We start from the raw sequence: 57,671 nt of genomic DNA on the forward strand, positions 1-57,671 counted from the left end.
CTATCATTTCTGTGTCGGCCGCTTCGGCGTTTGCCCTGCTTAGCGCCTCTTCAACAATTGACTTCATCATAGGTATTTCTCCAACCCCGGTATATGAATAACCTTTTCACTGCATTTTGAGACCATGGCAGGAGTTATCAGTCTGTCTTCCGCCATTACATCAAAACCCGCGGCAAGCTTTCCAAAGAACGGGCCCTTTGGCACCCCCAGTTCAGCCGCCTTTGCAGGATCAAATCTGATCTTTCTAATTACCATATGATCATCAATGACTGCCGTGTTCTTATCTTTGTGTAAGGTTTTAACACACAAAGATATTAAATCATTTATTGTCTGTAATCTATTTTCCTCATAGGTGATAAAAATTGGGAGCATTCTGCCTGTTTTTGATGTAAGATATGCAGAATTCATGTTTTCAACCCCCTCAATAACGTATTTTTCATCGAAAGACAGGGCAGCTTCAAGAAGGTCTCCGTTAATTTCCACGAAAACCAGATTTTTTCCCTCCAAAAGCCCTTTAAGGTGAATTCTGCACCCCGGACTTATACTCTGTGAAAAGTCTTTTAATTTTAGATACTCTTTCCATGAAATACTCCCCATATCCTTTATCTCATTTTCAGAAAGGTAAGGTATACCTTCTCCTTCAAGGATTTTTTCGATTCTTCTGACATCGTTTTTGTTAAGCGCCTTTTTATCGATATAACAGGCATCAGCAGACGACATCTCAACCATCAGTTTTACAAGACGGCTGTCAAGGTTTTTCACTTCCCTTGTATGCGCAATATGTCCAAAAGCACCGCTGGAGCACAATGCAATTTCTGTTTCCCTTGCGGCATAGTGATTTCCACCGAAACCCGCAAGTTTTATTGCACAGGACGGGCAGCTTCTAAGCGACTCAAGAACAGAACGTGCCACAGCACGACCTGCATCATCGTTAGTCCACTCTTCTTCAGTACTTCCGATTTCAACAAAACATGAAGGCGTTTTAAGATCAGTCGGACCGTGATGCGTCACTTCATAAGATACCTTAAATCCTTCAGGTGCCCTTTTATTCATTTCAATTAACACTGAGTGCATAAATAACGGCGCCGCACGGGAAAGCTCCCCTTTTTCCCCTCCCAGAAGCGCTTCGCTGTAGTTTCCGGTTACATGAACAGTGAGTGCGGGAACAGGATTTTTGCTGGTATGACGGGATATGAATATTATAAGATCTGAACCGACTCTTTCATCAAGTGATTCTTCATATATGAGGCGGCCTTTCGTTTCAACAAAAAAAAGGTCGTGGCGGTTGTATTCTATATAAAAGTCTCCTGAAACATCAGGACTGTCCAGTTCCAAAAGCAGATGCTTTCTGATATTTTTGCCTGCTTTGTCTTCTTTTGAATTTATTATGGCTATCTTCATGCTTGCAGACCTTTTAGAATTATTATTCAGCAGTATCAGGTCAGATACAGTGACTATTACGCCCGGTACAATCGTTCACTTTAGGTTAATAGATTACAGGGCACATTTAATTTAACTTTACTGAAGAACAGGAGGAGAAAACCGACGAAGACTTTTTGAGCCGGAACAAACCTATAATTTCTCCCGTAAGCCCCGGAGTTTGCCAGTCCTGTGCAGGGTTCCATGAAGTTTATCTCTCTTTACACAGACCCCATTTTCTCAAAAATTCTATCTTAAAAGAATCACATACATTAATGGACTATTTGAGGGATCGTATTTGAAAGAGGTTGCAAGCAGTTACAATGCCACAGAGGTGGAAAAGGAGGTCCAGGACTACTGGAACTCTGAAGACACCTACAAAAAGGTAAAAGAACTTAGAAAAGACGGAAAAGATTACTTTTTCGTGGACGGCCCCCCGTACACGACAGGAAATATCCACCTCGGAACTGCATGGAATAAAATTTTAAAGGATACAATACTGCGCTACAAGCGTATGCAGGGAAGAAACGTCACAGACCGTGCAGGTTACGATATGCACGGTCTTCCTATTGAGGTGCGCGTTGAAAACGAGCTGGGTTTTAAGTCAAAAAAGGACATTGAAACATTCGGAATCTCAAAATTCATTGAGAAATGCAAGAGTTTTGCAATAACCCACAAGGACCTCATGTCGGAGCAGTTCAAAAGCCTCGGCATATGGATGGATTTTGACAACCCTTACCAGACGGTAAAGCCTGACTATATCGAGGCCGCATGGTGGGCCCTTAAAAAAGCGGATGAAAAGAAACTTCTTGAGACAGGATACCGTGTCGTCAACTGGTGCCCGCGCTGCGAGACCGCCATTGCCGACTCAGAGGTCGAATACTGGGACGAGGAAGACCCTTCAATATATGTAAAGTTCCCGGTTAAAGGAAAGGACAACGAGTACCTCGTCATATGGACAACAACTCCGTGGACACTGCCTGCAAACGTGGCAGTTGCAGCCGGAAAGGACTTTGTCTATGCAAAAGTTGAGGCTGTAAAGGAAGGCAAAAAGGAGAGACTATGGATTGCTGACGAACTTGCAGAAGATGTCCTTAAAAAAGGAAGGTACTCGGACTTCTCAGTTCTTGAAAAGAAGACAGGTGCGGAACTTGCCGGAATGGAATATGAGTCGCCTCTCGCAGACTTCGTCCCGGTCCAGAAAACAGTCAGCCACAAGGTTGTTACCGCATCCCACGTTGTCCTTGACAACACCGGTCTCGTCCACACGGCACCGGGACACGGGTGGGACGATTACCTCGTCGGACTAAAGGAAAATCTGGATATTCTGTGCCCTGTCGACGGAACGGGAAAATTCACCGCGGATGCAGGTGAATTTGCAGGACTCTATGTAAGGGACGCAAACGAAAAGGTGATAGAGGCGCTAGGGGATTACCTTCTCCGCAGGATGAAGATTGTCCACCGCTACGGGCACTGCTGGAGGTGCAAGACTCCTATTATAAACCGTGCAACGCAGCAGTGGTTCATTGCAATACCAAAAATCAAGCAGCAGATGCTCGACGAGATTGCAAAGGTCAAATGGTACCCGGAGTGGGCAGGAAGCGCGAGGTTCCATGACTTTGTGGCAGACGCACGCGACTGGTGCATATCCCGCCAGCGCTACTGGGGTATACCGATTCCGGTATGGAAATGCGACAAGTGTTCAAATTATCACGTATTCGGCACGATGAAAGAGCTGAATGAAAAAGCGGGCTCAAGCATTACCGATCCCCACAGGCCGTACGTCGATGAAGTGACATACAAATGCGAGTGCGGCGGCACGATGAGACGCGTGGAGGATATCTTTGACGTATGGTTTGATTCCGCAATGGCCTCATGGGCTACTATAGGATTCCCCGGCAAAACAGACGATTTCGAAAGACTCTGGCCTGCTGACTTCATAACCGAAGGCCAGGACCAGACACGCGGATGGTTTTATTCCCAGCTCGGCGCATCTACAATAGCGTTTGACCGCGCCCCCTACAAAAGCGTAATGATGCACGGGTTCTCGCTTGACGCGGACGGTCGAAAGATGTCGAAATCACTCGGTAACTCCGTTTCACCTGATGAGGTAGTAGAAAAGGTAGGTATCGATGTCCTCAGGCTTTACGTCCTTTCGTCAAACGCACCATGGGATGACCTTAAATTCAACTGGGACAGCGTAAAGACGGTTAACCGTGCCGCAAACATTCTCTGGAATGTCTACCGTTTCCCCCTGCCCTACATGATACTTGACTCCTTTTGTCCTGAAACGGGAGACGAAGGGGTATGGAGAGGGGACTATATCCGCAAAAACCTTTCTTCAATGCCAGATGAGGACAGGTGGATTGTGTCCCGCATCAATACGCTGTGCCGCGATGTAACCGGGTTCACAGACACCTGCGAGCTTCACAGGGCTTCGCGTGCAATAATCAACTGCATACTTGAGGACATATCACGCTGGTATGTCCAGCTTGTGCGTGCAAGAATGTGGCTTGAAGAGGACGCTGTAGAGAAGGTACAGGCATACGAGACGATGTATTACGTCATGAGAATACTTTCGGGTCTTCTTGCACCATTTGCACCACATATTGCAGAAAAGATATACCGTAACCTCAGGACGGAAAACGACCCCGCAAGCATTCATATGAACGACTGGTATGATGGTGACGAGTCACTTTGCGACCCTGACCTTGAAAAGGAGATGGACATCATCAGGTCATACGACGAATCAGTTGCAACGGCAAGACAGGAAGGCAAAAGAAAGCTCCGCTGGCCTGTATCCGAGGTAATCGTTCTTACCGGTTCAGACATTGTTGAAAAGGCCGTGACGCGCTTAAATGAGATGTGCAGGCAGCGCGCCAATGCAAGAAAAGTGTCTGTAGTCAAAGGGCACTGGGACAAAATGGGAGTGTCTGCGCAGCCCAACATGCGTGCGATAGGGCCTGAATTCGGCAAAGAAGGTCCAAAGATAAAGGCTGCAATAGAAGGATGCAATGCTGCGGAACTTAAAAAAGAGATTGAAAATACAGGCAGCGCATCAATCGAAGGCCATATAATAACAGATAAACACGTCAGTTTCCTGGAGACTATGCCGGAAGGCATATTCAGCGCTCCTATGACTGATGCAACGGTATGTGTTGACGTAAATCTTACCGATGACCTGAAAGCCGAAGGATATGCACGCGAGATAATCAGAAGGCTTCAGGAGATGAGAAAACAGCTGGGCCTGAATGTAGAAGATTCCATATCCGCATATGTCAGCATCGGCGACGACAAACTTACGGAAGAACTTCAGTCATGGAAGGAAACCATTGCAGGAGAGGCCCGTGCGGAAAAATTCTCCCTGAAAGACGCAATCCCGGACAGCGAAAGTCTTGTAAAGGAGTGGACTGTCGAAGGCATCCCTATGAAAATGTCAGTCTCAAAGATCTGAATATTACAAAAAATAAATGTAACTTAAATAACTTTTTTATCAGGCTTTTTTATCAAGACGACAGGCCCAAAAAATATGATTTAATTGTTCTTCAGGAGAGATTTGAGATTAAACGGTAAAGGTAGTCTTCACCGTCAGGTTCGCTGAAAAGGGGCACAGAGAGGTCACGGACAACCCTTTTTCTCTGTGCCTTAACCTCGGTTTTTTCCACCGGGTTATACCCTGTTTTCATGTATGTCTCTTTATGTACAACAACCCCGCGCCTCTGCCACGAAGGAGTCTTTGAAAGGTTGATTTCCCTCTCATGCATCATCTCATGCATCGCTGCGGACTTCATGCCTTTGAGCCTGCGTGCAGCCTGTACCGGAGTCATGCCTTCGGCAATCAGTGCATGCTGGCAGTAGGCATTCATGTGGTTTCTCCAGGCTTCCTTCTGGCGCCATGAAAAATATTCGCAGATATTTTCACGGCCAAGGACCACCACTCTCGAATCAAAGGAGACTGGTTCATCAAGCCCCATAAGAAGAGTGAAAGCGCTTGACGCATAGGCCGCACATACGGAGTCAATTTTTTCGATCCTTCCGTTGAAAGGGAGAACAGAAAAAAAGAGACTTATCTCATCAGAAAAAGTGTACGCAAAATCCGGATCAAGACCGCTTTTTGAGAGGATATATTCGCAGACAGTGCACATTGCATCATTAAAACCGCTGTCATAAGGTTTCTCAAGTTTAATCCCTGCGGTAAGACCGTGAAAAGACCTGCCATCAAGTCTTACGACGACAGGCGGAACTATAGAAAGACAACTGAATATTTCCCGGTTCTGCATACAACCAACAGATTTCTGCTTATAAGAGAATCAAAACGCGGATTCCCCGCAAAGTCAGGTTTATGGTTTCCAATTTTTTTCTTCTGCGGCTTTACCTTCACCTGAAAAGACGCAAAAGGACACAATTAATCTTTTCGGACATTTATACGTTTATGTCATTCCGCATCCTTTGAGGGGAACATATTTGAAAAATGCCTGATTATGATTACATCACCTATCGACCTTACTATCCTGTAAGGGACCTTTATACCTTTAAAACCTTTCAACTGCAGGAGTTCAGGGTTTAGATCGCTCACGGCAAGGGAATCTATTTTTTTCGTATCCACATTAAGCACTGCGTCATCAACGATTCCTACACGGACCGCCTTCTCCGTGTATACTTCCATCCCAAAAAGCTCTGTAATCTGTGTCTTCATTATAATCAACTCAAGGTATAATACTTAAAAGTTAAAAATATAATCTTTCCCTAATGGCAGACTCATTACAAATCGGTACCATAGCCGGAATTCCCATAAAGCTGCACTTCACATTTCTGCTTGTAATACCGCTTTTTGCTTTTATTATAGGATATCAGATCGAATACACCATAATCTTTCTGGAAGAGGTATTCGGAATACAAAACATCAACACTTCCCTGATTACGGGAGGTTTTATGCCTTATACTCTTGGAGTTGTCGTCACACTAAGCCTCTTTGCAGGCGTTCTCCTTCATGAACTGTCCCACTCGGTCGTCGCAAAGAAAAATGGGCTTAATGTAAGCAGTATTACTCTTATGATTCTCGGTGGAGTCGCATCGATTGACCAGGGAAAAAGCCCCGACCCAAAAGTAGAGCTTCCTATGGCAATCGCAGGTCCGGTTGCAAGTTTTGTCATAGGTGCAGCAGCATCACTTGCCGCGTACCTGTCATATGAGTTTATACCGTACCCGGCCGTTGCGGGGCTTATGTTCTACGTTTTCGGCTACCTGGGCGTCTTAAACATCCTGCTTTTTCTCTTCAACCTCATTCCGGCATTTCCAATGGACGGGGGAAGAGTCCTGCGTGCCCTTCTTGCAAGAAGACTTCCGATATATCAGGCAACAAAGATTTCAGCAGACATAGGCCGTGCTTTTGCAGTTATATTCGGCATATTCGGTATCTTCGTCCTCAACCCGATTCTCGTGATAATTGCCATTTTCATATACCTGGGAGCAGGCCAGGAGGCGGAGATGACAAAATTCAACGAACTTTTAAGGGATGTAAAGATAAAGGAAGCGATGACGTCCCCTGTTATCACGGTTGAGCCTGACATGCGGGCCGAAGAGATAATAAACCTGATGTACTCTACAAAGCACCTGGGTTACCCGGTAACCGACAGGGGAAGCATTGTCGGAATGATAACACTTTCAGACATATCAAAGGTGTCAGGAATCGACCGTGAAGCAATGATTGCAAGGGACATAATGACAAGGGATGTAATCGCTCTTACCCCCGAAGCTATGCTGTCAGATGCAATGAGAATAATGTCACTGAAAAACATAGGAAGAATCCCTGTTGCCGGAGAAGACGGGACCGTCCTCGGGATAGTCACAAGGACTGACATTTTAAGGTTCATTGAGCTAAGGGAGATTTCATAGGCCTTAAACAGTAAACATCCCTGAAAAATTTAGAAACTGGATGCTTTTTTTAGCGGCAAACCTTCCCGGAACCCGATTTATCAGCCACATTCCCGGCTATGTACCCTGCTGCAATGCTCATCGCCGGTATAGACAGATATCTGACCCCGACTGTCCCAAACCAGGTCAGCGGATCTTCACCGAATAGTGCACATAAAACAACCAAATCCAGTACCCAGTCTGCAAAAAGAACGACTGTACCAAAGATGACTCCTGACATGAAAAAATCAGAGTCAATACATTTGTAATACCACACAAGAAGCAGTGCACCGGCAATGCTCCCAGATACGATCATTATCGATTTGAACACGAATATGTCAATGTTAAGGCCGTTTTCAGAATAAAACGGAAGGGAAAGAAGAAAGCATATCAGCCAGATAAGGACGCCGGATATCACTGCATTTTTAAACCTGTTATTTAACCTCATGCAGGATAAATGCTGTTTTTTTAAATATAACACCGTCACATCTCACACGGAGGAGTCTTTGAAAGAAAAGCAAAAAAGAATCATAAATCAGATTTCTGAATTATGATTTTACTTAATCAAAAGTGATAAAATCTGAATAAAAATGCCTGCCTGAGACCTTTTCAAACTCATTTAATGAGTTAAACGGGCGTTTAAGGATTATATCTGCCGCGGTTTTTTTGCCGATTCCCGGAAGTTTTTTCAGGGTGTTAAAAGATGCTTTATTGACATTAAACGGTTTTTCAAAACCTGTAACAGACCTGTACCCCCAGTCCGCAACAAAGAAATCACCGACGCTTCCTTTTATAAGTCTGTAAGGAACCCCGATAAGTATCGGGTACGAGCCAAGCTGGCGGGCAAACGACATGTCACCCGAAACTTCGACAACTGCATCCAAAAGAACTGTCCCCTGTGGGAATACTTTTTTCAGCATCGGAAGATCAAAATCTCTTCTGACAGTCTCCTTGAATGCCTTAAAACTTTCATCAAATTTTCCCAAGGTATTTTCAGTATAGGCCTTCGTCCCTTCAAAAGGCATAACCTGTCTTATATTGACACGCCTTACAAGAAGACCGGACTTTAAAAGAGATGACAAAAAGGACTCATTCAGAAAATAAGTATTCTTCGTCTCGCCACACAGGCCCATAACAAAGTTAAGGCCCGGAAGAAGGTGAGGCACCCCGTTTTTATCACGCTTTGCTCCTATGTCATTTACAATCCGTACTGCACGCAACACGTCTTCAGGCATTGCCTTGAGATTGTTGCACCGGATTACTTCAGGGTCGGCCGATTCCATCCCGAAAGCCGCGGTGTCTCCTGCCGTATGCCACTTAACTATACTTTCCAGGGCCTCTTTTGACTCCACAGGATGCCTTGTTATGGTCCCGGGATTTATATTGTCGATATGAAGAGTCTTAAGGCCAAAAGCGGCATCTCTTATTCCCCTTAAAAGAGAGTCTATCTTTTCAGGAACAGGAACGGGAAACTCCTCCCCAGAGGACGCCTGGTAAGTCAGAAGGTCAGGCTGTCTTCCGAGCCTGAAGTGAAGCGCTCCTGCGTTATACAGGGCTGACACTTCTCCAAATACCCCTTTCTCAGACCTGTAACATGGCGTCCCGTAGAGATATTCAGTGCAGAAAGAGCACCCGCCACAGGCGGCACGAGAACAGCCTCTTGCCGTCTCAAGCTCACAGATAACATGTGGATATGCAGGGTGCTGTTTTATTACGCAGCTTCCGGCAGCACTTCTCCTGTCTATATCGGGATAAGAAAAAACGCCATGAGGCTTTCCTCCTTTCAATACCGAGTCAAGTGCTCCTGAAATCTCTCCTTCCAGTATATAATCATATACAGAAGAATAGCTCTCTTTTTCGGCAGGAGTTCCTCCCCCCGAAGAACTTCCGAACAGAACAGGGCCGCCAAGGCATTTTACAGGATTTTTCAGGCTTGTCCCAATCCTAAATATATCCTTTGAATTTGCAGGAGTCCCCCCCAGATATTTTCCGGGTACAGTTATTCCCGCTATGAACACGAAAAGGTCTGCCTTTTCCATATCCAGAAGAAGGGAAGGATTTTTCCTCAGTTCATCTATTGTGGTATAGGATACTGAAAAACCGTTTTCGATGCAGGCACCGGCACAGTACCTCACATAAGGTGAGATATAAGGAGAAACACCGAGACACGCAGGTTCGTCCACATATCCGTCAAGGATAAACGCCTTTTCAGATGTCATATCCGATATTAGAAAGAAGTTTTCGGGCTATCAAAAGCTTTCCGCGCTTTACAGGGTCTACCGACCTGTCATCAAGGTCAAAACCTGCAAGATTCACTTCACCGGCACCCATCTCAAGAGCGGTAAAAACAGCCCTGTCACCGTCAGTGAAGCCTCCGAAGTTGTATACGCAGTCAAATGGCCTGCTCTGCGTCGTAAGTACAACAGGGCCATTAAACCTTGGAATCCAGTTTTTTAAAAGAGGGATGTTGTCGCCGTGGGCGTGGACAACCATAATCGTCCCCTTAAGACTCATCTCAACGAAAGTTTCCTCGCACCCGTCAAGGTCTGTTGAGACGATATCAGGTCTGATACCGGCGCGGTACAGAAAATCCGCTGCAGCATCTGCGGCAAAGACAACACCGTCTATTTTTTTGATATCCTTCTTTAACGAGGGCGCGTTTCCGCAGACTGTCACCTTTTTTCCAAGGCAGGCAGACCTCAGAAATTCAATATCATCCTTATCAGTCAGGGAGCGTGCAGTTTCCGCCGCACGCTCGTCAGACTCCCTGTCAAAACCGAAATAGTCAAGGATCCGCAGATAGTGCGGTTCCCACTCATCAAACTTCATTCTGCTCTTCTTTTCCGAGACCAACAATGTCTGCAAAACGCTTCAAAAGGGGATCAATTATAAGAGAAAGAAGTTCTTCCTTGTTTTTTACAAGGGAAAAAGAGTTCAGGGGTATTCGCGCCGCCGCCATAGTCGCATGACCGCCGGCCTCGCCGACACCCTCAAATGCCTCTTTCATGACATTTCCGACATGCATCCTGATATCTTTGTTCCGTGCGGATATGGTTATATAATCATCGCCTATGCCGTATGCAACCGATGTGTTTATTCCCTCGAGCTGGATTAAAAGGTCCGCCGCCTGCGGGACGACATCACGGTTTTTGATATAGCCGACGTTCGTGAAAAGATACCCGTTCTGGACCTTTCTGTTCTTTATCGCGTCGCCAAGTGCATCCACGGTCTCAATCGACATTGAAGGCGAGGTGATTTTGTCAAGAAGTTCGCTGTCGGTTAAAGGCAAAAGAAATGCGGCGTAATTCAGATCCTGCGGGGTGATATTTCTTGAAAAGTCCCTGGTATCGGCACGGATACCATATAAAAGAGCTGTTGCAACCTTCTGGTCAACGGAAATATCAAGCTCCTGGAGATACTGCGTCATAATGCTTGCAGTTGCACCTACACCGGGGCGTATATCAACAAAGTGAACTGACCTCACCTCGTCATCCGGCATTTTGTGGTGATCGATTATTATGTCAACGTTCCTGTCAGGAGAAAGAAAATTGTTTGAACCCGGTGAAGAAGAGTCAACAAGCGCCAGATAATTGCATTCCCCAAGCATTTCCTCGCATGTCTCCAGAGTTATTTTCTGAAGCTGAATATCAAGAAGAGTTACGAAAGCACGGTTTTCCTGATGACCTATTTTGCCGTCATACAGAATTTTGCATTCCAGTTTCCCGCCGCTTGCCTCTTTCCCCAGTGCACACAAAGCCATTGCGCTTGATATCGCGTCAGGGTCTGGATTGGTGTGCAGGACAATACCCAGAACTCCCTCGCACTCGGAAAGGAAATGATACAGTTTTCTCGCAAGTCTTGAGGAATGAAGCCTCCTTATATGGTGAACTGCAGTTTTGGCAAAAACTTCCTGCGGATAAAGAGCGATGTCGGCCCCGGCCTGTTCGAGAAGCGAAAGACTCAGCCTGTCGATAGCACGTGCAATAACATACGCAGAAGGATATATATCCTTAACTTTCCTTACAGCCTCCAGATTCGCGTTTTTGTCGCTTGACAGGACAAAAACCACTTCAGGGACGGGAAGTCCCTCAAAAAGGGCGGGATCAGTTATATCCTTGGTTATTGCCTCATAATTCTGGTCTCTTAAATCCTCGACCCTTTTCTCATCATGATCAACAACAACCACGTGCTCGGTGTCACGCACAAGCTCTTCCACTACATTGTAACCGATGCTCCCGCACCCTAGCACCATGTATTTTACCCTATCAGAATTCCCGTTCGGCAGGCTTTCAGGCATGTATTATTAAATTGTCTCTCAATGGTATTTAGACAATTTCCGAAATGTTTATTAAAACACAGGTCTCACTTATGTAAGCACAAAAACGGGGGCCTGTAGCTTAGTCAGGCAGAGCGACGGACTCTTAATCCGTAGGCCAGGGGTTCAAATCCCTTCAGGCCCGCTGTGCTTTTTTGGGTTTTTTTAAATATTGCTATAATTCAGTCCGGATTTTGAGATCAAAAAGATATTTTCAGTTGAAAATAAGTAATTTCATCCTGCGGCAAATCATTTTATCAGATTTTTACATCATACAGACTGCTATTTAAAAACGCCACAAAAAAGTAATTGAGACTCTTTTTATTAACGGGATCTGCACAAACTCCAAAAAAGAGGGACAAATTGTTTAAAGAGAGATAAACGGTCTGAATAACCGGTATATTTTAGCCTATCTTAAAAAGTATATCCTCAAGACTTGGAAAATGTGATTCTACCCTTTTTATCAGGCCTCCCCCTGAAGAAACAACTTTTGTAAGCGAATTCAGGGAATCTGTATCAGAAACCTTTGCGGTGATTACTCCGGCTGACTTCTGATAACTTTCTATTATCCCCCGGAGAAGAGATTCGTCATCCAGGGTAAACTCCACCTCATAGTAAATCGATCCGAACCTTCCCCTCAGTTCGTCCATTGTCCCGAATACAACCTCCTTTCCCCTCTGGAGGATCATAACCTTGTCACAGAGCTCCTCTATCTGGTAAAGGTTATGCGCACTCAGAATTATGGTCTTTTTGCCTTTTGATTTCATTGAAACAAGAAATTCACTGATGTACTTTGATGTCATCGGGTCAAGCCCTGATGCAGGCTCATCATATACAAGATACGCCGGGTCATGTATAAGCGACCGTGCTATTGCGACCTTTCTTTTCATCCCCTTTGACAGTTCCCCTATTTTCTTATTTCCTGCGTCAAGGTCAAGGTCTTTTAACAGCTTTCTGCTCTTTGCCCTCACAGAGGATACACTCAGACCATAGATTTCCCCGAAAAAGGAGAGATAACCGTCAACGGTCATATTTTCATAAAGATGCGATTCTTCCGGGAGGTACCCGAGAGACATCTTCAGAAGATCCGGATTTTTTACTGCATCGACGCCACCCACAATAAGCTCTCCGGACGTCGGGGCGATAAGACCTGCCATTATCTTTAAAAGAGTAGTCTTTCCTGCTCCGTTGTGACCCACTATTCCAAAAATCCCTGAATCTTCAAGATTAAAGCTTATGCCGTCAAGGGCGCGAAAATCACCGTAGTCTTTGACTATTGAATCTGCGTGAATCATAACTCTTCGCTAATACCTCTTTTTTAGTGTATTAGATAAATCTTATTATAATTATAGTTCAAACTGAAAAGAAAGGAAAAACCAACTCAGATGCAGAATACGCTAAGTCAGATAAAGACTATTTCAAAGTGGGAAATCAGGCGCTTTACAGGGACAATGAGCAGGGATCTTCTTCCTATAGCATTTGCCCTTTTCATTCTGCTTATACTTGCATCAGGATTTGCCCAGCAGAACGGAATTCATCTCCAGGACAACATATACACCGTTGGCATTGATGACGAATCCGCATTCCCGGTAATCTCGACAGACAACAGGTTTACGGTTTACAAAGTGAATCCCGGCGTAACACCTGAAAGCACCGGACTGGATCTCGTAATCCTAAACGGATTTTTATTCGCTTCAGACTCTGACAAAGGCCAGGCCGCCCTTAATTCATTCGAAAAGGACTACTCGGGTTATATAGAATCCATATACAACAGGGAAGAAGACCTTTATGCCGCATACCCCCTGTGGATTGATGAAGAATATGTAAAAAGCGAGATTGACTTCACAGCAACACAAAGCGGCCAGAGGGCAGTTGCACCTCCAGACCCTTACACCAAACCTGTTCCCGACAGTGAACCTGCCCTGGTTGAAACACCATCGGCGCAGATTGACAAGCCTGTGGAAGAACTAAGATCCGAATTAATCTCAGACGAGGGAACAAATGCAAATATCGAAAGGTATGCAAATGTGCTTTCGTCTTCCAAAACGGGATCTGATTTCAAAACACCGTCACAAATTTCCCCACCCCTTCCTTTTGACTCGATAATTCTTGTATTCATTTTTATATTCCCCCTGTACTTTACGTCCCAGTTTTACATGATGAGCATTATGAACGAGAGGATTGAAAGAAGCGGAGAGCCCCTTTTGTCCACACCGGTAAAACCGTACGCCATAATTCTCGGGAAAGGTCTTCCTTATTTTGTGATGATGCTTGCAGTTGCAGCTGTCCTGACTGTCTTCATCGGTGCACCTCTTATGGTTCTTCTCCCCATACTGCCGGTAATACTCTTCTTTTTATCGAGTGCACTTCTGATAGGGATGACTGCAAGAAGTTTCAGGGAGCTCTCATTTATCTCGATATTCTTTTCTACCGTCGCCTCTTCATATCTCTTCTTTCCCAGCATATTCGCAAATATACACATTGTAAGCCTGATATCCCCCCTTACTCTTGTAATATACCAGATACAGGGCGACGGGTTTACTGCATATGACTACTTGTACTCGACTTCCCTCTTTTTCCTTACAAGTGCTGTTATGTTCTTCCTTGCTGCGAGAAATTTTAACGAAGAAAGGCTTTTTAATTACCACAGGTTTATCCCGAGGCTCACGGAGTTCATCGGGTCGGTTATCTCTGAAAAAAGGACGAACCTTTCGTTATTCGCCATAAGTATCTGCTGCGTTCCTTTCGTCTTTATGGTCCAGATGATGCTGCTTGTCCTTTTGTTCAACTTTCCCATGCCTTATTCGGTTGTTATGCTCCTGGTTTCTGCGGCATTTGTAGAGGAATTAGCGAAATCCGTCGGCATATATACTCTTTTTTCAAAAAGACCGGGTTACATGACCTGGAAGAACATACTTGCAGGGTCTTTTTTTGTGGCTGCAGGATTTTTAACCGGGGAAAAACTGCTTTTATTTGCAACTCTCTCGGAAATTTCAGACTCCGTATTCGGAACGGTCATGTTTGCAAGCCTTCAGGTTTTATGGCTTCCGTTTCTTCTTCACCTGGCAGGTGTTCTGACCACATCATCGGTACTGAAATTTGGGGGCAGAAGGATGTACATACCTGCCCTGATTCTTGCAACGATTGTGCACAGCCTGTATAACCTTTATTTTATTCTCGGATGGTCAGGGTGAGGAAATGAATCTTAAAAACGTTGAAATAATAGCTAAAAAAGAACTTAAGAGCCTTGCCGACGAGAAGACCATAATCCTTGCAATTGTCCTTCAGCTTTTTATCGCAATGTTCTCATCGTTTCTTCTCATAGGACTTGCGTCAATGTACAACCCTGACTCCATAAGCAGTTACTCGAACGTAAAATACCCGGTTGCATACACAGGCGAGCCGTCGGAAGTCCTTACATACCTTCGGGACAGCAGTGATTTCGTCGTATACGAAATGGACCTTTCGACAGCGGTTGAAGCACTGAAGGAAAGAAAACTTTCCGCAGTACTGTGGATGCCCGATACAGCTCCGGATTATGAATACCCTGTAAAAATTACTCTTTACACAATTGGAAACGATATTCAGTCAAGTCTTGTAAACGTCAAATTAAAGCAGATTTTACTGAAATATGAGGATAAACTCCGTGAAATAAGAAGTGACAGGCTGAACGGAGAAATTGTGGACATAAAAATTCCCGCATCAGACCCGTCGGGAGACTTCTACGAGTTTGTATACGGCCTTCTGATACCACTTCTCCTGTTTATGCCGGCGATTATATCCGGGGCACTGATAATCGATATGATAACTGAAGAATACCAGGAGAGTACCCTTGAAACCCTTCTTTCAACGCCCATAGGATTTTCCGAAGTTGTCTGGGGAAAAACAGCCGCATGCTTTATTCTGGTTCCGGTCCAAGCGGCTGCGTGGCTTACGCTTTTAATGGTAAACGGAATTGCAGTTGCGGGCTTTATACCAATACTTCTGCATATATCAGTAGCTTCCCTTGTAATTATCCTTGCAGGTGCAATTATCGCACTCAAGTATCACGAAAGGACAAACGCACAGTTTGTATTTTCAGCCGCAATAGTAGCCGTCATACTCATATTTCTTGCCTTTCCGATGAACACCGCAAATATCATTGTCAGGCTCTCTGTCGGTTCAATCGGAAGTGAGCACTGGTTAATACTTGGAATAATATTGGCCATTGCAGCAGCACTGGCATATATAGTTACAGGGTACTCGGAAAAGATGCGGGCAAAATTTATATAATATATATGAACCAAAAAAGTCGTTACTTCAGATATTTCTCAACCGGCTCAAAATGCATTAAAGTATATTGGAATTAATAAACTCAATATATATTTTTGGAAAACTGTTTTAAATTAGATTCACTATTTTTTTATAAAATGCATCCCATGATCGCAAATCAAAGACAAAACATTAATAGTGAGGAAGTTATATTCTGGTCTGATAAAAATGTCACATAAGATTCTTTTCAGATTTGGTCTTCTTTTAGTAGCTGTCCTGGCTGTAATCTCCATTCCGGCCGGAGCAGAGCAGATAGTCGGAAACCAGGTCGGATGGATTGCATTCCATACAAATGTCGACGGAGTGACAATCTACGTGGACGGGAATGCCGTAGGAACAACAACAGATCAGGTATATACGTACACCGTGTCCCTTGACGGAAGCCCGAGCAGCATGCCGAAAACAGCATATGCCACAAAATCAGGGTATTCAAACAGTAACACACAGAGCCTTGCCGTGCCTGATGTAGGTGAGACACTAAACTATTATTTCACACTGAACCCATCAGGACCTAAAACAGGCTCAATATACGTAACTTCAGTGCCCAACAATGCAATGGTATACATTGACGGCTCATACGTTGGAAATACGCCACAACTGTCATCAGGCATATCACCCGGAAACCACAATGTCCAGATCACAAAAACAGGGTATCAGGAGTGGGGATCAACAGCTTACGTATCAGCCGGAAACACGGCCTCGCTGCAGGCGTCTCTTACTGCAGTAAGCCAATACGGAAGCATATCTGTAAAATCCTCACCGTCAGGTGCAAGCGTATACCTTGACGGAAACTATCAGGGACAGACACCAACGGTAATATCAGGTGTCATCAAAGGTTCCCATACACTGGAACTGAACAAAGCAGGTTATTACGAGTGGAGCGGGTATGTAACCGTATCTGTAGGACAGACATCATCAGTCTACCCGACCCTTGACCCTATTCCTTCACCACAGGCAGGTACACTTTACATATCATCAACGCCCGGAAATGCCTACATCTACCTTGACGGAAGTTACCAGGGCGTTACACCGTCCTCAGGAAGCTACGTCATAGATAATGTAAACTCAGGTTCACACACAGTAAAACTGACTCTGTCAGGATACCAGGATTCGACAACATCAGTATCTGTTCCGCCCGGAGGCACTGCAACGGTTTCAATTCCAATGACCGCAAAAGGTTCTTCCGTAACAACCGGGACACTTGAAATATCCTCCAGTCCTACAAAAGCAAATGTCTACATTGACAACCAGTACAAAGGCATAACGCCGCTTACATTGTCACTTGATGCAGGACAGTACTCCGTTACCTTCAGACTCACAGGATATACTGATTCGACAACAACTGCAACTGTTAATGCAGGAGCAAGCTCTACAATACAGGGTTCACTTGTCCCGGCATCAGAGCCGACCCAGTCGGGAACCCTCCCATTTGCCGTCATAGGCGGCATACTGGCAGCAGCACTTATACTTGCAGTCGGAATGAAAAAGAAGGACTAAATTAATTCAAAACTTCCTTTTTTTGTCGCTTCATTTTACTGCAAAAAAACTTTAATCGGATGCTTTTTTGCTTTTACACCATATAGATATTATGAGTCGCATGAAATTCACCGTTATATCTCCTGAAGTATACACATACGGGGCAATGCTTGTCGCAGGAATTCTAAAGGACAACGGGTATGAAGTGACTTTAAAAAGAAGACTTTCAGCGGAAAAAAAGAGTACGGTTATGCTGAGTCTTTATTCAACGCAGCACCTCCTTTCAGACGAGATTAAAGAATTCATATCAAAGCACAGAAAAAACGGTGGAACTGTATATATAGGCGGTCCGGTATCAGCGTACCCTGAGATGGTATTAGGTGAACTAAAACCCGATGCCGTAATTGCAGGGGAAGGAGAAAATTCCGTGCCTTATGTCGCGAAACTCGGCATATCATCCGGTACACCCGGACTTGCATACACAGGCCCGGATGGTAATATTATAAGAACAAAAGCAGTAGCGCCTGCGTCCATGAAACGCCCGCTTCCGCTGATTCCCGATGATATATCATCCCAGAGCATCAGGGGGGCATCAGCGTACATTGAGACTCACAGGGGATGCACAGGTGCATGCACATTCTGCCAGGTCCCCAGATATTTTGGAAGGGAGATCAGAAGCAGAGATCTTCCGGACATTCTTGAAGAAGTAAAAGAATTCAAAAAGCACGGTGCAACGAGAATTTCCGTATCCGGCGGAACCGGCTCACTATACCAGTACAGGAACGGAAAAATAAACGAGGATGCATTCATTGAACTTCTCAGGGGAATGGCAAAAATTATGGGGAAAAACAATGTCTCATCCCCTGATATCAGAGTAGACTGCATAAATGAAAGAATAGCACAGGCAATAAGGGAATACACAATAGGCTGGGTGTTTTTCGGCCTTGAGTCGGGAAGCGACAAAATACTTAAGGTGATGGGAAAAGGCGTATCCGTCAGCCAGGCGTCGGATGCCGTATACAGGTGCAGGGACTTTGGACTTAAAGTTGCGGGAAGTTTCATCGTCGGTCACCCTCTTGAGACTGCAGAGGACTTCGAAAAGACTAAGGATTTCATAACAGAACACTGCCTTGACGATGTCTTCGTATCCATCGCAGAACCAATCCCAAAAACTCCGCTTGCAGAACTCGTCCTAAATACACCTAAAGAAAAGAGTCCTCTTTATATGCCGCACAAAGGTGAATACATGGCGTTAAAGCTTACCGAAAGCGAAGCAAGGTCTTTTGACCTGCAGATGCACGCTGACATGTTCAAGCCGAATCTTCATGTAGTGACTGACGAGATATTCAATGCATACCTTTTTGGAGTCAGAAAGGACGGAAAAGAGATAAGAGCCGCAACAGAGCTTCTTTTCAAATATTACGGGAAGTGAATTGTATAAACCAGGGTCTAAAATGGATTTCAAGATAAAAACCAAAATTCCTGAATTCCTCTCCGGCAGGATGAAATTTATCGGCCCTGGTCTTCTCCTTGCAATAGCAGCAGCAGGTGAAAGCGGGATCTCCGAAGCGCTGGAAATAGGTGCGCATTATCATTTTGCACTGATTTGGGTCATAGTTCTCACTCTTGTTTTTAAATTTGCATTCACAAACGGAATTGCAAGGTATACTCTTTCAACCGGAGATACTATCTTTGAGGGCCTTAAGACAATTCCCGGACCAAAAAACTGGACTGTGGTCTTTGTAACGCTGATTTTCCTTCTTGAAATGTTTGCATTCGGGGGAATGCTTCTTTTTGGTGCGATATTTCTCGATTACTACCTTCCCGGTGTATACCTTGAAAATCTTCTTGCACTTCTGACTCTTGCAGTCACCCTGTTTCTTTTGTGGAAAGACTCATACGAAAGGGTGGAAAAGGTCGTTATAGCAATTGCAATCTGCCTGTTTGTCGGAATCGGCTACTGTCTTCTTGAATTCAGCCTGCCTTTCGGGTCCATCGCCCTGGGTCTTATCCCTAAAATCCCTCACGGCTCTGTTCTATCCATAATGGCCCTTATGGGAGCAGTAGGTTCGGGCCTGAACCTCTTACTGTATTCGGTCTGGCTTTCGGAGAAAAGCCGGGGTGAACACGGACCTGCATACTTCAGGCGCTATATAAGCATTGTAAACCTTGACATAGCATTCGCCTTTGTCATCGTGGCACTTATAACCATACTCTTTCTGACACTCGGCGTAAGCGGTTTTGTCGTGTCATTCATAGGTCAGGGAGAAGAGCTGACCCTTGACGCAATTATTGTTCAGGTCCTCTATGTCCTATCAAACATACCATTTGGGGACTCTTTTTTCCTGATATTCGGTTATCTCATAATGTTCGGTGCCACTATAACAGGAATGGACGGTCGTGCACGTGCAATATCCTCGGTCATAAAAAGCTCATCAAAAACGAAACTTTCTGAAATTCAGCTTTACAGGATAATTCTCGGGGTATTTACGGTCATTATTGCTTCGGCAATTTTCTGGGGTGAGCCTTCCGCAGTCATACATACAGTTTCAGCGGTCGCTGCGATAATGTTTGCACTTCTCGGGTTTATGCTGATATACATTGACCTGAATCTTCCGGAATACGCCCGCGGAAACAGGGTCTGGCTTCTTGTGATGACACTTGGAAGCTCGGTCTTCCTTTTGATGGCACTTATAATGGAAGGTTCTTTCATATCAGTAGGTCTTCCTTTAATCGAACGTCTTGTTCTTCTAATAGTCCCGGTATACATATTCATGAAGACAGACCTCTTTAAAAAATGCATCAACAAAAATCACGATATTTACGACCTGCTCTGGGTCATACTGATATTCGGGGCAATATCTGTATACGGAACGTTCCGGGGCATTCCGGTTGACAACATAACAATAAACGTGGGACATGTCGGCCCGATGATTGCAGGATTTATATGCGGACCGTTTGCGGGCTTTATGGCAGGCGCTATAGGCGGTGCATACATTCTCAGCACAGGAGAAATGTATTCCGAAATATTTGCCGCAGGAACTATATTTGCAGGCATATTTCCGGTACTTATGCTTAGACTCTGGAAGGAAAATCTCACATATTCCAGGGCGGCAGTTGTAGTAGTCATAGCAGAGGTCTTTAACTTTATCGTCATCCCGCTTTTATTCGGTGTCGGACTTACTGACACCACAGCACTTGTCAGGAAAAGTTTCCTTCCTACCCTTATTGCAAACATGACCGGCGTTTTAATATTTGTATATTTCCTTAAGGAAGGCCGCCACAGTAACTCCTTCGTGAGAGGTGAAAAGGGAAACCTGTTTAAAAAGAACAGCGAATGCCGGGGTGACTTAGAGAAATGAGAACAAAATCCGTTCTGTTCTGTTTAAAAAATTCTGCTCCGACGGTACTGTTTCTCCTGATAATCATGTCCGGATTTCTGTATTTGTACCTGTACAACTTCGGGCCCCCGCCGGAAAGCTACCCTGAAGGGAACAATTTGACCGTAGGTGCCATAGTTCCACTTTCGGGAAGCATGAAAACATACGGGACTGAAGTCAGACAGGGAATTGAAATGGCAGTATCGGACATCAACAAAGAAGGCGGCATAAAGGGCAAAAATGTCACGGTTGAATATTTCGACAACCTCGGAAGTTCAAACCTCGCCATATTCGGGTTCAAAAAATTCTGCGAAGACGGCATACCTGTTGTAATCGGACCTGTTTCAAGTTCGGCGGCACTGGCTGTCGCCCCGGTTGCAGAAGAAGAAAAAACGGTCATGATATCTCCTTCAGCAACAAACCCCGGCCTTACAAAATATCCGGATTATGTTTTCAGGACAATCTCATCCGATGCCTACCAGGGCAAAGGAATAGCAAAAGTGCTTATGACCGTACACCCTGAAGTAAAGACCGCGGCTGTAATTTATATTAACACATCATACGGAAAGAGCCTCAACAGCTCATTCTGCACATGGTTTCCAAAAGCAGGCGGGCAGGTGATATTCTGTGAAAGCTACGAGGAGGGAGGGACTGATTACTACTACCTTGTCGATGAAATTTCAGAAGCAAATCCCGATGCGGTGGTGGTGCTCGGAACTTTGCAGGATGCAGAGACTATCCTCAAAGATGCTTCTGAAAAAAAGCTTGACGTGGTCTGGTTCGGATCGGAGGGACTCATAAACGACGGACTGTACGAATATGCAGGCGAATATGTCAACGGAATGTACGCACTCATGCAGTCAAGCCAGATACAGTCCGGGACATTCATTAAAAGATACGAGTCTTTGTACAATACAACCACAATTGACTGGCCTGTGTCATACGGCTACGACACCATGCAGATTATCGCGGAAGCTCTCAGGGCCTCGGATTACAACGGAAAAAGTATAAGCGGGTCACTGAAAAGAATCAGGCACATGGGGCTCTGCGGCCCGAAAGTATTCGATGAAAACGGAGACATCCCTCCTGCATATGATATTATGAGGATAGAAGACGGAAAATGGGTACGCGTAAAATGGAACGAAGTTGTATTCAGCGATGATGACGAGGATGAAGAAGAAATCCTTGGAAATGTCCTCAAATCGTATTCATCAGAGAATGTGTAAATATTTCAATAGTATAGTCAAAAGAAAAAAATCGTGTTTTTTAGAGACCAGATGAGATAAACAACCCTTTTCTGAAAATTATAAAAAACAGGTTTTCCTGAAATCATACATCCACGCCGAAAACAATTTTTACAACTGCACCGAGTATAAACGACAGGGCCGCAACACCCAGGCTTATTGCTGCCATCTCCAAAAACCTCCTCCTAAACTCAAGCTCTTTTGCAACGGCAATGTAGAAGTTGAATATGAATATAACAGCAATTCCTATCGCAAGGGTTGCACCGAGTGCAACGATATAGTTTTTGAATAAAAAGTACGGCAATATAAGAAGAAAGACAGTTACGATATACGCTGCACCTGTATATGTCGCGGCCCGGAGAGGGTCTTTTTCAGCGCTTCCTTCAGCCTTTTCAGAGAGATATTCGGATGTTGCCATTGAAAGGGCTGCGGCAATACCGGTGATAAGCCCTATAGCACCTATAAGAGTTGTATCCTGCAAAGCAAACGAAAATCCGGCAAGAGCACCTGTGAGCTCTACAAGGGCGTCGTTTAACCCCAGCACTACAGAACCTGCATAATTCAGCCTCTCTTCATTTATCATCGCGGCAAGTTCAAGCTCGTGCTTCTCTTCGTCGGCAATAATTTGTCCTGTTTCAGGATATTCATTTTTTATTAAAGTATAATCGGAATAGGCTTTATTTTCACCATTTTCCATAAGTTTGATAGTGAAGGTAAGGCCGAACACTCCTGCCATCACCGAATACCAGAATATTTTTATCCTGTCAGGTTCCTCGGTTTTTCCGGTTATGCCCATAAAACTTTTGTAATGGACCATCTCCTCTTCAGCAATCCTGTTTAGTATTTCTCTGTTGTGCCCGTCCCTTTCCCTTGCGGCAAGTATCCTGTAAATGTGGTGTTCAGTTATTTCATTTTTCTGAAACTTTGCAACAACAGGTGATACATCATTAAATCCGGCACTCTGCATATTCTCAAATCTTCTCCGTTTTATTTATCCAGACATGAAAATTATTTGTATCTCATACTTTGTCAGGCTTACTGGTCAGGATAAAAAAGCAAAACAGCCTGCGGGACGACGCAGGTGCACAGAGTGCATAAAATCCCATCCGACCAAAAAAAACGGTATTCTCTGGACACCGCGGGGAGGATTTTTCCTGACCCCCAGATAAACAATGGATTCGTTTTTTGGGGGGGAAAGAGGAAAAGTTACCTGCAGCCTTCCTGTATTTTATTAAATAACCAGACAAAGACACAACCTGATTTTATTAAACGTGAGAAAAAGAATACCTGAAACTGAAAAGTTTTTCTATAACCCGGGTGAAATTCATCACTACGGAAAACAATGATGTCCTTTATTCTTGACTATATCCTTTCATCAGGAACAGGTCTGATTTCAGATATTCATGTTTTGATACTTATCATCAATTTCTTCTTTGCGGTCTCAATCATATTCATCGAGAGAAGAGACCCGACTTCAGCACTATTATGGGTTACAATACTGGCTCTTATTCCCATTGCAGGAATTATCGCTTACCTTATATTCGGGCAGAACCTCTACAAGGCAAAAATATTCAGGATAAAGGAAGAAGACGACAGAAAAATTCAGGAGATAATTTCCAGGCAGAAAGAATTCGTCGATAATATCAGGATTCCATGGGACGACAAGGCAGGAGACTACATAGGCCTTGTAAGAATGCTCCTTGAAACGAACTATGCGGAGGTGACGGACAACAACGAAGTCGAGATTTATACAGACGGCCGGAAAAAATTCGAAGCCCTTATTGAAGCAATAAAATCCGCGAAAGAATCCGTCAATATTCAGTACTACGTTATAAGAAACGATGAAATTTCAAAGAAAATCATCTCCATTCTGGCTGAAAAGGCACGCCAGGGTGTAAAGGTGCGTGTACTCGGCGATGCCGTAGGATGCCACCAGCTGCCGCGTAATTTTTTTGATGAACTCAAAAAGGCCGGCGGTGAGACCGCATTTTTCTTCAGGTCAAAATACCTCCACATCAACATAAGGATAAACTACAGGAATCACCGTAAAATCGCTGTCATCGACGGAAAAACCGGGTTTATAGGCGGATTCAACCTGGGCGACGAGTACCTCGGGAAAGGTCCTCTAGGATACTGGAGAGATACGCACCTGAAAATAACGGGCGGTGCCGTTTACTCACTTCAGTCACGCTTTTTCCTCGACTGGAACCACGCTGCAGAAAAGGACATAGGCTTTTTTGACGGGATGTATTTCCCACGTGCACCGTTTAAAAGGGGTACATTTATGCAAATTGCGTCAAGCGGTCCGGATTCACAGGGGGAGAGCATAAAGATGGGCTATATAAAGCTAATAAACAACGCCCGTGAAAGCATCCTTATCCAGACGCCATATTTTATTCCCGACAAAAGTATCCTGGACTCATTGAAAATTGCCGCAGGTTCCGGTGTTGATGTGAAAATAATGTTTCCGTGCAGACCTGACCATCCCTTCGTCTACTGGGCAGGATTTTCATATCTCTGGGAGCTGATGGAGTCTGGTGTCCGCGTATTCACTTACAACAGGGGATTTATTCATGCAAAAACCATCGTCGTCGACGGGATGGCGTCATCGGTCGGAAGCGCCAACTGGGATATAAGAAGTTTCAGCTTAAACTTTGAATCAAATGCCTTCATTTACGATGAAACGGTCTCAGGAAAGCTTAAAAATATATTTGAAGAGGACCTTAAGTACTGTTCCGAAAAAACAAATGATGACTACAACAACAGGACCGTTGCCGTGAGATTTAAGGAGTCCATATCAAGACTGTTCTCGCAGGTCCTATAATTCACTTTCACAGTGCCGAATATTACGGCTGCCTCTTCCTGCCAAATGTTTTCTCTTCGAAAGACTTCAGCCTGGGGATATTCTGCCTGTAATGAATCTGAAGCGATGGTATGGTGTACCTGAAATATTTCGGAAGAATTGCGGTTGCCATTACCCCTTTTCTGATTAAACCGTTCTCCTGGCCGATAACACTGTTTCTTTTGCGAATTACCTCTTCAAGAAATTCCCCGGCGTCTTCGGCATAAGAACATGTCAGGACATTTCCGAGGTCATGAAGAAGGTGACCGTCTGTCCCGCCTGTCATTGAAAGATTTTTTTCTGACGCAAGCTTTACCGCCTTAATGTTGAGCTTTCTTGTCATACCCCCTGAAATTACTTCAAGACCGGAAAACCTGCTGATTATTTCAGGACTCATACAGTCACGCTCTATGCATTTTCCAAGTCCTTTGTTGAACAGGAGATACCCAAACGGGTGAGCAGCCACAGGGACCGCGTTGTAATCGTCAGAAGGCTCAACAATATCTTCGGTGTTCAGTTTCGTCGCAAGATAAGGGCTTTTGCTTTTTTTTCTCTCGACTATTTTTTTGTAGTACTCCGTAAGGTCGCCGACGGAAAAGAAGTACATGAGAATATGCGGGCCGTCCCATGCACTGATCTCGATCCCTGGAACGTTTAAAACCGATTTATCGGTTTTTCCTGCCTCGATGACCCCCCTTATTTCGTTGTGGTCAGTTATTGAAAGACCGATACCTCTTGAGCGTGCAAGCTTCAGCGCATCCTTAACGCGGGTATGCGAGTCGGAGTGATTAGTATGAAAATGCATGTCAACTCCGGTGGCACCGCTTTTTTTCAGGTCTTCAAAATCAGGACGACCAAAAATAACTTTTGAAGGCCCGTATTTTTCATCTGAGTCCATATTTTTTCCCTTGCATCTTAAAAACCTTATTTACTTTCGTAAAAGTATTATCGTAAAATACTATATAGGGATTTTTCAGAAGTCTTCTTTGTTTTCGTCTGCCAATGCCACTCTGCTTACACTGGATTATTTACAAAAAGTCCGGCAAAATCACCTGAAACAAACCTGATTTTTCATTTTTTTCAGGTTTTATAAGGCAATAAAAAAGGAAGTGTCATCAGGCCCCTGTATTTTTCAGATTTCAGTATTAACACGGCGCTGAATACAGGGACATCTCAGGCCTGCAAAAACATGAAATCCGAAACTTAAAAACTTTCACGCTGCCTCATGCGGCCTGAACCTGAAATGTTTCAGAAAAACCGCACATACATATACGGCTACACTTATGAGAATAATCGTTGCGCCTGAAGGAACGTCCAGATAATACGAGAGAAATATCCCGGACGTCGTGAAAAATATCCCTGTCAGAGACGACAGGTAAAACATCTTTTTCAGATCACGTGTAAATTCACGCGATATCGCGGCAGGAAGCGTCAAAAGCGCTATTACCAGAATTATTCCAACGACCTGGATAAGCATGACGACGGTCACTGCAACAAGAACGAGAAGAAGGGCCATCATCTTCTCAGAGGGTATGTTCATGACCTTCGAATACTCTTCGTCGAATGTGACAGACAAAAGCTGGTTGTAAAACAGCCAGATAACGGTAAGAATCAGCACGAGAAGAAGGGCCATAAGAAAGAGATCGCTAACCGGAACGAGCAGTATGTTCCCGAACAGATAACCGAGAAGATCAGGGGCAAAACCCGGGGTCAGGTAAACGAACATCACTCCGAGGGCCATCCCGAACGCCCAGACCGCACCTACCAGGGTATCCAGGTGCTGGTGCGCCACTCTTCTTATTCTGGATATGACGGCAGCCGTTGCAACCGAGAATATCATCGCTCCTGCAATCGGATCGAAGCCAAAGAAATACCCAAGACCGATTCCACCGAATGCAGCGTGCGAAATTCCTCCAGACATGGACACCATCCGCTTTACAACAACGAAGCTGCCTATAATACCGCATGCAATACTCGCCATAACTCCTGCGAGAAGTGCGTTTCTGAAGAACTCATAATAAAGAAGGGACAGCACCGCTACTCATCCTCCTTCGCGCTTTTTACTTTCAGATTCTCGTGCTTCTCCAGAACCCTATGGGGGAGACCATGTGCAATCAGATCGACAGGGCACTTGTAAGCGTCAAGGATCATGTCGCTTGTAATTTCGTTGTCGTTGTGCGTATACAGTTTCCTGTTAAGGCAGGCTACGACATCGACTCCCGATGACAATACTCCTATGTCGTGGGTTATAAGAACTACAGTCATTTTCCTCTGCAGCTCTGTTAATATGTCGTTAAACTTCTCCTCGGTAGGTGAGTCGACATATACGGTCGGCTCGTCCAGAATAAGAACCCGGGGATTTCCTACGATCGCTCGGGCGATAATCGCCCTCTGCTGCTCTCCTCCGGAAAGTTCCCCAAGACCTCTTTTCGAAAGGTCAGATATCCCGAGCTTCTCCATTGCCTCCGCTGCAAGTTTACGGTCGTTTTCCGAGAATCTTTTCCTGATTCCACCAATATGCCCAAGTCTTCCCGTAAGAACCATGTCTCCTACGGTTACCGGATAGCTGAAATCGAAGGTGTGGAACTGCGGGACATATCCCAAAAGAAAACGGTTTTTTTCGGGGGGGTCACCGTAGATTTCAACCCTGCCTTTATCAGGTTTTAAAAGGCCGAGAATCACCTTTATAAGGGTGGTTTTACCCCCGCCGTTAGGTCCTATAACAGCGTAGAACTTTCCGTCATCCACTTTCATGGAGATGTCGTCAAGCACTTTCTGTCCTTCACGGTAAACGGTTATATTTCGCAAATCTATTGCGGGTACTTCCATCCGCACTTACTCCGATGCAAAGGCCTTTGCAACAGATTTCATGTTTTCAAGATATTCCTCTGCAAGAGGATCTATCATAATTACTTTTCCGCCGATTGCATCCGCAATAACTTCAGCACTCTTTGTGCTGTACTCCGGAGACGCAAACACAACCGTCACGTTGTTTTCTTCCGCCTGATCAATAATCTGTTTCAGTGCCGCAGGAGACGGCTCCTTTCCCTCACTCTCTATTGAGATCTGGTTAAGCGAATAGTCTCTTGCAAAGTAAGACCATGCCGGATGGTAGACCATTACCGTTTTGCCTGAACTGTTCGAAAGCTCTTCGGATATGTTTTCATCCAGAGCATCAAGTTTTGACTCATAGTTCTGAAGGTTTTCCCTGAAATAGTCCGCATTCTCAGGGCTTATCTCACAAAGACCGTCACATATGTTATCAGCCATTACTTTTGCGTTTTTAAGCGACAGCCATATGTGCGGGTTTCCGGACTGTTCGGTCCCGTTGCCTTCATTTATAAGCTCTATTCCGTCACAGCAGTCGACTATCTTCATACCTGAATTAACGCCTTTTATTTTGTCCATCCACGCCTGTTCAAACTCGATTCCAGAACCGAGTTCCGCATACATGTCAGCATCAGAAAGTGAAACGAGCTGCCCCGAGGTAAGTTCATACGTATGCGGACTTGAACCCGGCGGGACCATCACCGTCACGTTGACAAGGTCTTTTCCGATTGCCTCTACGAATTCCTTTTCAGGAAGAATTGATACTGCAACAGAAATTGCAGACTCATTTTCGACATTAAGATTCTCTCCGGTCTGATCAGGACCGGTTACATTGCCTGAAACATTGCCGGTGCATCCACAGGATACGGTCATTAAAGTCAATGTAACAAGCAAAAAAGCCAAAAAGCCAGTTTTAACAGAATTCTGCATTATGTTTTTCCTCGTAACAGAAATTTCTCATCTCAAAAATTTTCAGTTTTTACATTATATTCTCTACTATATTTTGTTTTCCCAGTTTTCGGAAATTTCCTGAATCCTATAAAATTCTGGCAGTTACAAAGAATTACGATATAACCTGAAATTCATAAACCCCAATGGTTACAGACATCAGAAACAGAACTTTCAGACTTTATCTCAGGTGATGAAGATTTTAAACCAGCATTTTTTAGGATACGTTCAAATTTTTACACTTTTCATGTTATTGATAATTAAAAAAAGCTTATTTTCCTGTTATAAACTATGATATTTTATAAAATTTGTAATAGCAAATTTACATAAAATACATATATTGACTTTTTATTAATACGTAATTGGAAATTATTATCACCGAGGATTACAAAATTATTATTTGGTGAGAATGGATTTGACAAAAAGATACATTAATTTGGCTGTGCTTCTGGCAGTGGTTTTTGCAGCTGCGATGATATGCGGCTGTACAGGGCAAAGCAACACAGACAACCCGTCTTCAGGATCTGTTGACGAAAATGACACAATTACTGTTACAGACTCTCTCGGAAGAGAAGTAACTGTTCCTAAAGATCCTGACAGCGTGGTCTGTTCAGGTTCAGGGTGCCTGAGATATCTCACATATCTTGGAGCTCAGGACAAAATTGTCGGTGTTGATGACATCGAAATCAAGGATCAGGAGATGGATGCACGCCCTTACGCACTTGCAAACACGCAGTTTAAGAATTATCCTCTTATCGGCGAATACCGCGGAAACGATGATCCTGAAAAGATTGTCGCCTTAAACCCTGAAGTTATATTCAAGGCAGGGATGACATCAGCGGATGAAGCTGACGAACTTTCAGAAAAGACCGGAATCCCTGTTGTCGGAATTGATGTAGGGTCGCTGAGCACTTACCGCGACGATATGTATTACTCCTTCCGCCTGATGGGTAAAGTGATAGGAAAGGAGGACAGGGCTGAGGAGCTCATAAACTACTTCAACGCTTCGATAGCTGATCTCAACGACAGGACCGCAGGTGTTTCGAATTCTGATAAAATATCAACATATGTAGGTGGAATTGCATACCGCGGCCCACACGGATTCCAGTCCACAGAACCTGCTTATCCCCCGTTTGTTTTCGTAAATGCGAATAATGTTGCTGCATCAATGGGAACGGATCATGCAGATGTCGCAAAGGAAAAGATCCTGGAATGGGACCCGGAGGTAATCTTTGTTGATCTCTCAACCCTTCAGACAACGGACTCAAACGCTGTTACGGAACTGCGTAACGACGATTCATACAGTCTTTTAAGCGCTGTAAAGGCTGACAGGGTTTACGGTGTTCTCCCGTATAACTGGTACAGCCAGAACCAGGGAAGCATTCTTGCAGACGCCTACTATGTAGGAAAAGTTCTGTATCCCGAAAAATTCAGCGATATCAACCCTGATGAAAAAGCGGACGAGATCTACACATTCCTTGTGGGAGGTCCCGTATTCGACGAACTTAACGAAACTTTCGGCGGCATGGCGTTTTCGAAAATAAGTGTCTGAAAAATCTGAATGAACCAACAATTCATACAGATTTTAAGCCACAATATTCCCCGCAAAAACACTTCAGACGGACAGAAGAACAGTTAAAACACAGGAATCAAAAAAATGCATCTTAACGGCGGAGAGGTCCCAAAAGACTACAAAACATACACAGGAAAAAAAGTTTCAATTATAATTTCCGGGATCGTAGTTTTATTTCTGCTCCTGATTTTATCAATTTCAGTAGGAGCCGTAAACATTCCATTCTATGACGTATTCCAGACAATATTTTTCCAGCACGAATCAGACCAGTGGTACGCTATCATATGGAACATACGCCTCCCCCAGGCCCTTACAGGAATAGTGGCAGGTGCAGGCCTTGCTGTCGCAGGTGTAGCAATGCAGTCAATATTAAGAAATCCCCTCGGGTCTCCATATACTCTGGGAATTTCAAACGCTGCTGCTTTCGGGGCTGCATTTTCTGTCATCATTCTCGGTACGGGAACAATGCACAGTACGGGCAGTGATGCAATTGTTCTAAACAACCCCTATGTCACAACGATTATGGCTTTTATTTTCTGCCTTATCGCAACGGCAATAATTCTGATGATCTCAAAAGTAAGAGGGTCTTCTCCTGAAGTAATGGTCCTTGCGGGTGTTGCGATAGGTTCTCTTTTTACTGCCGGGACAATGTTTCTGCAGTATTTCGCGGACGACAACCAGCTTGCAGCCGTTGTCTTCTGGTCTTTCGGGGATGTCAGCAGGGCCGACTGGGGTGAACTTACTTTAATGGCCATTGTAACAATCCTCTGCTCTGCATATTTCATCTATAATATGTGGAACTACAATGCAATTGATGCAGGCGATGAAACAGCAAAAGGTCTTGGCGTGAATGTGGAGAGGATAAGACTTGTGGGAATGGTTGTCTCATCCTTTCTTTCGGCTATAATAGTCTCATTCCTTGGTGTAATAGGATTTGTAGGGCTTGTATGCCCGCACATTACAAGAAGAATTATCGGAGACGACAACAGGTTTCTGATCCCGGGCACAATCGTTGCAGGCGGGATACTTCTTCTGGCATCAGACACGGTAGCAAGGCTTATTCTTGCACCCCATGTCCTGCCGGTTGCGATACTTACAGCGTTTATGGGTGCTCCGGTCTTCATATATCTTCTGATTAAGGGGTATGCCAGATGATTCTTGATATAAACGGAGTAAAATTTCAGTACAAAAGCAGGGAAGTATTAAATGATATCTCATTTTCCGTAGACAAGAATGAGATCCTCACAATCATGGGCCCGAACGGCGTCGGAAAAACGACACTTCTAAAATGCATCAACAGGATTCATCACCCTAAATCGGGGTCTATCCTTGTCGGGGACGAGGACATCATGAAGATGAGTCTTCCTGACATTGCAAAAAAAGTAGGATATGTTGCCCAGCATACGCAGAAAGGAAGACTTACGGCTTACGATGCAATTCTTCTGGGAAGAAAGCCGCACATATCATGGAGTGTCTCCGAAAAAGACATAAAAATGGTTGATGCGGTTGTACGTAAGCTTCACATGACAGACCTTGCCATGCGTTACATCGATGAAATGAGCGGAGGAGAACTTCAGAAAGTATCCATCGCAAGAGCGATTGTGCAGGAACCAAGCCTTCTTCTGCTTGACGAACCGACAAGCAGTCTTGACCTTAAAAACCAGCAGGAAATCCTGCACATAATATCAGAGGTCGTAAAGGGTCACGAGGTCTCGGCCGTTATGACTATGCATGACATAAATACTGCCTTAAGGTTTTCAGACAGGTTCATAATGCTTAAGAGCAACAGGATTTTTGCTGCGGGCGGACCTGAGATTATAACGCCTGAAAATATAAAACAGGTATACGAAGTGGACGTTGAAGTCGAATTCCTGAAAACCGGACCCGTCGTAATTCCGGTTATGGCCCATGCATAAGAAAGGGATCACAAACATATAAGTCTCAAAGTTTCAACATTTACTTTAAAACGGAATGACCTCCAAAAATACATCCAGGTTAAAACATGACACAGTCCATAAAATCCTTTGATGAGGCGGCCGAATTTCACGGCCACAAATGCCCCGGGCTTGCATACGGCTACAAGGCTGCCGAATACGCATTAAAAGAGCTTTCACACGGAAGAAGCGAGGACGAGGAGCTCGTGGCGATTGTCGAAAACGACGCCTGCGGAATTGATGCTATACAGTTTCTGACAGGGTGCACAATAGGAAAGGGCAACCTCATCTTCAGGGACTACGGAAAGCAGGTATACACATTCATCAAAAGGGACAACAGCGATGCAGTACGCCTTTCACAGAAGGAAGGGACGTCCATGGGCGACTTCGACGCGAGAACCGGTGAACTCTCGGAGAAGGTGTTCGGAAGTTCTGCAAACGATGAAGAAAGAAAGGAGTTTTTCGAAAGGAGAAAAGTTGTCATTCAAAAGATTCTTGACATGCCCTCAGAAGACCTTTACAGGCTTGAGCATGTAAAACCCGAAATACCGGAAAGGGCAAGGCTTTTCAAATCCTACAAATGCGCAAAATGCGGCGAGACCGTATCGGAGTCAAGGGCACGTGTCCAGAACGGGGAAATCGTCTGCATTCCGTGCTTTGAGGAGTATTCCCGCGGCTGGTAGTCTTTTTGGGTATATTCTCTGAATATCTACTGAATCCTTAAAAATATTTTCAAAAAATTTTTTCGTTTTCAGCCGGTTCAGGCATCTCCTGAAAGTATTGTTTTTTTTCCGGCCTTTAAGTCCTTCCACAACCAGTAGCCGGCAAGCCCCCCTGATACAAGCGTCTGCACGATGATGTATGCAATTATCATGATGACTACTTCAGATATCATTGACATGCCGCTAACGGCTATTAAAAAGGCCACACCTGCGTTCCTGTTCACAGAACTTATTGCCATGGACTTCTTTTCACCGGTATTTTCCCCGCCGAAGAAGTAACCGATAAAAACGGATATTATAACGGCCAGTATAATTGCAGGAACACCAAGAGTCCCTGTTATCTGCGAGAAAAATCCCCCGTTTGATTCTGATAAAAATATTATCACAAGCGATACTACTACAACGACAAGTGCCGATATATTTGAAGCCCAGAAAGCCGGTGCAGACAGTTTTTTTCCAAGAAGAGGCCTGTATGACCTGATGAACATACCAAGAAAGAGAGGTATCATCTGTATTACGGCAAGCGTTTCTATGACAGGCCAGGGGTCGATTCCGTATGTTTCAGGAAGGGCCAGCATAAGCGTGAAGGGAGCGGAGAACACGGCGATTGTACACAAAAAAAACATAAGACCTGTTGAGTGTCCGACGTCACCGTTTGCAAACTCGGTAATTCTGGGTGCATAAGATGCCCCGGGTGCACATGCCATAAACAGAAACCCGAAAAGAACAGCACCTGAAAGGCCTAGAAGATATGCTATAAAAATCGCTGCTGCCGGTATTGCGACAAGGTTTATGACAACCGACCGCAAAAGCATCCAGTGTTTTTCAAGGGATGCGATGACATCCTTTAACGACAGCCCGAACCCTATCGAGAGCATTGACGTGACTATAAAGACGTATATCAGACCTAGAAGAACAGTCCTAAACAACACAAAATAAATGGTTTGGGTAATTATATAAACCAAATGCTTTTTTAGGAGAAAATCCCGACCCTTATTTAAAAAGTCAGAATTTAATCCATTTTGCATGAAAAAACTCAACCAGTGTTTTCAGGAGACTGGTGCAGAAAAAATTAACTTAGTTAAATAGGAATAGATCAACTTTTAACCGTTTGAAAACAAACCATCACTGATGAAAAAAAGAGCACAAATTTGCATCGCCGCAGGACTGCTACTGGTCATTGCATGTTTTTGCCTGGTAAGTTTTTTCTGCCTTAATACTGAACCACCGGAAAATAAAACAGCTGAAGAAAAAATTGTAATCACAGATGCTCTCGGCAGGGTGGTTACGCTTGAAAGACCCGCTCAAAGAATTGCATGTACCCACTACTCCGTGTCTGAAGCGGTTCAGCTTGCCGGAGCATGGGATAAAGTCGTTGCAAGAGACGGATATTTATCAAATGAAAAATTTTACCCCGGAGTAGATAAACTTCCGATAATCTGCCCCGCACGCAATCCGCTGGATATCAATTATGAAGAGGTTGTAAAAATACACCCTGATGTACTGATACTTCCAAATTTCAGCTGGTTAGGAGACCCCGACGAAATAACTGGCAAACTTGAACCTGATGTGCCTGTTGTGTTTGTCGATACATTAAACCCTGAAACATTCTGCAATACGATTGATATTCTCGGAAAGATTGCAGGAACCGAAAAAGAAGCCGGTGAATATATCGACTTTTACAGGAGCATATATTGTCCTGTCACAAATATTACATCAAATATTCCCGGAGAAAACCGTCCCAATGTATTTTTCAAAGCTTTTTCAGACGAAATTGATGATATCAAGACATACGGCAGTGAATTTCCCGGAGGAAATGAATTCTTTAATGCCGCAGGTGTCCGAAATATCGCAGAAGACCTTCCGATAAACTGTGCGGATGTAGATAAAGAATGGCTCATTGGACAGGATATTGATGCTATTGCAGCCATATGCTGGGATAAAAAATATCCAGATACATTCGGGTACAATGTATCCGACCCTTCTTTTGCAAGAACACGTGCAGAAGAAATAAGGACGCAAATAGGTGGACTTGATGTCTTTTTAAATTCAAAAGCTGTAGAAAACAATGAAATCTACCTCCTGAACAACGAGATGACCTCCACTCCAAGGTATATCATTACAATAGCCTACATGGCAAAATGGTTCCACCCTGACCTTTTTGAAGATCTTGACCCGAAGGCACTTCACCAGGAATATCTTGACAGGTTCATACCAGGTGACTATAATCTGACAAACTGCGGACTGATGATATATCCTGAATAAAGAGGTGAAATTAAATGAAAGAATTACCTGAAATAAATGAATCACTGACAAAAATTTATGATCTTTCACTGTCTCCGGTAAGGGCAAACGCCCTTGCAGCCGGAGTGAAAATGCTTGTATTCGATTACCTGACAAAACCTGCAACGTCAAAATCTGTTGCCGAAAGATGCGGCTACAATGCCAATATGACAGAAGAGTTTCTCAATGTCCTGACTGCATGCGGTCTGCTCGAAAAAAAAGACGGTAAATTCGTCGACCGCCCGGACACCGGACAGTTTCTGGTATCAGAAAGCCCCACCTATTACGGCAAAATTCTGCTGCGTGAATACCGTAGAATATCCATGAGTCCTGAGGAGATTATTGAAGCAGTTAAAAACGGACCTGTCAGCCAGAAAGAAGATGACAATATGTGCCTGGAAGACTTCTGGACTAGTTACGCACGTTCAGTTGCCAACTGGGAACGTTCCGGCTCTGCACAAAAGCTGGGAGAAATAGTCTCAGAACTTCCGCAATTTGATTCCTTTAAGCATATGCTGGACTTGGGGGGAGGACCCGGACTTATGGGAATGGCGGTTTTAAGCCGTCATAAATCGATGACCGGAGTAGTATTCGACCAGCCGGCAGTTGCAAAGGTGGCAGAGGAATTCATTGCCGGGTATGACATGTCCAAACGTATGACTGCTGCAGGAGGCGATTATATCAGGGACGATTTCGGAGACGGCTATGACCTTATTCTATGTAGCTGTACATTAAATTTTGCTCTGTGGTGTATGGATGAGATAGTAGAAAAGATATATAATGCCCTGAATCCGGGGGGAGTATTCGTAAGTCTTCATGATGGCATCTGCGACGAGGGAACGGCACCAGAATATCATGTGCTTAATATGATGTCAAGTGCACTTTCCGGATTTAACTGCGGAATAAAAAAAGGTCTTATTGCATCGTCCATGAAAAAGGCGGGATTTAAAGAGGTTAACTCAAGGGAAGTTTCACTTGACGTCGGACCGTTTGATCTTGACATAGCTGTTAAAGGGCCGTAAATAAACCGGAAAATAAGCTGCATGATATCTAAAAATTTAGGAATTAAAACCAAAACCAAAGAAGGTTGACAATGGTTAAAATCCTTAGGATATCGTTTATAGCGGCCTAACAGCTAATAAAAACAGGTGTTTCAGAAATATTGGATATATATAGTAATTATTTTGGCAGCCGTTACAATGACTACAACTATACTGTTGTTAAATGTAAATGAAGACAATGGCAAAAAAGAAGTCCCGGCGGAAAACCAGATTACAATTACTGATGCATACGGAAGAGAAGTAACTCTTAAAGGCCCTGCTAAAAGAGTTGCCTATTCTCATCATTCAGTAAGCGATTCCATCAGGATTATCGGAGCCTGGGAACAGGTAGTCGGAAGGGATGCAAACGTGGACGACGGGCATCTTTTCCCCGGATATGAAGAAATTCCGGTAATCTCCCAGGCCATGAATGCAATGGACCTTAATTACGAGGAAATTGTAAAAATTCATCCTGATGTAGTTATCCTGCCAAAATTTGACTGGTACACCGGATCAGACGATATCATACAGATGCTTGAACCTGATATCCCGGTCATTTTTCTTAATACTCTTGACCCAGATCCTGAAGTTGTCAATGACACAATTCAAAAACTTGGGATTATTACAGGAAATGAAGAAAGAGCAGAAGAATATCTGGATTTTTACAACAGTGTGTATAGCAATATAACTTCAAAAACCTCCCTTGTCAGTCCCGATGACCAGCCGCGTATCTTTTTCAGGGCAGTAGGAAAGACCTCTCCTGAACAGATTACGACTTACGGAAAGGATATGAACTGGTTTAAAAATTTTACCAGCGCAGCAGGCGCAAAGAACGTCGCAGAAGACCTGCCCATATCTTACGGCGATGTTGACAGGGAATGGCTTTTGGAGCTGGATATAGATTATATTGTCGTCAAATGCTGGAAAGAGCGTTACCCAGGTGTTTTTGGATATTCTGTAACCAATAGAGAAGAGGCAATAAAAAATGCGGAAGATATTCGCGAAAATATCATGAAACAGGATGTCTTTTCAAACACAGATGCGGTAAAAAACAAAAATGTGTACCTTTTTGACAGTTCAATGGACGCCACCCAGAGAAATATAATAGGAATAGCCTACCTTGCAAAATGGCTTTACCCTGACGAACTCACCGATTTAGACCCGGAGGCAATACACCAGGAGTATATAACCCGGTTTATGGAAGCGGATTATTCTCTTGAAGATTCGGGTCTGTTTGCATATCCTTTCAGGTGACAAAACCTTCTGTGACCAATGCCAGGATAAAATTTTAATGGAGGAAATAATGGAAATCAATTCGCATACAACAGACGCTTCATGTGACATCTGTGATGAGTATTACAGTTATACCAGAAAAAAAACGGTTTTTATCATCGCACTGGTAATAGTTATAATATTATGTATAGGAATCGCCGCATCAAGCGGTTCTGCCGACGTGACACTGCCAGATGCCTATAATTCAATCCTCGGAAAAATTTTTCCGGAAAGTTCGGAAAGTTCATGGACTGCAGACGTATGCTTGTGGAAACTCCGCTTCCCGAGAATATTTATGGCACTGTTTACAGGCATAGCCCTTGGCGTTGCAGGCTGCGCAATGCAGGGAGCACTGAAAAACCCGCTTGCCGACCCTTATATGCTTGGTGTTGCATCTGCTGCAGGACTTGGGGCAACAATTGCAATTGTGTTCGGAGCGGGAATACTTGCCGGAACTTACCTTATTATTGGAAATGCATTCCTTTTTTCACTGGCAGCAGCCGGAGTAATTATACTGATAGGTGAAAAAAAGGACGGCTCTGCCGAAGCGATGATACTGACAGGTATTGCATTAATGTTCTTTTTTCAGGCTGTAACGACATTTATAGCATATTTTGCTGATTCTGAGGCCGTAAAAAGTGCAATGTTCTGGATGGTCGGAGACCTCGGCAAAACATCATGGGGGGACTTCTATTATGTCATCCCGATAGTTGCAGTTGTAGTCCCTTTTATTATCTGGAAATCGTGGGACCTGAATATTGTAGGCGGAGGCGATGAAAGTGCAATGAGCCTGGGAATCAACGTAAAGCATTTTCGAATTATGATTGTCGGCCTGTCCTCGCTTCTTGTAGCGGGAGTTGTAAGTTTTGTCGGTGCTATAGGCTTTATCGGCCTTGTTTCCCCGCATATATGCCGCCTTATTATAGGGGGGGACAACAGGTTTTTAATACCGGCATCAGGCCTTATGGGAGCTGTTTTTCTGATTATATCGGATACTATCGCACGGACTGCCCTTTCACCTGTAATTATTCCGGTAGGAGTGATTACGGCCTTTATAGGTGTTCCTTTCTTTGTTTATCTTATTCTATTCGGGAGGGCAAAATGCTGAACCTGAAAGTTGAAAACATATCGCTTTCATATGGCACAACAGAAGTTCTGAAAAATATTTCGATGGAGTTCAAAAAACCCGGAGTTGTTGGCATCATAGGTCCAAACGGTGCCGGAAAAAGCACTCTTCTCAAATGTATCAACAACATCCTCAGACCGCAGAGAGGAAAGGTGCTCATTGACGGGAATGATACCAGCGGGATGGATGCGGTCGGGATAGCCAGAAAAATTGGCTATGTACCGCAGGAATTTCCTGTGTCATTCCTTTCGACTGTATTTGATACCGTTCTTACCGGACGCCGCCCGTACACATCGTGGGGGGCAGGAAAAAAAGACATGAAAATTGCTGCCGGTGTTATAAAGATGCTAAGCCTTGAAGACATTGCACTCCGAAACATGTCGGAATTGTCAGGCGGTCAGCAGCAGCGTGTCATGATAGCGAGAGCTCTTGCACAACAAAGTGGAATTATGCTGCTTGACGAGCCTACATCAAAACTTGACATCAGGCACCAGCTGGAAGTTATGAATATAATTAAAACCCTTTCCTCAGAAAAGCAGATACTTTCAATAATTGTCATGCACGACTTAAACCTTGCTTCAAGGTACACTGACAGGATAATAATGTTGAAATCAGGCAGCATCGCGTCTTCAGGCAATCCGGTAAACGTTTTGACTAAGGAAAATATCAGGGAGGTGTATGGTGTAGATGCAAAGATAGTTATCGGGGACGGCCTTTTGCATATAATGCCAATAAGACCGGTTTAACGAAAATATCAGGAAAAAACCTGAAACATCATTATTTAACTGCAAAATTGTTTTTAATCTCGTTTTATAAGTGTTGACACCGTCTGTTTTGACTTTAGGTAATCTTTTTTTTATCTAATTTTTTTTGGACTATCTTTTTACAAACCTAAACTGCTATATAAGTACAATAGTTTGTTATTAAACCGTTTTAAAATAAACTATTGTGCCTGGAAATCTATTCCAAAAGACACGAATTCCAGGTTAAAATGAAAAAAATATGCTAAAATGTTTGTTATGTTCAAATTCAAAGAAAAAAACATCGGAAAGAATGTTACAGGATACAAAAACGAACTGAATGTTGCTGAAATCTGCAGCACAGCAAAAATCAGGACCGTGCCAGAACATACCAGTAAAATAATCTTATTGTACCGGCAGGAGACTGCAGCATTGTCAGATCTTCTGAAACAGTCAGTTAAACTGTGGAATCAGGATGTTAAGATGAAGTTTGGACAGAGGTGAAATAAATGGAGCAGACAATTACAAAATACAAAATCAATGAAATGCCGTGTGATGAAAAAAACGTTGTTTCAGGGTTGAATCCGACATACAGCCTAGGAATAGATATTGGCTATTCATCCGTGAAAATCGCCCTTACAGATGATTACAACGATGTTGTATATTCAGACTATATACTGCATAAAGGAAAAATAGGAGAAGCTGTTAAAGCTACTCTAAAAAGGCTTTTGGAAAAATACCAGAATGAAGATATTATATACGGAGGTATAACCGGAGGCGAGAGCAGACTATTGTCGCACATCTGCACGAAAAACCGTGTCAGGGATGTACCGGCGTTAATTGAAGGAAGCTCACTGCATAATAATGTCCGATCGATTATTGAAATCGGGGGTGAGAGTTCAAAATATATTACCGGTTTTTCAAAAAACGATGATTCGTCTCTTGAAATTTCAATGAATTCAAACTGCTCGGCAGGGACAGGGTCTTTTCTTGAGGAGCAGGTTTCAAGACTCAACCTCAATATCGAGGACTATTCGGCATGTGCAGCCAAAAGCAGCACTATCCCAAGAATTGCAGGGAGATGCAGTGTATTTGCAAAAACGGACATCATACACCACCAGCAGGAGGGTACCCCGGTTGAGGATATTCTTCAGGGCCTTGCTTATGCACTTGTCAGGAATTACCGGGGATCAGTTGTCAGAAAACTGCCGCTTGAAACTCCTATTTTATTTGCAGGGGGGGTGGCCCTAAACGAAGCGATTGTAAATGCTATAAGAGACATTTTTAATTTAGAAACAGACGATCTGGTAGTCCCTGATTTGTGTGCAAATATCCAGGCGACAGGAGCGGCTTTAATCGCAAAAAAGGAGAATATAAAGCTTAATCCAAAAACCCTGCTAAATAATCTTGAATCAAAAGGAAACTTGTGTATCAGTGATGAAACGAATGCAAAACTTCCATCACTGCAATCTTTTGGAGATAATGACAGTTTAAACAAACATATCTGCAAAACCTGTAATGGAAGTACTGAAAAGATCAACTGTTTTCTCGGAGTGGACATAGGCTCTACGAGTACCGATCTTGTAGTAATAAACGACGAGAATGAGATTGTCGCATACAGGTACTTACGTACACTCGGTGATCCCGTAAAAGCGGTTTTTAAAGGTCTAAGAGAACTCGGTGAAGAACTGGGAGACCGTGCCGAGGTTCACGGTGCAGGGACAACGGGTTCAGGCAGGTACATGATTGCAAAAATAATCGGAGCTGATACAGTAAAGGACGAGATTACCGCCCAGGCAAAGGCATCTTTTACAATAGACGATACTATAGACACAATATTTGAGATAGGAGGGCAGGATTCAAAATATGTCAGTCTTAAAGAAGGCCGGGTAACGGATTTTCAGATGAACAAGATCTGTGCTGCAGGTACAGGGTCATTTATTGAAGAGCAGTCGAAAAAATTCGGTATCCCTCTTGATAAATTTGGAGAAATAGCACTAAAAAGCAAAAAACCGGTAAACCTTGGCGAAAGGTGCACGGTTTTTATAGAGACAAGCGTTGCATCCCATATAGCCGGCGGTACCGCTACTGAGGATATTATATCCGGTCTGTGCTTTTCTATTGCAAAAAATTATCTCAACAGGGTCGTCGGCCATAAAAAAATAGGTGACAGAATTTTCCTTCAGGGTGGTATTGCCTACAATCAGGGGGTTGTAAACGCCTTCAGGGCACTTACAGGAAAAGAAGTTATTGTTCCCCCTTTCTTCAGCGTTACCGGGGCCTACGGGGCTGCACTTCTTGCAAAAGAAGAAGCCAAATCTTATAAATCAGAATTTAAAGGGTTTAAACCGGATGAATACATAATTTTGGATGACAACATAAAAGAGTTTGGTCCGAAACAGGAAAACGAACCGGAATTCAGCGATATAGTAAATGACATAATCTTTGAAGGATATGACGGAATAACTGATCCCGAAAAAAAGACTATTGGAATGCCCCGAGCTCTTTTCACGTATGGAATGTATCCAATGTTCAGTGCCTTCTTCAGGGAGCTCGGGTTTAACGTTATCCTCTCAGACCCCACAAATGAAGAGACTGTAAGGCTGGGCCAGGAGTATTCACTGGATGAGACCTGCTACCCGGTAAAACTTGTGAACGGTCATGTTGCAGAACTTGTAAACAAAAAGGTGGACTATATCTTCTTTCCTGATTTGTATACTGTCCTTCACCCGGGTTCCAACTCCAGGCAGGATTTCGGCTGCCCGTATATGCAGCTCGCCTTTAAACTTGTAAACAGGGCAATGGAGCTTGACAAAAAAGGAATAAAACTTCTTTCTCCGACTATAGGCTTTAGTCTCGGAGAAGAGTTCATGAAAAAAGGGTTCATAAATCTTGGCATGCAGCTTGAGAAAAGCCCTGAAGAGACTTTAAAAGCCCTGCAGGTGGGTATGAAGGCTTTCACTGCATTTGAAAAAAGAGTAAGTGAGAAAGGAAAAAATATTGTCCAGGACCTAAAACCTGATGAAAAAGCCTTTGTGCTGATATCAAAGACATACGGAGTAGCTGATCCGGCTTTAAATCTCGAGATTCCCGGGATACTTAATAAAATGGGATACAAAACCCTTGCTTTCTACAACCTGCCTGAAAGTGACGTTTCAGTAGAACATCCTAATATGTTCTGGCCGTTCGGACAGCATATCCTCGAGGCCGCCCAGGTTGTCCGCCAGCACCCGAACCTGTATGCAATATTCCTGACCCATCACGGGTGCGGACCTGACACTGTGTTCACTCATTATTTCAGGGAAATTATGGGCGATAAGCCGTACCTGAACATAGAGGTAGACGAGCATTCCTCGGGTGTAGGCGTAATAACCAGACTTGAAGCGTTTGTAAACAGCCTGAAGGGTATCCCCGAAGAGAAGGCCGAAGACATTTCAGTATACCCGAAACGTGTAGTCCACACTGATACATACATCAAAACCGGAACCAGTGACATTTTAGAAAACGCCAAAATTCATATTCCAAATCTCTACCCGTATTCACAAATAATCTGCGAATTCCTGAAGACTTCAGGAGCGGACTGTACGGTCATCCCAAAGACAAACGAAAATTCACTTGACGAAGGCAGAAAACACACTATGACAAATGAATATTTCTCCATGACCGCTCTTATCGGAGACGCTCTAAGTATTCCGGGGATACGTAAACCCAAAACAAAACCTGAATTTGTATTAATTCCTCAGTCCGAAGGGGCGGAAGTAGACGGACAGTATAACCGGATGATAAGGACGATTTTTGATATGGAAGGGCTTGAAAAAACAGGAATTTTCGCCCCTTATATTGAGGACATAATCTTTGGCGACAGATATAGTCTCGACAGATTTTTCCTAGTCCTTATTGCAGGAGACCTCATCAGGACTGCATACTACACCTCAAGAGATAATTACCTCAAAAAAGTAACCCAGGTTATAAAAGACAATGATCTGAATATTGAATCTTTGCTTAAACTCTCAAATACTGTAGTTTCAGAACTCAGAGAAAAAAGACCTAAAAATACAGTATTTGCCACGGGTGAAATCTCCATACTGTATAACGACTACCTGAACGGATTTACATTTGAAAAAATTGAGAATAAAGGTTACAGGGTTGTTTTTGAACCTTTAAGCGAGTGTTTATGGCAGTTCTGGACTGATTACATAAACCAGAAGGACAAAGCTGAAAAAGAACGTATCCAGCCCATAATCGATGTTTTTGAGAGCTACATTTCCGAGATAAACGCTTCACTGGAAGAAATGAGTCCCTTTGAAAGCGATTTAAGGTCTCTGATTAAAAGAGCGGACGCATCTACAGGTTATTATGCAGGTGCCTTCGGAAGATACAGGGAATCAAAGATTCTCGGTGAGATGAGGGGCATTGACGGAATAATAAATGTCTCTTCGTTGTACGAGAATACAGGGATTACTCTAAGTAACCTCCACAAGGATTTCAACGCTCAAAACCCCTGTCCTGTGCTAAACCTGACATTTGACGGGAATGCAAATGAAAATGATGAAACCAGAATAGAATCGTTCCTTTATTATCTCTAAACGTCACGGAGCTGAAAAGTCAATGAAGAAAAATCTTGTCCAATCCGATAATGAACAGATTTCCAAAGAGATTAAAGAAGGAAATGAAACTGTTTCAATTGAAGGATGCAAAAGGACATGCACAAAGAGGGTGATTAACCATACAGGAACTTTGGTAAAAAGAATGATATCAATAACAGATCTGGGAGTCCAGAAGAAAAACGGCCATTTTTACCGGATATATGACATAAAAGAGACTGAATCGGTGGTGGATGAAAAAACAGAAAGACAATGAAATTTGAAAAGGACTGCTCATTAATCTAATGAGCATTAACCTGTGCCCTTCCCCGCATACCTAAAGAAAATATTTAAATAAATATTATTTTTGAGTAAGATAAGTGAAAATTCTGTAATGTCCAGGAAAAGGCTTTTTTTGAACCGGTAAATACGGCAATGTTTTTGGATTTATCTTTTTTTAATTCAGGATACTACACATGGAGGTATGAAAAAAAACAGATTCGTGCGGTACAATTCATAACTTTTATTACAATTGTAAGACAATAGATCAATATCAAACCGTTTGAATTTAAACAGTACTGTATTACTACATTGATCCCAAAAAGAAAATATTACTATGCACAGTTTATGGAAATTCTCCCCTGAAAAGGGAAAAGAAAGAGGGCTTCTTACGATTCTGGTTCTCCATTTCCTGGAAAAAGAACCGAAATCAGGGTACGACCTGTTAAAGGAGATCGCAGAAAAAACCGAGGGCACATGGGTCCCGAACAAAGGGACAATGTATCCGCTGTTAAAGTCCCTTGAAAAAGAGGGGCTTATCAGGATAAAAGAAATCGGGAAACGCTCAAAAACGATATACGAACTGACAGATGCAGGAAAAATTACACTTTCCCGTTTTAAAACCGAGAGAGAGGAATCCGAGGAAAGAGTCAATTTTTTCAAAAAAATGCATCTCGAAATTTTCGGAGAAGAGAACATTTCGCTGATTTATCTCATGATGGACATCAGGTTCTGCATCGAAAAGCTTCCCAAAGAAAGAAAAGAGCAGGCAAAAGAGATTCTGCGCCAAAGCTTCGAAAAAATAAAGGAGCTTGAAAAAGAGCCCGAATAAACACCTTATTTAAAGAGACTGAAAAATAATGAAAACAGAACTCCAAAAAGACATAACTCTGACACCTGTGGGCATCATCAGAAACAGGGTAGTAAAACCACAGCTGGTTGCCAGCAAAGACGGCCTTAAAATGAACGGCAATTATGACAGCACAATGAAAAAACTTCATGATGATTCTTATGCTGACTCTGAAATCCTCATACGCAATGATATGGCCGATCTCCTTGACGGCATAGAGGATTATTCCCATATTATAGTGCTCTACTGGGGTCATGAGATTACGGATGACGGCAGGTCACTGAAAAAAGTTCATCCTGCCGGCCGCAACGATTACCAGTTAGAAGGAATTTTCTCCACATGCAGTCCGGCCCGCCCAAACCCTGTTCTGATGACGGTCGTCAGGCTTTTGAAAAAAGAAAAATGCAGGCTTCTGGTCTCAGGTCTAGATGCAATCGACAAAAGTCCCGTAATTGACCTGAAACCTTATGTATGCGGGCAGTTCCCGCAAAAAGAGACTTTTGTTCCCCGATGGATGGAATCGATGATGAAAGAATTCAATGAGAGCAATACAATGAAAGAAACTGATGTTAAAAATCCAGACCAGATGTTCTGTTCCAGAGTTCTGGACAACTCAAGGATTGAAAAGCTGAAAGAAAACCCGCGTGCAGAGTTTGGAGAGGCGGTTAAAAATAAAGATGTACAGACCTGCCTGATAAAAACAGCGGAAATCCACGGTCATTACTGCCCCGGCAGTGCCCTGGGTGTCATGGCTTCAATTTACGGCCTGCACCTCCTTGGCCCGGAGTGTATGAACTCCGACGGTGTTATGGAGAACCTGCTTGCAATTGTCGAGATCAACGCCTGTTTCGCCGACGGTGTCCAGGCCGTATCAGGCTGTACACTTGGAAACAACGCTCTTATCTACAGGGACCTTGGAAAACTTGCCGTTACATTTGCTGTCCGCGGAAAAAAAGAGGGAGTCCGCATACGGGCCCGCCCGGAGTTCAAGGAATATGTAGATGAAAACGTTCCGGAATTCTACCCCATGATGGAAAAAGTCATCATGAAACGTGATGGGACAGCAGAAGAAGAAAAACTTTTCAGAAAAAACGGACTAAAAGCTGCATTTTCACTGTCTCAGCTTCCTTTTGAAAAATTGTTTTCCGCAGAGACTGTCATTCCTGATATCCCGGATTATGCACCCATATCAGCAAGCGCTTTCTGCCCCAAATGCGGGGAGATGGTGATGGCCTCAAAGATAATCAAAGATACCGGTGAATGCTTAATGTGCAGTGGAAAATACCGGGAAGTTGAAGGCAGGGGCATTGTGGAAAAAGAAGCCTCAAAACAGTGAAAGAGAAGCAGGCGTTGAAACCATGGAAAGCGAAGATATGCACCTGTGCAGTCATAAAAAAGGCTGTCATTCAAAGAGAGGTCCAAGCAGCTTCTGGATGCACGATCCAAAACTGGTTTTTAAGGAGTTAAACCTGAAGAAAGGTGACACTTTTCTTGACTTAGGCTGTGGGACAGGAGATTATTCCCTTTATGCAGCAGAAGAAGTAGGAGAAAGTGGCTTGGTTTTTTCAGCAGATGTCCATAAAGAGCTTACAGATGCACTGATAGAAAAAGCTGATTCTGCCGGACTGAAAAATATTAAAACGACAACTGCAGACCTCTATGAACTGCTGCCTTTCGACGACAGCAGTATAGATGTATGTTTCATATGCACAGTCCTCCATTCAGTTGACCTCCCAAAAGCAGCAGAGACATTGTTTACTGAAATTCAGCGGATATTGAAACCAAAAGGACGCCTTTCAATTATAGAATGCAAAGTAGGGGAGGTGCGTGTGGGTCCCCCACAAAATATGCGTATCCCACCGGGAAAACTTGAAAAAGTCCTCTCTGAATACGGTTTTGAAAAGAAGAGTCTTCTCGATCTAGGCTATAACTACATGATGACATTTTGTCTGGCCGGAGCGAATGTATGAAAATCCAAATCGCGGTCGTTTTTTTTCTTTTGATGATGTTAGTATCCTTTTCCGGGTGTTTGCAGTCACAGGAGACACCTTCTATAAATACATCTTCAGATGAGCAGTTTAGGACAGTAACTGACAGCCGTGGTGTTGAAGTTGTTGTACCTGCCAAAATCGACAGGGTGGCAACAGTATCCGACGGCCTTGTAGAGGAAGTAATGTATATTCTTGGTGTGGACAACACACTTGTCGGCCTTGGCTCAAAGGGCCTTCAGTATGAGGCTGGCAGCAGTTATTCCCTCGAAAACGGTAAAAATTTGTCAATAGAAGGTGGGAAAAACGTTGCACTGGCCCTTTCGCCGCAACTCAAAGAGCTTCCGCTGTTTATGGATTACGGCTCGGCAATGAATATCGAGACACTTGCCTCTCTGAAACCGGACGTAGTCATCATGCGTCTGGGAAGTTCTGCATACCTTTCGGGAGACGATGAAAATGCGCAAAAAAGCATCCAAATGATCGAATCTCTTGGAATTCCTGTCGTCGTCCTGTACAGCCCGGAATGTTATGAAAACTCATCACCTACCGAAATATCGGATGAAATCAGGATAATAGGCAGTGTTTTCGGAGAAGAGGAAAAAGCGGAAGATGTTATAGCAAGACTTGAATTACATGAGGAAATTATCAAAGAAAGGACACAGAACATAACTGAAGATCAAAAACCAGATGTTCTTGTTCTGGGTCTATCTCCCACGTACAGGACGGAGACCGCGGCAGGAATAGCATGGGGACTGAAAACGACCGAATCATACATTATAGAAGACGTTGTCAATGCAAAGAACGCCTACAGGTCAGATACGGGTTCTTTTCAGGTTGTAAGTACGGAGCAGATTCTTGCAATGGACCCGGATGTGATAATTCTCGGCACTGCCAGCGGCTACCACCCGCCTGATGAACTTTATTATGCACCGTATTACAAAAATCTGCGCGAGATTGATGCAGTTAAAAATCATCGCGTAACGTCGCTTCCTTATGCGCCCAGAAACGCCGCCGAACGTCTTGAATATCCTGTAGAAATGATGGTTATTGCAAAATCGGCATATCCCGAAAAATTTGAGGATGTAAATATAAACGACTGGGTCATTTCTTTTTATCAGGACATTTACGGCGTTAATTCTACGAAGGCAGAAGAGCTTCGCACCGCCCAGCTTATAGACTGGTCTACCGGGGAATGAGTCCTGCATGGCGAGGATGAACCCTCTCACCCGTTTTTTTGACAAACACTGCTACGGAGCAGCCGGCGAATTGTCCGGGTACCACAAACTGATCAAACTCATTTTCATTGCCGCACTTCTTCTTTTGTCAGCTCTTGCGGCAGTGATGATAGGTGCATATACTCTTTCTGTTTCTGATATCCTTGAAATTATCTGGATGAATATCACGCCAGGTGACGTCCCGTCTCCAGGAAATATCTACGATATGATAGTCTGGAATATCCGCCTGCCCAGGATAGCACTTGCGATATGTGTCGGGGGTGCTCTTGCAATGGCAGGTGCCGTTTTTCAGAGCGTTTTTAAAAATCCTCTTGTCGAACCGTATATTCTTGGTGTATCCTCAGGTGCTGCATTTGGTGCGGCTTTGGCGATTGTATTCCCGGTGATTTTTCCCTCGATACAGCTTTCGGCCTTTTTTTTCGGTGCACTTGCAGTTATGGCAGCTTATCTGCTTGCATATGCACACGGTGAAACCCCTCTTATTACCCTTATTCTTGCAGGAGTCATCATCGGTTCCGTTTTTTCGGCGTTTGTATCACTGCTGAAATACGTCTCTGACGATTCGGCGTTAAGAGAGATTGTGTTCTGGCTGATGGGAGGTTTTTATTATGCGACATGGGATGATATCAGAATCATTGCTCCGTCTGTAATTCTTGGTTTTATTCTTTTATGTGCACTGGGCTGGAAACTGAATATTCTTTCCATGGGGGACGACGAAGCAAGGGCACTTGGCGTAAACCCTGAGGTTTACAAATTTATTGTCATTTCAATTGCAACGTTTATTACTGCATTTGCAGTTTCTCTTGTGGGTATAATCGCATGGGTCGGCCTTATGATGCCGCATGCGGCACGGATGATACTCGGGCCTGACAACAGGTACGTTATCCCCGCCTCGTTTATGATGGGGGGAATTTATATGATCTTTTGCGATACCATTGCAAGAACGATTACAAACGCGGAAATCCCGGTAGGGATTATTGCGTCGATTCTCGGAGCGCCGTACCTGTGCTATCTACTCAGAAACAGGGGAAAATTTTTTGGCTAGGGATAATATGCTTCGCGTAGATGACGTTTATTTTGACTACGGCAGTCACCCCGTTCTTTCGGGGATCTCTTTTTCTGTAGAAAAAGGTGAGGTCTGCGGACTTTTCGGGCCCAACGGGTGCGGAAAGACCACCCTCTTCAAATGCTGCCTGAGATTTCTTAAAATCCTGAAAGGGTCGGTCTACATGGACGGCGCAAACGTCTCATCCAGGACGGTAAAAGAACTTGCAGGAACAGTATCCTATGTCCCCCAGGAGCATAATACCCCGTTTCCGTACCAGGTGATAGAAATTGTCCTGATGGGAAGAAATCCGTCTATGGGAGGATTTTTCGGGGTAAAAAAAGAGGATAAAAAAATTGCATTCGGTGCATTAGAACGCCTTGGAATAGCAGACCTTGCCTTTTGTTCATATAACCAGCTTTCAGGAGGACAAAGGCAGATGGTCCTTATGGCACGTGCAATAGCACAGAATACGTCCCTTTTGTTTTTGGACGAGCCAACATCCGCACTTGATTTCCAGAATCAGGTAAAGGTCTGGGAAACGGTAAAAGAACTTGCAAGAGACGGGAAAACAATTCTTGCATGCAGTCATGACCCAAACCATGTAACCTGGTTCTGTGACAGAGTAGTTGCAATGTCTTCAGAGGGTATTATCGCCAACGGAACGCCGGAAGAGGCCATAACACCTGAGATTCTCGACAGAATGTATGGCAACGCCTGTTCAATAAAGTCAGCAGGGGGAATAAGGATGATAGTTCCGCGCTGCATTGCAGAACAAAAAACTGCACATTTTCATGGTTGAAGACTGTCCGCATATCCCAAAGCTTTTTTTTAAATTTTTCTTCCCTATAGATTTACAAAAACGAAAATTTCAGCACTAGCTAAAATTCAGCGTTATGATACAAAAATAAAAGCACCAAGAAAAACACAACAAAAAGGCCGGGGCCGAGATTTGAACCCGAGTCCAGGGAGCCACAATCCCTGAGGATATCCAACTACCCTACCCCGGCTAAACTGCTCTATCTATTTTGATAGACATTGCTAATTAATATATCCATTTTTGTCTGCCGGAATTTTTCCGTCAGGAGACCATTAATATTGTTTTATGTGCCAATAATAGTCAGGTAATTTCTTAACGTCTGGTGATTTTTACTATACATAAAACGACAGCCAGTCATTTTTGGAGGGAATAATAATGGCTAAAAAGAAAAACAAGGACTCCAGCCAGGATTCAGGCAAGAAATCCATCAGAACACCTATTGTTTGCGTTCTCGGCCATGTTGACCACGGCAAGACATCTCTTCTGGACAAAATACGCGGCTCTTCCGTCGTAAACAAAGAAGAGGGGGCGATTACACAGCATATAGGTGCAACTGTGGTTCCCCTCGAGGCGATAGAGGAGATGAGCGGGACAAAGGGAAAAATGAATTTTGATGTCCCCGGTCTTCTGTTCATAGACACTCCCGGCCACCATGCGTTCACGACGCTCAGGTCAAGAGGCGGAGCACTCGCCGACATGGCAATCCTTGTCGTAGACATAAACGAAGGTTTTCAGCCGCAGACAATCGAGGCCCTTCATATACTGAGGAACTATAAGACCCCGTTTGTCGTTGCCGCAACCAAGATAGACAGGATACACGGGTGGAGAAAGACCCCTGACGCACCTTTCATGAAATGCTACATGCAGCAGAACGAAAGGGTCAAAAACGAACTCGAGACAAAGACATATGAGCTTGTCGGAAAACTGTCTGAAGAGGGTTTTAACTGCGAAAGATATGACAGGATAAGCGATTTCCAGAAAAACATCGCGATAGTTCCGGTAAGCGGGATTACGGGAGAAGGTCTGCCCGACCTTTTAATGGTAATGATAGGTCTTGCACAGCGCTATATGACCGAAAACCTGAAACTTACAGTCGAAGGCCCCGGAGTAGGGACAGTTCTGGAAGTAAAAGAGGAGCGCGGACTTGGGACGACTCTGGACGTAATACTCTTTGACGGGACTCTCGGGGTCGGCGACGAAATACTCGTCGGCGGAAATGACGAGGTAATATCCACAAAGGTGAGGTCACTTCTAAAGCCCAGGCCTATGCAGGAAATTCTTACCGAAGACAGGTTCGAAAGAGTAAAGTCAGTGAGCGCCGCAAGCGGAATCAAGGTTGCAGCACCGGGCCTTGACGGTGTCGTAGCAGGTTCTCCCCTTATGGTAATCAAAGGCGACATAAGCGAAATTGAGGAAAAAATTCTTCATGAAATGCAGGACATACAGGTCAAACTCTCGGAGGAGGGCATATTCATAAAGGCCGACACCATAGGCGCCCTTGAAGCCCTTTCAAAAGAGCTTGAGCAGCACAATATTCCTATTATGCGGGCAGAAGTAGGCCCTGTATCAAGGCATGACGTAATAGAGATTGCAACCGTCAAAAATCCCCTGATGTCGGTTCTCCTTGCATTCAACACCGCAAAACTTCCTGACGCATCCGAAATTCTGATGGAGAAGAACATGGACAAAGTGATGATCTTCGAGTCGGGAGTCATATATCACCTGATAGACGACTACCTCGAATGGGAGGAGAAGACCAGGCACGAGATGGAAAAACAGAGCTTTGAAAAGCTTGTCATGCCAGCCAAATTCACACTCCTTCCGGACTGCGTGTTCAGGCAGAACAACCCTGCCGTCGTAGGAATAAGGGTTCTTGGAGGAAAACTTCAGACCGGGGTGAAACTGATACACCCTGACGGCAGAAAGGTTGGAAACATCAAACAGATTAAGCAGGGCCAGGACAACATCCAGGAAGCGTGTGAAGGTGATGAGGTCGCGATATCAATAGAAGGGCCTACCGTCGGCCGCCAGATAAATGTCGGCGACACACTCTATGTGGACATCCCCGAAAACCATGTGAAAATCCTTGAAACCGAGATGTATTCCCATTTGGACGACAGCATGAAGGAGGTTCTTGGAGAGTTCACCCGCATGAAACGCAAAGACGAACCCTTCTGGGGAAAGTAGTCTTTTTAATGTTACAATTCAAAATTATAGAGACCTACATATTGGAGTCATAAAAAGAATGGCAGACTTAAAGATAGTCCTCTCCGACCCAAAGACAGGAAAGGCATACAACATCGATGCGACCAGCAGCATTGCAGGTGCACTTATAGGAAAGAAAATAGGACAGCAGATGAGCGCTGATTCACTCGGCTTCCCCGGTTACACAATCGAACTTACGGGCGCAACCGACAGAACGGGCATTCCGGCAAGAAAAGACCTTCCGGGTGCAGGCAAAAGAAAAATTCTTCTCTCCGACAGCACAGGGTTCCACGAAAAATACGGTGGAGAGCGCCGCAGAAAGACAATCAGGTGCGCTGAGATTACACCGGACTTTGTTCAGGTAAACGCAAAAGTTGTTGAATATGGCGAAAAGTCACTTGACCAGTACTTTGCACCGGCAGAAACAGAAGCGGCAGCAGAGTAAACAGATTTATATTTTCCTACAAATATTTTCTTATTCTAACCGGATTTTAATTTAAATTTCAGATATCAGAAAAGACTGTTTTCTTACCAGGTGATTATTTATAAGAGGCGTAAGCTGTTAAAAATTTCCGCGTTATCCGGCATTATGCAGGCAGGCTCACGCGAATATATCTTCAGGCGCCTTTTACTGACTCCTTCAAAAGAATAGGAATTTTGTCTTCAAAGGAAACTTTGTATTTTCTTGCGGCGATGACTGCTGCAGCTTCAAAACTTATGTTGCCGTCAAATCCTTTTTTGATTATGCCGTTAATCTCGGCCACGACATCTTCGGGTCCTATGCCAAGCTTTTCTGCAATATTTTCCACAAGGACCTCAGCCGGATTTTCATCCGCTTCAAAGATATCTGACGATGGTTTGTAGCCAAGGGGTATCTCAACTTCGGAAACCGGGAACAGCGGCTTCAGATATGGTCCTGACTCCTCAAGAAGGCCCTGATTTAAAGCTATTTTTATAAGTCTTCCCGCCTGTTCCTTATTCATCCACCTCTTGTCTATAGTAAGAAAATAGATGACTTCGGTCTTTTTCAGCTGGTCCCTCCTCATGCTTTTAAAAGGAGCAGATACGGCTGTTTTTACCGTCAATTAAAAGCACCCGTAATAAGCCGTTTCACATCGTATGCATCTGTTGTGCCACGGGTCCCCTCACGCGAGACAATACACTCCGTAAGCATCCCCTTTTCGCTTACTCTCAGGTAGTATACCGTTTCAAAACGCGGAATTCTTCTCTCCCCGGTAAGTTTCGTCTCGTTTAATATGAGCATAAAATCGGCTGCATCCGTGATTGTGTCCAATAAGTCAGGGACACTGTCAACGGGAACCATCCTTGTCTTCGAATCGGCTACGGAAACATGCATGTCAAGCCTTATCAGGTCATCTCCGACCCTCTGCGTAACATGCGTATTATTCATGCCGGCGACCTTTTCCACTACATCAATAAAAGGTCTTTCAACATCAAAATCGAGGTCACACCTCTGCGGAAAACGGTGATATATCCTGCGCATCGGTATAATATGAATTCTGTATTTATAAAAAGTATATGCAGGACGAGACTCTACAGGTAAGTAAAAATAATCCCACGGGTTTCCCCATACGGTACAGCACAAAGACAGTTAAGCCGGTTCAAAAATCTGCATTTATAGCTCAAGTGAAAGTCTCAAAGAGGAGTATAGGTGTTACTGCAAATAAATCAGGACAATCAAATTTTAGTTACTCTTTTCAAAAAAAATTTAAAACAAAGAAAAGCCGTAGATTCTGAAAATTTCGAAAAAGTTAAAAAAATTATTCTATCAGAACGGCGTTTATAACTCCGTCCTGACCGGGTCTTGAAACTATCTTTGCCCTTCCGATATCCGTTTTTATGACTGCGCCCTTTGTGAGAAGGTTACGGCGGACATAGTTTGGATTTGCAGTGTTTGCTTCCACAGTCTGGATTCCGACCTTCTTTGTCTCGCCGGTCTTCGGGTTTGATACGCTTGCAAAGGATGCACGAAGTGCACGCACCTTTTCACTGCCGCCGTGAACCCTTGTAATCCTGCTACGGTCCTCACCGATATGTGTGTCTGCCGGAGCACGGCCTATTTCGACTCTTCTCTTGCTGCGTGCGAGCTTAAGGCGACCGCCTGTCTCGCTTCTGATTGATTTTCCTTGCCAGAGCATTCAATTACACCTTATTTTTAAATTTTAAACGGGGGCGGGAGAGGAAAAACAAAAATTAAATATTGTTTCGCCCGATGCCCCTGAAACTTCCTCAAACCAAACTGTTTCCGGAGAGTCTCGGCTCTCCAAAAACTTCTGAAGTGCTATATATATTCCTTGTGAACTTATTTAACTTCACCGCAAAGGTGTCATCTGAGGATTTCATCCATAAGTTCCGAAACACCCTCTCCTGTCTTGAGATCCGTCTTAAATACCGGCATTATCGGGTTGTAACGGTGGATATCTTCCTCCATTCTGTTAATCCTGCACCCGACATACTCTGCCAGGTCGATTTTGTTTATAACGGCTATTGTACCGTTCCTAAACATCATCGGGTGCTTGTTCACAACGTCGTCACCTTCGGTTGTAGAAATGACTACAATGCGCTTTTCTGCGCCAAGGGAAAAGTCCGTCGGGCAGACCATATTCCCGACATTCTCTATAAAAAGAACGTCGATATCCTTCAGCGGAAGCGACTCTAATGAATGCTCAACGAGGTGGGCATCAAGATGGCACTCCTTGCCGGTATTTGCATTGACCGCAGGAATTCCTGTTGCAACGATTCTCTGGAAATCGTCATCCCCCCAGACATCGCCTGCAATAGCTCCTGCATGAAGACCCTTTTCTTCAAGAAGAGGAACCAGATTTTCTATCAGGGCAGTCTTTCCCGAGCCCACAGCCCCGAGAAGATCAAATCCCCTGACATTGTTGTCCCTTAACGTGTGGTAGTTTTTGTGCGCCAGTTTATTGTTGGCATCAAAAACATCCTGCTCTATGCTGACATCGATATGGTGCATGAATATATTTATGATCAGTATCTGTTAATAGGTTCACCGGACATACTTAATGTATATGAAGAGCGAGAGAATCCTCTATCCCTGCTATTTTAACGAGAGTCTTTCAAGAGCAGACGGAAGACGGGTCAGTAAGTCCTGCGCGGTAAAAAACCCTACTGCAAAGGCTGTCGCCGTCGCTGCTGAAAAACTCGGACTGAAGGCGTCCGTAGAGCAGAAAAGTCACCCTTCGAGGTGGCTTTTAAAGGAAGGGCGCGTTGTTGTCGGCTGGGAAAAGTCAAAAGAGATTCTTATAAAAAATATTGCAGTAAAGATGAAGCAGTAAAAAGAGGAATAAGGGTAGTTTAAATGTACGATCTTCATACGCATACAACAATGTCTGACGGGGAACTGCTCCCAACAGAGCTTGTGCGAAGAGCAGCAGTCCTCGGATACAGCACAGTCGCAATAACCGACCATGCAGACGCATCAAATATATACGGGCTTATAAAAGCCGTAAATGCAATAAAAAAATCAGCAAACCTGTTCGGCGTAAACCTTCTTGCAGGCGTTGAAATAACCCACGTCCCCCCGGAGGAGATTGGAGAACTTGCAAAAGAGGCAAAGAAAAACGGCGCCGATATCGTTATAGTCCACGGCGAAACTGTGGTCGAACCTGTAGCACCAGGAACAAATCTCGCCGCGTGCACATCCGACTATGTTGATATACTCGCACATCCCGGCCTTATATCTGGCGAAGAGGCAATTGAAGCAAGAAGACACAACGTCGCACTTGAAATAACTTCAAGGGGAGGCCACAACAGGACCAACGGACATGTGCTTAAATCAGCCATGAAGTCAGGGTGCAGGATAGTAGTCAACTCGGATACGCACGGACCGTCCGATTTGCTCACAGGCAACGCGCGTAAGATGGTTGCAATGGGAGCAGGCATGACATCGGATGAGGCAGATAATATTTTATCAGATAATAACCTTGATGAGATAATCGAACTTTAACAGATATATAAGCATTATCAAAATTTTTAAATGCGATGAGGAGCAATATATATAGGTTACGAAGTAGAAATCTTGATTTTTCAAGGAAGGTTGCCTTTTGAAACTTGCCGGTCAAATTCGTTCTGTTATTGGAAAGCATTTTCTCGTCATATATTGTGACGCTGCACAGCTGCCACAGCTCTACGCAGATGTAGTTGACTGTCATCAGAAACCTGTTGGAAAACTCGTGGAAGTATTCGGGAATATCAGAAAGCCCTGCGCAACGGTGTACTGCAAAAATACAACGGAAGACCGCCTGCAGGGAGAGAAACTATATACAAAATAAACCCTTGGTGAACACATCAATGCAGGAAATTGAAAAACTAAAACAATTGCAGAGCCAGAGAGAAGCACTTAAAAAGCGTTCTGGTGAACAGGTCGAAAAGGTTCAGAAGAAACAGGAAGAGTCAACAAAAACTGTCTGTCCTGAGTGCGGGAGCCGTCAGCTTGTACACGACTACGAACGTGCTGAACTTATCTGCCAGAACTGCGGTCTTGTATTAGAAGAAGAGTTCATTGACCGCGGTCCGGAATGGCGTGCCTTTGACCACGACCAGAGAATGAAACGTTCACGTGTCGGTGCTCCGATGACCTTTACCATACACGATAAAGGTCTTTCGACAATGATAGACTGGAGAAACCGTGACTCATACGGACGTGCAATATCCTCAAAGAACAGGGCACAGCTTTATCGTCTGCGTAAATGGCAGAGAAGGATTCGTGTCTCGAATGCAACGGAAAGAAACCTTGCTTTCGCCCTCTCGGAACTTGACCGTATGGCATCGGCTCTCGGTCTTCCGAGAAACGTCAGGGAAACGGCGGCTGTCGTATACCGTGACGCAGTCGACAAAAACCTCATCCGCGGAAGAAGCATAGAAGGAGTTGCAGCAGCAGCACTTTATGCAGCATGCCGCCAGTGCAATGTCCCGAGAACACTGGATGAGATTGCAGAGGTTTCACGTGTTTCAAGAAAAGAAATAGGAAGGACATACAGGTTTATCTCAAGAGAACTCGGGCTCAAACTTCTCCCGACATCCCCGATTGACTACGTCCCGCGTTTCTGCTCCGGTTTAAGCCTTAAAGGCGAGGTCCAGTCGAGAGCTGTCGAAATCCTCAGGCAGGCCGGCGAAAGGGAGCTTACAAGTGGAAGAGGCCCGACAGGCGTTGCGGCGGCGGCAATCTATATTTCATCAATCCTCGGCGGAGAGCGCCGCACTCAGCGCGAAGTCGCGGAAGTCGCCGGAGTAACCGAGGTTACAATCAGAAACA

51 protein-coding genes and 2 tRNA genes (2 of these 53 only partly in view) are annotated in these 57,671 nt (G+C 44.1%); 33 read left to right on the top strand and 20 right to left on the bottom strand.

Going from position 1 to position 57,671, the window contains the following annotated elements; translation table 11 throughout:
* On the bottom strand, positions 1–67 hold the 5' end (the start) of the coding sequence (ftsZ, locus tag J2128_RS04865) for a cell division protein FtsZ (RefSeq protein WP_209690207.1). The gene continues 1,055 nt to the left of window position 1, outside the view; 67 of the gene's 1,122 nt are visible here — the first part of the coding sequence; it begins with the start codon at positions 65–67; its stop codon lies beyond the left edge, outside the window.
* Positions 67–1,401, bottom strand: a complete 1,335-nt coding sequence (locus tag J2128_RS04870) for a D-aminoacyl-tRNA deacylase (protein ID WP_209689976.1) — start codon at positions 1,399–1,401, stop codon at positions 67–69. Before J2128_RS04870 ends, ftsZ begins: the two co-directional genes overlap by 1 nt.
* 316 nt (positions 1,402–1,717) lie before the next feature.
* On the opposite strand from J2128_RS04870, the gene ileS reads away from it, so the two are divergent.
* Complete coding sequence (ileS, locus tag J2128_RS04875) at positions 1,718–4,873, top strand: isoleucine--tRNA ligase (protein WP_209689977.1); 3,156 nt, start codon at positions 1,718–1,720, stop codon at positions 4,871–4,873.
* A 91-nt stretch (positions 4,874–4,964) separates the two neighbouring features.
* Here ileS and J2128_RS04880 read toward each other — a convergent pair whose 3' ends face one another.
* Both J2128_RS04880 and J2128_RS04885 read right to left on the bottom strand, forming a co-directional pair.
* Positions 4,965–5,699: a tRNA(His) guanylyltransferase Thg1 family protein gene (locus J2128_RS04880; protein ID WP_209689978.1), complete on the bottom strand. Its 735-nt coding sequence runs from the start codon at positions 5,697–5,699 to the stop codon at positions 4,965–4,967.
* Between the two features lie 155 nt (positions 5,700–5,854).
* Positions 5,855–6,115, bottom strand: coding sequence for a PRC-barrel domain-containing protein (locus J2128_RS04885; protein ID WP_209689979.1), 261 nt, complete (start codon positions 6,113–6,115; stop codon positions 5,855–5,857).
* Between the two features lie 53 nt (positions 6,116–6,168).
* Between J2128_RS04885 and J2128_RS04890 the strand changes: the two genes are divergently transcribed.
* Positions 6,169–7,314, top strand: a complete 1,146-nt coding sequence (locus tag J2128_RS04890) for a CBS domain-containing protein (RefSeq protein ID WP_209689980.1) — start codon at positions 6,169–6,171, stop codon at positions 7,312–7,314.
* Positions 7,315–7,363: 49 nt separating this feature from the next.
* Here J2128_RS04890 and J2128_RS04895 read toward each other — a convergent pair whose 3' ends face one another.
* From J2128_RS04895 to J2128_RS04910, 4 genes are all read right to left on the bottom strand, one after another.
* The gene (locus J2128_RS04895; protein WP_209689981.1) at positions 7,364–7,780 is read right to left on the bottom strand and encodes a hypothetical protein; all 417 of its coding nucleotides are present in this window, start codon (positions 7,778–7,780) and stop codon (positions 7,364–7,366) included.
* A gap of 112 nt (positions 7,781–7,892) precedes the next feature.
* Complete coding sequence (locus J2128_RS04900; protein WP_209689982.1) at positions 7,893–9,551, bottom strand: helix-hairpin-helix domain-containing protein; 1,659 nt, start codon at positions 9,549–9,551, stop codon at positions 7,893–7,895.
* Positions 9,541–10,161, bottom strand: coding sequence for a 6-hydroxymethylpterin diphosphokinase MptE-like protein (locus J2128_RS04905; protein WP_209689983.1), 621 nt, complete (start codon positions 10,159–10,161; stop codon positions 9,541–9,543). The genes J2128_RS04900 and J2128_RS04905 overlap by 11 nt, the downstream gene beginning before the upstream one ends.
* Positions 10,151–11,629, bottom strand: coding sequence for a DHH family phosphoesterase (locus J2128_RS04910; protein ID WP_209689984.1), 1,479 nt, complete (start codon positions 11,627–11,629; stop codon positions 10,151–10,153). The genes J2128_RS04905 and J2128_RS04910 overlap by 11 nt, the downstream gene beginning before the upstream one ends.
* A gap of 89 nt (positions 11,630–11,718) precedes the next feature.
* On the opposite strand from J2128_RS04910, the gene J2128_RS04915 reads away from it, so the two are divergent.
* Positions 11,719–11,792: transfer RNA gene (locus tag J2128_RS04915), tRNA-Lys, on the top strand.
* Positions 11,793–12,051: 259 nt separating this feature from the next.
* Here the strand turns inward: J2128_RS04915 and J2128_RS04920 are convergent.
* The gene (locus J2128_RS04920) at positions 12,052–12,942 is read right to left on the bottom strand and encodes an ABC transporter ATP-binding protein (RefSeq protein WP_209689985.1); all 891 of its coding nucleotides are present in this window, start codon (positions 12,940–12,942) and stop codon (positions 12,052–12,054) included.
* A gap of 90 nt (positions 12,943–13,032) precedes the next feature.
* Here J2128_RS04920 and J2128_RS04925 point away from each other — a divergent pair, with 90 nt between their 5' ends.
* The 6 genes from J2128_RS04925 to J2128_RS04950 all read left to right on the top strand — a co-directional run bounded on the left by J2128_RS04925 (position 13,033) and on the right by J2128_RS04950 (position 22,040).
* The gene (locus J2128_RS04925) at positions 13,033–14,841 is read left to right on the top strand and encodes an ABC transporter permease (protein ID WP_245323313.1); all 1,809 of its coding nucleotides are present in this window, start codon (positions 13,033–13,035) and stop codon (positions 14,839–14,841) included.
* A gap of 4 nt (positions 14,842–14,845) precedes the next feature.
* Positions 14,846–15,919 (top strand): ABC transporter permease, encoded by a 1,074-nt coding sequence (locus J2128_RS04930; RefSeq protein ID WP_209689986.1) that lies wholly within the window; start codon positions 14,846–14,848, stop codon positions 15,917–15,919.
* A 207-nt stretch (positions 15,920–16,126) separates the two neighbouring features.
* On the top strand, positions 16,127–17,455 hold the full coding sequence (locus J2128_RS04935) for a PEGA domain-containing protein (protein ID WP_209689987.1): 1,329 nt from the start codon (positions 16,127–16,129) through the stop codon (positions 17,453–17,455).
* Positions 17,456–17,546: 91 nt separating this feature from the next.
* Positions 17,547–18,866, top strand: a complete 1,320-nt coding sequence (locus J2128_RS04940) for a methyl-coenzyme M reductase glutamine C-methyltransferase (protein ID WP_281069280.1) — start codon at positions 17,547–17,549, stop codon at positions 18,864–18,866.
* Between the two features lie 22 nt (positions 18,867–18,888).
* Entirely contained in the window at positions 18,889–20,796 is a 1,908-nt protein-coding gene (locus tag J2128_RS04945) for an Nramp family divalent metal transporter (protein ID WP_209689988.1), read from the top strand.
* Positions 20,793–22,040, top strand: coding sequence for an ABC transporter substrate-binding protein (locus J2128_RS04950; protein WP_209689989.1), 1,248 nt, complete (start codon positions 20,793–20,795; stop codon positions 22,038–22,040). Before J2128_RS04945 ends, J2128_RS04950 begins: the two co-directional genes overlap by 4 nt.
* A 103-nt stretch (positions 22,041–22,143) precedes the next feature.
* On the opposite strand, the gene J2128_RS04955 is transcribed toward J2128_RS04950, so the two are convergent.
* On the bottom strand, positions 22,144–23,025 hold the full coding sequence (locus J2128_RS04955; RefSeq protein WP_209689990.1) for a VIT1/CCC1 transporter family protein: 882 nt from the start codon (positions 23,023–23,025) through the stop codon (positions 22,144–22,146).
* 375 nt (positions 23,026–23,400) lie between these two features.
* Here J2128_RS04955 and cls point away from each other — a divergent pair, with 375 nt between their 5' ends.
* The gene (gene cls, locus J2128_RS04960) at positions 23,401–24,882 is read left to right on the top strand and encodes a cardiolipin synthase (RefSeq protein ID WP_245323315.1); all 1,482 of its coding nucleotides are present in this window, start codon (positions 23,401–23,403) and stop codon (positions 24,880–24,882) included.
* 22 nt (positions 24,883–24,904) lie between these two features.
* Here the strand turns inward: cls and J2128_RS04965 are convergent, their stop codons facing one another.
* From J2128_RS04965 to J2128_RS04980, 4 genes are all read right to left on the bottom strand, one after another.
* Positions 24,905–25,798, bottom strand: coding sequence for a PHP domain-containing protein (locus tag J2128_RS04965; RefSeq protein ID WP_209689991.1), 894 nt, complete (start codon positions 25,796–25,798; stop codon positions 24,905–24,907).
* 315 nt (positions 25,799–26,113) lie between these two features.
* Positions 26,114–26,935: a metal ABC transporter permease gene (locus tag J2128_RS04970; RefSeq protein ID WP_209689992.1), complete on the bottom strand. Its 822-nt coding sequence runs from the start codon at positions 26,933–26,935 to the stop codon at positions 26,114–26,116.
* Positions 26,936–26,937: 2 nt separating this feature from the next.
* Entirely contained in the window at positions 26,938–27,729 is a 792-nt protein-coding gene (locus J2128_RS04975; protein ID WP_209689993.1) for a metal ABC transporter ATP-binding protein, read from the bottom strand.
* A 6-nt stretch (positions 27,730–27,735) separates the two neighbouring features.
* Positions 27,736–28,659, bottom strand: coding sequence for a metal ABC transporter solute-binding protein, Zn/Mn family (locus tag J2128_RS04980; RefSeq protein ID WP_209689994.1), 924 nt, complete (start codon positions 28,657–28,659; stop codon positions 27,736–27,738).
* A 427-nt stretch (positions 28,660–29,086) separates the two neighbouring features.
* On the opposite strand from J2128_RS04980, the gene J2128_RS04985 reads away from it, so the two are divergent.
* From J2128_RS04985 to J2128_RS05000, 4 genes are all read left to right on the top strand, one after another.
* Positions 29,087–30,229: an iron ABC transporter substrate-binding protein gene (locus J2128_RS04985; RefSeq protein WP_209689995.1), complete on the top strand. Its 1,143-nt coding sequence runs from the start codon at positions 29,087–29,089 to the stop codon at positions 30,227–30,229.
* A gap of 105 nt (positions 30,230–30,334) precedes the next feature.
* Positions 30,335–31,405, top strand: coding sequence for an iron ABC transporter permease (locus J2128_RS04990; RefSeq protein WP_209689996.1), 1,071 nt, complete (start codon positions 30,335–30,337; stop codon positions 31,403–31,405).
* Entirely contained in the window at positions 31,402–32,166 is a 765-nt protein-coding gene (locus J2128_RS04995; RefSeq protein ID WP_209689997.1) for an ABC transporter ATP-binding protein, read from the top strand. Before J2128_RS04990 ends, J2128_RS04995 begins: the two co-directional genes overlap by 4 nt.
* Positions 32,167–32,252: 86 nt before the next feature.
* Positions 32,253–32,867 (top strand): FmdE family protein, encoded by a 615-nt coding sequence (locus tag J2128_RS05000; protein ID WP_209689998.1) that lies wholly within the window; start codon positions 32,253–32,255, stop codon positions 32,865–32,867.
* A 77-nt stretch (positions 32,868–32,944) separates the two neighbouring features.
* On the opposite strand, the gene J2128_RS05005 is transcribed toward J2128_RS05000, so the two are convergent.
* Positions 32,945–33,835, bottom strand: coding sequence for a bile acid:sodium symporter family protein (locus tag J2128_RS05005; protein ID WP_245323318.1), 891 nt, complete (start codon positions 33,833–33,835; stop codon positions 32,945–32,947).
* 202 nt (positions 33,836–34,037) lie between these two features.
* On the opposite strand from J2128_RS05005, the gene J2128_RS05010 reads away from it, so the two are divergent.
* The 13 genes from J2128_RS05010 (at position 34,038) to J2128_RS05075 (ending at position 50,152) form a co-directional block, all read left to right on the top strand.
* Positions 34,038–35,171, top strand: coding sequence for an ABC transporter substrate-binding protein (locus J2128_RS05010; protein ID WP_209690000.1), 1,134 nt, complete (start codon positions 34,038–34,040; stop codon positions 35,169–35,171).
* A gap of 14 nt (positions 35,172–35,185) precedes the next feature.
* Positions 35,186–36,211 (top strand): methyltransferase, encoded by a 1,026-nt coding sequence (locus tag J2128_RS05015; protein WP_209690001.1) that lies wholly within the window; start codon positions 35,186–35,188, stop codon positions 36,209–36,211.
* A gap of 177 nt (positions 36,212–36,388) precedes the next feature.
* A complete protein-coding gene (locus tag J2128_RS05020; RefSeq protein WP_245323320.1) occupies positions 36,389–37,483 on the top strand; it encodes an ABC transporter substrate-binding protein in 1,095 nt (364 codons plus the stop codon).
* Positions 37,484–37,520: 37 nt separating this feature from the next.
* Positions 37,521–38,609 carry an iron ABC transporter permease gene (locus J2128_RS05025; RefSeq protein WP_245323323.1) on the top strand — a complete coding sequence of 363 codons (1,089 nt, stop codon included), beginning with the start codon at positions 37,521–37,523 and terminating at the stop codon, positions 38,607–38,609.
* Entirely contained in the window at positions 38,603–39,373 is a 771-nt protein-coding gene (locus J2128_RS05030; protein ID WP_209690003.1) for an ABC transporter ATP-binding protein, read from the top strand. The genes J2128_RS05025 and J2128_RS05030 overlap by 7 nt, the downstream gene beginning before the upstream one ends.
* Before the next feature lie 503 nt (positions 39,374–39,876).
* Positions 39,877–43,953, top strand: a complete 4,077-nt coding sequence (locus J2128_RS05035; protein WP_209690004.1) for an acyl-CoA dehydratase activase — start codon at positions 39,877–39,879, stop codon at positions 43,951–43,953.
* A complete protein-coding gene (locus J2128_RS05040) occupies positions 43,946–44,227 on the top strand; it encodes a putative zinc-binding protein (RefSeq protein ID WP_348632365.1) in 282 nt (93 codons plus the stop codon). Before J2128_RS05035 ends, J2128_RS05040 begins: the two co-directional genes overlap by 8 nt.
* A 339-nt stretch (positions 44,228–44,566) precedes the next feature.
* The gene (locus tag J2128_RS05045; RefSeq protein ID WP_209690006.1) at positions 44,567–45,061 is read left to right on the top strand and encodes a PadR family transcriptional regulator; all 495 of its coding nucleotides are present in this window, start codon (positions 44,567–44,569) and stop codon (positions 45,059–45,061) included.
* Positions 45,062–45,089: 28 nt separating this feature from the next.
* Complete coding sequence (locus J2128_RS12690; protein ID WP_245323326.1) at positions 45,090–46,415, top strand: TrmO family methyltransferase; 1,326 nt, start codon at positions 45,090–45,092, stop codon at positions 46,413–46,415.
* 22 nt (positions 46,416–46,437) lie between these two features.
* Positions 46,438–47,049: a class I SAM-dependent methyltransferase gene (locus tag J2128_RS05060; protein ID WP_209690007.1), complete on the top strand. Its 612-nt coding sequence runs from the start codon at positions 46,438–46,440 to the stop codon at positions 47,047–47,049.
* Positions 47,046–48,266: an ABC transporter substrate-binding protein gene (locus J2128_RS05065; RefSeq protein WP_209690008.1), complete on the top strand. Its 1,221-nt coding sequence runs from the start codon at positions 47,046–47,048 to the stop codon at positions 48,264–48,266. The genes J2128_RS05060 and J2128_RS05065 overlap by 4 nt, the downstream gene beginning before the upstream one ends.
* A 7-nt stretch (positions 48,267–48,273) precedes the next feature.
* Positions 48,274–49,350, top strand: a complete 1,077-nt coding sequence (locus J2128_RS05070) for an iron ABC transporter permease (RefSeq protein ID WP_209690009.1) — start codon at positions 48,274–48,276, stop codon at positions 49,348–49,350.
* Entirely contained in the window at positions 49,343–50,152 is an 810-nt protein-coding gene (locus J2128_RS05075) for an ABC transporter ATP-binding protein (RefSeq protein WP_245323329.1), read from the top strand. Before J2128_RS05070 ends, J2128_RS05075 begins: the two co-directional genes overlap by 8 nt.
* Positions 50,153–50,287: 135 nt before the next feature.
* Here J2128_RS05075 and J2128_RS05080 read toward each other — a convergent pair.
* Positions 50,288–50,360, bottom strand: a tRNA-His gene (locus J2128_RS05080).
* Positions 50,361–50,545: 185 nt separating this feature from the next.
* Here J2128_RS05080 and infB point away from each other — a divergent pair.
* On the top strand, positions 50,546–52,357 hold the full coding sequence (gene infB / locus J2128_RS05085; RefSeq protein WP_209690010.1) for a translation initiation factor IF-2: 1,812 nt from the start codon (positions 50,546–50,548) through the stop codon (positions 52,355–52,357).
* A 58-nt stretch (positions 52,358–52,415) separates the two neighbouring features.
* Complete coding sequence (locus J2128_RS05090) at positions 52,416–52,820, top strand: 30S ribosomal protein S6e (protein WP_209690011.1); 405 nt, start codon at positions 52,416–52,418, stop codon at positions 52,818–52,820.
* 172 nt (positions 52,821–52,992) lie between these two features.
* Here the strand turns inward: J2128_RS05090 and J2128_RS05095 are convergent, their stop codons facing one another.
* From J2128_RS05095 to hypB, 4 genes are all read right to left on the bottom strand, one after another.
* A complete protein-coding gene (locus tag J2128_RS05095) occupies positions 52,993–53,460 on the bottom strand; it encodes a DUF2240 family protein (protein WP_209690012.1) in 468 nt (155 codons plus the stop codon).
* Positions 53,457–53,879: a hypothetical protein gene (locus J2128_RS05100; RefSeq protein WP_209690013.1), complete on the bottom strand. Its 423-nt coding sequence runs from the start codon at positions 53,877–53,879 to the stop codon at positions 53,457–53,459. Before J2128_RS05100 ends, J2128_RS05095 begins: the two co-directional genes overlap by 4 nt.
* A 277-nt stretch (positions 53,880–54,156) precedes the next feature.
* Positions 54,157–54,534, bottom strand: a complete 378-nt coding sequence (locus J2128_RS05105) for a 30S ribosomal protein S8e (protein ID WP_209690014.1) — start codon at positions 54,532–54,534, stop codon at positions 54,157–54,159.
* A gap of 188 nt (positions 54,535–54,722) precedes the next feature.
* A complete protein-coding gene (gene hypB / locus J2128_RS05110) occupies positions 54,723–55,370 on the bottom strand; it encodes a hydrogenase nickel incorporation protein HypB (protein ID WP_209690015.1) in 648 nt (215 codons plus the stop codon).
* 55 nt (positions 55,371–55,425) lie between these two features.
* On the opposite strand from hypB, the gene J2128_RS05115 reads away from it, so the two are divergent.
* From J2128_RS05115 to J2128_RS05130, 4 genes are all read left to right on the top strand, one after another.
* Positions 55,426–55,692: a signal recognition particle subunit SRP19/SEC65 family protein gene (locus tag J2128_RS05115; protein WP_209690016.1), complete on the top strand. Its 267-nt coding sequence runs from the start codon at positions 55,426–55,428 to the stop codon at positions 55,690–55,692.
* Positions 55,693–55,715: 23 nt separating this feature from the next.
* Positions 55,716–56,363, top strand: coding sequence for a histidinol phosphate phosphatase domain-containing protein (locus tag J2128_RS05120; RefSeq protein ID WP_209690017.1), 648 nt, complete (start codon positions 55,716–55,718; stop codon positions 56,361–56,363).
* Positions 56,364–56,460: 97 nt separating this feature from the next.
* Complete coding sequence (locus J2128_RS05125; RefSeq protein ID WP_209690018.1) at positions 56,461–56,688, top strand: H/ACA ribonucleoprotein complex subunit GAR1; 228 nt, start codon at positions 56,461–56,463, stop codon at positions 56,686–56,688.
* Between the two features lie 19 nt (positions 56,689–56,707).
* Positions 56,708–57,671: the 5' portion of a transcription initiation factor IIB gene (locus J2128_RS05130; RefSeq protein ID WP_209690019.1), read on the top strand. Its footprint extends 47 nt past the window's final position; the window shows 964 of its 1,011 coding nt (coding positions 1–964); its start codon is at positions 56,708–56,710; the stop codon falls past the right edge of the window.

The sequence above is a fragment of the Methanomicrobium sp. W14 genome (genome assembly GCF_017875315.1).
Taxonomy (GTDB): domain Archaea; phylum Halobacteriota; class Methanomicrobia; order Methanomicrobiales; family Methanomicrobiaceae; genus Methanomicrobium.

Excerpts from the sequence above, each read along its gene's own strand:
- J2128_RS05090 (WP_209690011.1), top strand. The coding sequence starts at position 52,416 with ATGGCAGACTTAAAGATAGTCCTCTCCGACCCAAAGACAGGAAAGGCA.
- J2128_RS05100 (WP_209690013.1), bottom strand. The coding sequence starts at position 53,879 with ATGCGCAGGATATATCACCGTTTTCCGCAGAGGTGTGACCTCGATTTT.
- J2128_RS05015 (WP_209690001.1), top strand. The coding sequence starts at position 35,186 with ATGAAAGAATTACCTGAAATAAATGAATCACTGACAAAAATTTATGAT.
- J2128_RS04895 (WP_209689981.1), bottom strand. The coding sequence starts at position 7,780 with ATGAGGTTAAATAACAGGTTTAAAAATGCAGTGATATCCGGCGTCCTT.
- J2128_RS04975 (WP_209689993.1), bottom strand. The coding sequence starts at position 27,729 with ATGGAAGTACCCGCAATAGATTTGCGAAATATAACCGTTTACCGTGAA.
- J2128_RS04930 (WP_209689986.1), top strand. The coding sequence starts at position 14,846 with ATGAATCTTAAAAACGTTGAAATAATAGCTAAAAAAGAACTTAAGAGC.
- J2128_RS05120 (WP_209690017.1), top strand. The coding sequence starts at position 55,716 with ATGTACGATCTTCATACGCATACAACAATGTCTGACGGGGAACTGCTC.
- J2128_RS04990 (WP_209689996.1), top strand. The coding sequence starts at position 30,335 with ATGCATCTTAACGGCGGAGAGGTCCCAAAAGACTACAAAACATACACA.
- J2128_RS05065 (WP_209690008.1), top strand. The coding sequence starts at position 47,046 with ATGAAAATCCAAATCGCGGTCGTTTTTTTTCTTTTGATGATGTTAGTA.
- J2128_RS05070 (WP_209690009.1), top strand. The coding sequence starts at position 48,274 with ATGGCGAGGATGAACCCTCTCACCCGTTTTTTTGACAAACACTGCTAC.
- J2128_RS05115 (WP_209690016.1), top strand. The coding sequence starts at position 55,426 with ATGAAGAGCGAGAGAATCCTCTATCCCTGCTATTTTAACGAGAGTCTT.
- J2128_RS12690 (WP_245323326.1), top strand. The coding sequence starts at position 45,090 with ATGAAAACAGAACTCCAAAAAGACATAACTCTGACACCTGTGGGCATC.
- hypB (WP_209690015.1), bottom strand. The coding sequence starts at position 55,370 with ATGCACCATATCGATGTCAGCATAGAGCAGGATGTTTTTGATGCCAAC.
- J2128_RS05020 (WP_245323320.1), top strand. The coding sequence starts at position 36,389 with ATGACTACAACTATACTGTTGTTAAATGTAAATGAAGACAATGGCAAA.
- J2128_RS04925 (WP_245323313.1), top strand. The coding sequence starts at position 13,033 with ATGCAGAATACGCTAAGTCAGATAAAGACTATTTCAAAGTGGGAAATC.
- J2128_RS04910 (WP_209689984.1), bottom strand. The coding sequence starts at position 11,629 with ATGCCTGAAAGCCTGCCGAACGGGAATTCTGATAGGGTAAAATACATG.
- J2128_RS05025 (WP_245323323.1), top strand. The coding sequence starts at position 37,521 with ATGGAGGAAATAATGGAAATCAATTCGCATACAACAGACGCTTCATGT.
- J2128_RS05045 (WP_209690006.1), top strand. The coding sequence starts at position 44,567 with ATGCACAGTTTATGGAAATTCTCCCCTGAAAAGGGAAAAGAAAGAGGG.
- J2128_RS05010 (WP_209690000.1), top strand. The coding sequence starts at position 34,038 with ATGAAAAAAAGAGCACAAATTTGCATCGCCGCAGGACTGCTACTGGTC.
- J2128_RS04880 (WP_209689978.1), bottom strand. The coding sequence starts at position 5,699 with ATGCAGAACCGGGAAATATTCAGTTGTCTTTCTATAGTTCCGCCTGTC.
- J2128_RS05035 (WP_209690004.1), top strand. The coding sequence starts at position 39,877 with ATGGAGCAGACAATTACAAAATACAAAATCAATGAAATGCCGTGTGAT.
- J2128_RS05000 (WP_209689998.1), top strand. The coding sequence starts at position 32,253 with ATGACACAGTCCATAAAATCCTTTGATGAGGCGGCCGAATTTCACGGC.
- infB (WP_209690010.1), top strand. The coding sequence starts at position 50,546 with ATGGCTAAAAAGAAAAACAAGGACTCCAGCCAGGATTCAGGCAAGAAA.
- J2128_RS04945 (WP_209689988.1), top strand. The coding sequence starts at position 18,889 with ATGGATTTCAAGATAAAAACCAAAATTCCTGAATTCCTCTCCGGCAGG.
- J2128_RS05060 (WP_209690007.1), top strand. The coding sequence starts at position 46,438 with ATGGAAAGCGAAGATATGCACCTGTGCAGTCATAAAAAAGGCTGTCAT.
- J2128_RS04900 (WP_209689982.1), bottom strand. The coding sequence starts at position 9,551 with ATGACATCTGAAAAGGCGTTTATCCTTGACGGATATGTGGACGAACCT.
- cls (WP_245323315.1), top strand. The coding sequence starts at position 23,401 with ATGATGTCCTTTATTCTTGACTATATCCTTTCATCAGGAACAGGTCTG.
- J2128_RS05105 (WP_209690014.1), bottom strand. The coding sequence starts at position 54,534 with ATGCTCTGGCAAGGAAAATCAATCAGAAGCGAGACAGGCGGTCGCCTT.
- J2128_RS05030 (WP_209690003.1), top strand. The coding sequence starts at position 38,603 with ATGCTGAACCTGAAAGTTGAAAACATATCGCTTTCATATGGCACAACA.
- J2128_RS04980 (WP_209689994.1), bottom strand. The coding sequence starts at position 28,659 with ATGCAGAATTCTGTTAAAACTGGCTTTTTGGCTTTTTTGCTTGTTACA.
- J2128_RS04935 (WP_209689987.1), top strand. The coding sequence starts at position 16,127 with ATGTCACATAAGATTCTTTTCAGATTTGGTCTTCTTTTAGTAGCTGTC.
- J2128_RS04885 (WP_209689979.1), bottom strand. The coding sequence starts at position 6,115 with ATGAAGACACAGATTACAGAGCTTTTTGGGATGGAAGTATACACGGAG.
- J2128_RS04920 (WP_209689985.1), bottom strand. The coding sequence starts at position 12,942 with ATGATTCACGCAGATTCAATAGTCAAAGACTACGGTGATTTTCGCGCC.
- J2128_RS04890 (WP_209689980.1), top strand. The coding sequence starts at position 6,169 with ATGGCAGACTCATTACAAATCGGTACCATAGCCGGAATTCCCATAAAG.
- J2128_RS04870 (WP_209689976.1), bottom strand. The coding sequence starts at position 1,401 with ATGAAGATAGCCATAATAAATTCAAAAGAAGACAAAGCAGGCAAAAAT.
- J2128_RS04905 (WP_209689983.1), bottom strand. The coding sequence starts at position 10,161 with ATGAAGTTTGATGAGTGGGAACCGCACTATCTGCGGATCCTTGACTAT.
- J2128_RS04985 (WP_209689995.1), top strand. The coding sequence starts at position 29,087 with ATGGATTTGACAAAAAGATACATTAATTTGGCTGTGCTTCTGGCAGTG.
- J2128_RS04965 (WP_209689991.1), bottom strand. The coding sequence starts at position 25,798 with ATGGACTCAGATGAAAAATACGGGCCTTCAAAAGTTATTTTTGGTCGT.
- J2128_RS04950 (WP_209689989.1), top strand. The coding sequence starts at position 20,793 with ATGAGAACAAAATCCGTTCTGTTCTGTTTAAAAAATTCTGCTCCGACG.
- J2128_RS04940 (WP_281069280.1), top strand. The coding sequence starts at position 17,547 with ATGAGTCGCATGAAATTCACCGTTATATCTCCTGAAGTATACACATAC.
- J2128_RS04955 (WP_209689990.1), bottom strand. The coding sequence starts at position 23,025 with ATGCAGAGTGCCGGATTTAATGATGTATCACCTGTTGTTGCAAAGTTT.
- J2128_RS04995 (WP_209689997.1), top strand. The coding sequence starts at position 31,402 with ATGATTCTTGATATAAACGGAGTAAAATTTCAGTACAAAAGCAGGGAA.